The 57,671-nt window shown below is 60.3% G+C and carries 33 protein-coding genes (1 of these 33 cut by a window edge); 21 read left to right on the top strand and 12 right to left on the bottom strand.

Translation table 11 applies throughout. From position 1 onward, the window contains the following. Together J4E00_RS13910 and J4E00_RS13905 are read right to left on the bottom strand one after the other, a co-directional pair. Nucleotides 1-2,043 carry the 5' portion of a SusC/RagA family TonB-linked outer membrane protein gene (locus J4E00_RS13910; protein WP_208175776.1) on the bottom strand. Its footprint begins 951 nt before the window's first position, so the window shows 2,043 of its 2,994 coding nt (coding positions 1-2,043); it begins with the start codon at nt 2,041-2,043; its stop codon lies off the left edge, out of view. Nucleotides 2,044-2,084: 41 nt separating this feature from the next. Next, nucleotides 2,085-3,749, bottom strand: coding sequence for a fucose isomerase (locus J4E00_RS13905; protein ID WP_317196626.1), 1,665 nt, complete (start codon nt 3,747-3,749; stop codon nt 2,085-2,087). A 555-nt stretch (nt 3,750-4,304) separates the two neighbouring features. Here J4E00_RS13905 and J4E00_RS13900 point away from each other — a divergent pair. Further along, on the top strand, nt 4,305-5,201 hold the full coding sequence (locus tag J4E00_RS13900; RefSeq protein ID WP_208175775.1) for an AraC family transcriptional regulator: 897 nt from the start codon (nt 4,305-4,307) through the stop codon (nt 5,199-5,201). Nucleotides 5,202-5,380: 179 nt separating this feature from the next. Here the strand turns inward: J4E00_RS13900 and J4E00_RS13895 are convergent, their stop codons facing one another. The 7 genes from J4E00_RS13895 to J4E00_RS13865 all read right to left on the bottom strand — a co-directional run bounded on the left by J4E00_RS13895 (nt 5,381) and on the right by J4E00_RS13865 (nt 20,969). Beyond that, on the bottom strand, nt 5,381-6,307 hold the full coding sequence (locus J4E00_RS13895) for a dihydrodipicolinate synthase family protein (RefSeq protein ID WP_208175774.1): 927 nt from the start codon (nt 6,305-6,307) through the stop codon (nt 5,381-5,383). Between the two features lie 51 nt (nt 6,308-6,358). Next, the gene (locus tag J4E00_RS13890) at nt 6,359-7,957 is read right to left on the bottom strand and encodes a sodium:solute symporter (protein ID WP_208175773.1); all 1,599 of its coding nucleotides are present in this window, start codon (nt 7,955-7,957) and stop codon (nt 6,359-6,361) included. Nucleotides 7,958-8,197: 240 nt separating this feature from the next. Further along, complete coding sequence (locus tag J4E00_RS13885) at nt 8,198-11,707, bottom strand: malectin domain-containing carbohydrate-binding protein (RefSeq protein WP_208175772.1); 3,510 nt, start codon at nt 11,705-11,707, stop codon at nt 8,198-8,200. Between the two features lie 166 nt (nt 11,708-11,873). Continuing rightward, nucleotides 11,874-14,669, bottom strand: a complete 2,796-nt coding sequence (locus J4E00_RS13880; protein ID WP_208175771.1) for a glycosyl hydrolase family 95 catalytic domain-containing protein — start codon at nt 14,667-14,669, stop codon at nt 11,874-11,876. 142 nt (nt 14,670-14,811) lie between these two features. Next, nucleotides 14,812-16,365 carry a glycoside hydrolase family 28 protein gene (locus J4E00_RS13875; RefSeq protein WP_208175770.1) on the bottom strand — a complete coding sequence of 518 codons (1,554 nt, stop codon included), beginning with the start codon at nt 16,363-16,365 and terminating at the stop codon, nt 14,812-14,814. A 111-nt stretch (nt 16,366-16,476) separates the two neighbouring features. Beyond that, entirely contained in the window at nt 16,477-18,018 is a 1,542-nt protein-coding gene (locus J4E00_RS13870; protein WP_208175769.1) for an MGH1-like glycoside hydrolase domain-containing protein, read from the bottom strand. An 83-nt stretch (nt 18,019-18,101) separates the two neighbouring features. Beyond that, entirely contained in the window at nt 18,102-20,969 is a 2,868-nt protein-coding gene (locus tag J4E00_RS13865; protein WP_208175768.1) for a hypothetical protein, read from the bottom strand. Nucleotides 20,970-21,514: 545 nt separating this feature from the next. Here J4E00_RS13865 and J4E00_RS13860 point away from each other — a divergent pair. From J4E00_RS13860 to J4E00_RS13765, 20 genes are all read left to right on the top strand, one after another. Beyond that, nucleotides 21,515-23,185, top strand: coding sequence for a polysaccharide lyase family 1 protein (locus tag J4E00_RS13860; RefSeq protein ID WP_236049765.1), 1,671 nt, complete (start codon nt 21,515-21,517; stop codon nt 23,183-23,185). A gap of 49 nt (nt 23,186-23,234) precedes the next feature. Next, entirely contained in the window at nt 23,235-26,378 is a 3,144-nt protein-coding gene (locus tag J4E00_RS13855) for a DUF6298 domain-containing protein (RefSeq protein ID WP_317196625.1), read from the top strand. Nucleotides 26,379-26,539: 161 nt separating this feature from the next. Then, nucleotides 26,540-27,928, top strand: a complete 1,389-nt coding sequence (locus tag J4E00_RS13850) for a sialate O-acetylesterase (RefSeq protein ID WP_208175767.1) — start codon at nt 26,540-26,542, stop codon at nt 27,926-27,928. A gap of 12 nt (nt 27,929-27,940) precedes the next feature. Then, entirely contained in the window at nt 27,941-28,846 is a 906-nt protein-coding gene (locus J4E00_RS13845; RefSeq protein ID WP_208175766.1) for a sugar phosphate isomerase/epimerase family protein, read from the top strand. 137 nt (nt 28,847-28,983) lie between these two features. Beyond that, nucleotides 28,984-30,228 (top strand): ribulose-bisphosphate carboxylase large subunit family protein, encoded by a 1,245-nt coding sequence (locus tag J4E00_RS13840; RefSeq protein ID WP_208175765.1) that lies wholly within the window; start codon nt 28,984-28,986, stop codon nt 30,226-30,228. Next, nucleotides 30,225-31,562, top strand: a complete 1,338-nt coding sequence (locus J4E00_RS13835; protein WP_208175764.1) for a four-carbon acid sugar kinase family protein — start codon at nt 30,225-30,227, stop codon at nt 31,560-31,562. The genes J4E00_RS13840 and J4E00_RS13835 overlap by 4 nt, the downstream gene beginning before the upstream one ends. Before the next feature lie 57 nt (nt 31,563-31,619). Then, the gene (locus tag J4E00_RS13830) at nt 31,620-32,282 is read left to right on the top strand and encodes an aspartate/glutamate racemase family protein (RefSeq protein ID WP_208175763.1); all 663 of its coding nucleotides are present in this window, start codon (nt 31,620-31,622) and stop codon (nt 32,280-32,282) included. A gap of 89 nt (nt 32,283-32,371) precedes the next feature. After that, a complete protein-coding gene (locus J4E00_RS13825; protein ID WP_208175762.1) occupies nt 32,372-33,697 on the top strand; it encodes a bile acid:sodium symporter family protein in 1,326 nt (441 codons plus the stop codon). Between the two features lie 285 nt (nt 33,698-33,982). Beyond that, nucleotides 33,983-34,672 carry a DUF3826 domain-containing protein gene (locus J4E00_RS13820; protein ID WP_208175761.1) on the top strand — a complete coding sequence of 230 codons (690 nt, stop codon included), beginning with the start codon at nt 33,983-33,985 and terminating at the stop codon, nt 34,670-34,672. A 44-nt stretch (nt 34,673-34,716) separates the two neighbouring features. Then, complete coding sequence (locus J4E00_RS13815; protein WP_208175760.1) at nt 34,717-37,971, top strand: SusC/RagA family TonB-linked outer membrane protein; 3,255 nt, start codon at nt 34,717-34,719, stop codon at nt 37,969-37,971. A gap of 15 nt (nt 37,972-37,986) precedes the next feature. Further along, a complete protein-coding gene (locus J4E00_RS13810; protein ID WP_208175759.1) occupies nt 37,987-39,858 on the top strand; it encodes a RagB/SusD family nutrient uptake outer membrane protein in 1,872 nt (623 codons plus the stop codon). Nucleotides 39,859-39,998: 140 nt separating this feature from the next. Beyond that, nucleotides 39,999-40,763, top strand: a complete 765-nt coding sequence (locus tag J4E00_RS13805; protein WP_208175758.1) for an SDR family NAD(P)-dependent oxidoreductase — start codon at nt 39,999-40,001, stop codon at nt 40,761-40,763. Between the two features lie 168 nt (nt 40,764-40,931). Next, on the top strand, nt 40,932-41,789 hold the full coding sequence (locus tag J4E00_RS13800) for a fumarylacetoacetate hydrolase family protein (protein WP_208175757.1): 858 nt from the start codon (nt 40,932-40,934) through the stop codon (nt 41,787-41,789). Further along, complete coding sequence (locus J4E00_RS13795; RefSeq protein WP_208175756.1) at nt 41,776-42,612, top strand: amidohydrolase family protein; 837 nt, start codon at nt 41,776-41,778, stop codon at nt 42,610-42,612. The genes J4E00_RS13800 and J4E00_RS13795 overlap by 14 nt, the downstream gene beginning before the upstream one ends. A 5-nt stretch (nt 42,613-42,617) precedes the next feature. Beyond that, nucleotides 42,618-43,406 (top strand): SDR family oxidoreductase, encoded by a 789-nt coding sequence (locus J4E00_RS13790; protein ID WP_208175755.1) that lies wholly within the window; start codon nt 42,618-42,620, stop codon nt 43,404-43,406. 158 nt (nt 43,407-43,564) lie between these two features. Beyond that, nucleotides 43,565-44,581: a zinc-binding alcohol dehydrogenase family protein gene (locus J4E00_RS13785; protein WP_208175754.1), complete on the top strand. Its 1,017-nt coding sequence runs from the start codon at nt 43,565-43,567 to the stop codon at nt 44,579-44,581. A gap of 667 nt (nt 44,582-45,248) precedes the next feature. After that, nucleotides 45,249-48,794 (top strand): endo-1,4-beta-xylanase, encoded by a 3,546-nt coding sequence (locus tag J4E00_RS13780; protein WP_208175753.1) that lies wholly within the window; start codon nt 45,249-45,251, stop codon nt 48,792-48,794. A 91-nt stretch (nt 48,795-48,885) separates the two neighbouring features. Further along, nucleotides 48,886-49,116: a PID-CTERM protein-sorting domain-containing protein gene (locus tag J4E00_RS13775; RefSeq protein WP_236049764.1), complete on the top strand. Its 231-nt coding sequence runs from the start codon at nt 48,886-48,888 to the stop codon at nt 49,114-49,116. Nucleotides 49,117-49,731: 615 nt separating this feature from the next. Then, nucleotides 49,732-50,721, top strand: a complete 990-nt coding sequence (locus J4E00_RS13770; RefSeq protein WP_208175752.1) for a T9SS type A sorting domain-containing protein — start codon at nt 49,732-49,734, stop codon at nt 50,719-50,721. A 6-nt stretch (nt 50,722-50,727) separates the two neighbouring features. Next, nucleotides 50,728-52,275 carry an SUMF1/EgtB/PvdO family nonheme iron enzyme gene (locus J4E00_RS13765; protein ID WP_208175751.1) on the top strand — a complete coding sequence of 516 codons (1,548 nt, stop codon included), beginning with the start codon at nt 50,728-50,730 and terminating at the stop codon, nt 52,273-52,275. Between the two features lie 68 nt (nt 52,276-52,343). Here J4E00_RS13765 and J4E00_RS13760 read toward each other — a convergent pair whose 3' ends face one another. The 3 genes from J4E00_RS13760 to J4E00_RS13750 all read right to left on the bottom strand — a co-directional run bounded on the left by J4E00_RS13760 (nt 52,344) and on the right by J4E00_RS13750 (nt 57,631). Then, the gene (locus tag J4E00_RS13760) at nt 52,344-53,525 is read right to left on the bottom strand and encodes an alginate lyase family protein (protein WP_208175750.1); all 1,182 of its coding nucleotides are present in this window, start codon (nt 53,523-53,525) and stop codon (nt 52,344-52,346) included. A gap of 138 nt (nt 53,526-53,663) precedes the next feature. Beyond that, the gene (locus tag J4E00_RS13755; RefSeq protein WP_208175749.1) at nt 53,664-54,827 is read right to left on the bottom strand and encodes an alginate lyase family protein; all 1,164 of its coding nucleotides are present in this window, start codon (nt 54,825-54,827) and stop codon (nt 53,664-53,666) included. Between the two features lie 344 nt (nt 54,828-55,171). Further along, a complete protein-coding gene (locus J4E00_RS13750) occupies nt 55,172-57,631 on the bottom strand; it encodes a glycoside hydrolase family 2 protein (protein ID WP_208175748.1) in 2,460 nt (819 codons plus the stop codon). Nucleotides 57,632-57,671: the final 40 nt, after the last annotated feature.

The following is a 57,671-nucleotide window of genomic DNA, read 5'->3' as shown; positions in this document are numbered from 1 at the left end:
GAAGTCGGCGGTGGTGGTCAGCTCCCATTTCAGGCTCTGGTTGCCGATGGTGGGCGAAATGGTATAGGCCGGCGCGGCGGTGGTTTCGTTGTAGGAAATCTGGGCCAGCGTGAGCGAGTTCTGGGTGGCGTAGGCGTTGATGACGTCGTTGCCGGAGATGCCGTAGCTGCCGCGCAGCTTCAGCTCCGAAAACACCTTCTGGCCCTTCATGAAGTCCTCGTCAATCACGCGCCAGCCCAGACCGGCCGATGGGAAAAACGCCCATTTGTTGCCCGGCGCCAGCTTCGAGGAGCCATCGGAGCGGCCCGTCACGGTCAGCAGGTACTTGCCCTTGAAGCTGTAGTTGACGCGGCCAGTGAAGGAAATGAGCTTGTTCTGCACGAAGCCGCTGCCGAAAAATGGGTTCTGGTTGGCGCTGCCCAGGTTGTAAAACGACTGCGAGGGCAGCACCTGGTTGGCCCCACCCACAAAGCTGTTTGTGTTGGTAAACGTCAGAATACTGCCCACGCCCGTGGCCGTGATGGAATGGTCGCCGATGTCCTTGTGGTAGGTCAGCACATTTTCCCAGCTCAGGTTGCGGTTCTGGTTGTTGGTGATGGACGCCTGCGAGTTGGCCCCGCGCCCGTCGATGGTGTTGCGGGCATAGAAGCTGCCGGCCTCCGAGGTCGAAAAGTTGGCGCCGAAAGTGGAGCGGAAAGTTAGGCCATTGAAGGGGGCGATTTCGAGGTAGGCAGCGGCCGAAATGCGGTTGGTTTTGGTGTTGCGCTGGTAGGCGCCGGGCTGCTCGTCGGCCAGCGGGTTGATGAGCGTGCCACCTAGGGGGAAGATGTTTAGGTTGCCGTCGGCGTCGTAGGGCGTGCCCAGTGGCGCTACTTGCGAGGCCTGGTTCAGCGGGTCGCGGCGGATGTCGTTGTCGGTATACGAAAGCTGCGTTTGGGCTCCAGCTTTCAACCACTTATAGATGGTTTGGTCGATATTCAGGCGGCCGGTATAGCGCTTGTAGCGGTCCAGGTTCAGCAGGCCTTTTTCTTCGAAGTAGTTGCCCGAAAAGTAGATTTTGGTGTTGTCCGAACCGCCCGAAATGCCAATCTGGTAGTTCTGCTGCATCCCGTTATTCAGCAGCAAATCCGACCAGTTCACGTACTGCCCGTTGTTGATGGCGTCGAGCTGCGGCGCGGTAAATACCTTGCTGTCGTCAGCCGGGCTGTTCCAGGTGCCCACCGCCCGAAAGGCTTCGCGCCGGAACGCCACGTACTGCGGCCCGTCCATGAACTTGCCGTAGCCAGCTACCTTCGTGAGGCCGGTGTAGGCATTCAGCGATAACCGGGGCTTGCCGTTGGTGCCGCGCTTGGTGGTGATGATAATCACGCCGTTGGCCCCGCGCGACCCGTAGATGGACGTCGAGGAAGCGTCTTTCAGCACTTCAATGCTTTCCACGTCGTTCGGGTCAATCACCGAAGCATCCACGCCCTGCACGCCGTCCACGATGTAGAGCACGTTGTTGGAACTGCTGGGGTTGGCAATGGAGCGGTTGCCACGAATGCGGATGGACGCGCCCTGGCCCGCGTAGCCGTTGGCCCGCGAAATGTCGGCCCCCGGGATTTTGCCTTGCAAGGCTTCCACCACCGTCGTAGTGGGCAGCTTCGTGACCTCCTCCCCTTTCACCGACGTGACCGCGCCGGTCAAATCGCGCTTCCGCACCGTCCCGTAGCCGATTACCACCACGTCGTCGAGGGCGGCGGCTTCGGGGGCCAGCTTCACTTCGATGCGGGTTTGGTCGGGCTTCACCACCAGCTCCTGGGCCTTATAGCTCAGGTAGGAAATCACGAGCGTGATGTCCTGCTTATCGGGCACCTGCAGGGTAAAGCCACCATCCGGGTCGGTGGAAATACCGTTCGTGGTGCCTTTCACCACCACGGTCACACCGGGCAGCACCTCGGCTTTATCGGCGCTCACCACATTGCCAGTAATGGTTCGCGTTTGGGCCTGCGCGGCACTCACACAGAGCACAGTAGCCGCCAGTATGGGAAAGAGAGGTTTCATAGGGTGGGATTTAGAAAGTAGTTGGGAGGGGCTGGGTGAGGCTACGCTGGCTGCGCAACCTGCGCAGGCGCGACCTCCATAGCCTTGGTCACGCCTTGCACATCGCCGCAGAAATGCACCTCGATGCCCAATTCCGCCAGCGCGGCGGCTTTGATGCGGCAGAGCTGGTGGGCCTTGGCAGCATAGGGTGCGTACACCACCTGGATGTGGTTAGCCTTGTGACGAGCCATCATTTGGTCGCGGGTTACGCCGCACAATACTGCGTGCATGATGGGCCATTCAGGGGTGGTTTCCTGCCAGCGGCGCTGGGTTTCGGCGGCGGGCAGGGCCACCGATTCGCCCACCCCAAGGTCGCAGTGCAGCTTGCCATCCATCATGTACACGCGGCTCCAGACGATGGAGCCGGGGCGGCTCACCCCCTTCACGCTGCCCCCGCCGAGACGGAAATACATGGCGGGCTGCCGCTCGCTGCTGGTGCCCGCGTAGCCATCAATGAAGTGAGCCGGAGGCGCAGCGCCCGAAATCAAGAACACCCACACAAATTCTTCGCCGTCGCCGGTGTCGAAGCTTTGGCCCCAGCGCAGGTCGTGCAGTGTGGTTTCGCCGCTCAAGCCCAACTCGTTCCAGAGGCGGTAAGTGAGCAGCGCATCGAGGCCAGCGCACTCGTCCACTTCATTAAAGTGCGGCAGCGCCTGGCCGGCGTACAGCTCCTGGCCGGTGGTGGAGAACACCGGCGGACGGTCGGCGTTATTCAGGAGTCCTTCGGCCAGGTCGCTGGCCACGGTCAGGTCCTTGAGGCCCTGCTGGTACTGGATGCCGATGGTGTCGCAGCCGAACTCATCGGCGATGCGCACGGCGGCAATGTACATCTTGCATTGCTCCAGTGTCTGGTTTTTAGTGAGCTGGGTGGCCTCGTCGGTGCCCCAGTTGAATTTCATGCCGCGGGCCAGCAGCCAGTCAAGCACGGTCTGGGCCTCGGCCTCGGTCACGTTGCGCATGGCGGCGTAGAGGCTGGCCTGACTCAGGCGCTCCTTGAAGATGCCGGTAGCGTGAAGCAACTCGTCGGGCACAATGGCGTTGTACATGCCCATGCAGCCCTCGTCAAAGACGCCCATGATGGCCTTGTGCTGCTTAAACTTTCGGCCAAAGGTGCGGCCGGCGTGCTCCTCGGTGGCGGGCAGTGTGGTGGTGGCGAAGCTCTTGACGTGGCGCTCGTCTTGGGTAATATGGCCGTGCTTGAGCCACTGTTTCAGGCCATTTTCAAAGAAAGCATCCGTAAAATCCTCGCTCCAAAGCGTGCTGTAGTTCACGTCGGCTTTGGTGAGGCAGCCGTTCAGGTTGAGCATGCCCACCAGGCCGGGCCACTGCCCGCTCCAGTTGGCCACCGTGAGGATAGGCCCCTGGTGGGTGGTGAGGCCAGCCAGCACGTGGTGCGAATACTGCCACACGCTTTCGGCCACGATGAGCGGCTGCTGGGGGTGGATGTGGCGAAACACCTCCATGCCCATGCGCTGCGAGTCGAGGAAGCCGTGCTGCTTCTGAGGGTCGTAGGCATGGGCGCGCTTCACTTTCCAGCCCTGCTTTTCGAGCGCCGCGGTGAGTTGCGCTTCCATGGCTTCCTGGGCGGCCCAGCAATTTTGGTTGGCGGCCAGGCGCAAATCGCCGCTGGCGAGGAGGAGGACTTCGTTGGTAGGGAAAGAAACCACAGCTTGCTACGGGAAAAAGTGAGTGCGAAATCTGCCGCGGCCACGGTTAGATATCCTGGCCAACGCGCTGAATTCCGCAGAAAAAATTTGGATGACTGGCTAGACAAATTTGCTAGCATATTCCCCCCTAAGCCTCCGCTTTTTTGCCTACTTAGTGTAGGATGTTACCATGGGTCCGGAACCCATCGCGCACTGCCGTTTTCAGGCTCTGAAGCCAAAATCAGTACGTCGCACCAAACAAAAGCAGCCTATTATCACGCCATTTAGCCCGCCAGGAGACCTGAGCAGGCGAGTACAGGAGAGTTCGGTTTTTAGAGAGCTATAGCTTAGTGACTACTTACTGACTGATTTTATCCATTCTCGACCAGTTTTGAGCTTCTCAGAGCTCAGGATAATATCCTAGAGAAGCCTAAGCCAGAGGCCCTTTTTTAACGCTGAACTCATCTTTATCGATTTACCTTCTGCCTCTACCCCAAACGATTTCATGATTTTGTAGCGGCTCGGCCCACCCGAATTGCTGCACCTCCTCCAATTCCCACCAAACTCCCCCTTCTCATGAAAGCCCATTTCCACAAAGTCCCGGTTGCTCCTCAAAGCTCTTTCAGCGTGCGGCACGACCAAAAGCCAAACTTTGGCACCGTGTGGCATTACCACCCCGAATTGGAGCTGCACTACGTTATTAAGGGCGAGGGCGTGCGCCTGATGGGCGACAACATCAGCAATTTCTCGTCGGGCGAAATCGTGCTACTGGGCGCCAACCTGCCCCACACCTGGCGCTGCAACGAGGAGTACTTTCAGGGCAACCCGGAGAAGGAAGTGGAGGCGATTGTGATTCAGTTTTTGCCCGAATGCCTGGGCCGCTACCTTTTCGGCCTGCCCGAGGCCTACCTCATTCCTAAGCTATTCGAGAAGGCCAAAAGCGGCCTGCTCATTACCGGCAAGGCCAAGGCCAAGCTGGCGCCTCTCATGCGCCAAGCCGTGCACGCCACCGACCTAGACCGTATCATCATCTTCCTCTCCATCCTGAAAATCCTCTCCGAAACGGCAGAAACCAAAACCATCGCCTCGGAGCACCACGCCTTCAAGCAGAGCAACGAGTCGGATGTGCAGCGCATCAACAAGGTGTGCAACTACACGCTGTCGAACTACAAAAAGGAAATCACGCTGGACGAAATTGCTTCCATCAGCAACCTGAGCGTCACTTCCTTCTGCCGTTATTTTAAGCTGATTACGAAGAAGACATACTACGACTTCCTCATCGAAATTCGCATCAGCCAAGCCTGCCGTCAGCTCATTGAGGACAAGCTGCCCACGGAAGTTATCTGCTTCGAATGCGGCTTTAATAACGTATCGAATTTCTATCGTCACTTCAAGAAAATCACCAAGATGACGCCGCTGGAATACAAGAAGAAGTACCTGCACAGCCATAAGGAATTGGCGATGGCAGCGTAACCTCACCCCGGACGCCCTCTCCCAAAAAGAGGGGGGTACCGGTCTGGTCACAACGATTCTCCAGATATCAAAAGAGCCTTTTGCATCAGCAAAAGGCTCTTTTTGGTTTTTGACTGCTCAAAGCTGGTGCCCCTCTTTTTGGGAGAGGGCGTCCGGGGGTGAGGTGAACGTGGCGGGCGTTATGCCACCAGTTCCAAGCTGCGGCTCAAGGTGCTATAGTCGCCGTACAGTGCCTCAACTCCTGCGCGGACTTCACCCGAGAAGTTACCCACTTTGCGGCGCGTGAAGGTGGAAATATCCACGCCGCGCTGCTTGAGGGAGTACTTGGCCACGGTCGGGTACACATCGTGCATCACGCCCATGTTTTTGATGAAAAACTCCTGCACCTCTGCTACTTCGTGTTGCAGCGAGGCGTTGTCGTAGTTCTTGCAGAGCCACACGATAAGCTCGGGGAAGAAATTACCCTGGATGCAGGAGAGGCCTGCCGCACCGGCACGCAGCGACTCCACAGCGTGGCCCATGTAGGCATCGTAGAGGCCGAATTTGTGGCCTTCGGTGGCCGCCAGCTTGGCGCGAATCTGCTCAATATCGAGGCAGGTGTCTTTGTGGTAAGTAACGCGGCCGGTAGCCACGAACTGGCCCAGCTGTTCGGCCGTTAGCACGCGCTTGTAGGGCTCGGGGCACTCGTAGAAGCCCAGGGGCACGCCGCTGGTCCACTCCAAAAGGCGGTGGAAACGCTCGTTGAATACGGCGTCAGATTCCTCTTGCGCGGCCAGTAGGCCGGTGATGACGATGACAGCTTCGGTCCCAGCTTCGTAGACTTGCTTCACGAAATCGGCCTGCTCGTTGAGGGGGCCGGCGAAGGTGCCGGTGGCGACTACGGGCACCGCACCGCCCACCACATCTACAATGTGATGGATGCTTTGCAGGCGTTCTTCAGCGCTCAGTTCAAACATCTCACTGGAGAGGCAATTGGCGAATAGCCCAGCCGCTCCGGACTTTAAATACATCTCTGTCAGTCCAGTAAGTGCTGGATAATCGATTTGCCCGTCGTTTTGGAAGGGCATGAGCATAACGGGGATAAATCCCTTGGATGCGTTTTTCATAATGATAAGGGCTGTGGCGGGTGAGCCGCGGGGGTTGTAAAAGTGGGCCGGCTAGTGGACGGACTGAGTTAAAGTTTCTTCGGAGGCGACAGGCGTAGCGCGGCGTTGGCGGAGGCGCGTGAGCAACAGGCCCAGCAGGAAAATGGTGAGCGTGCCCACTACTATCACCATGCTCTGGTGCAAGGGGTTGCGCAGTCCGGCCAGGCCCTCGGGCAGCTTGGGCGAGAGCGTGAGCCAGATGATGACCAGCACGCCGATGATGGTGGCGGTGAGAGCCTCAGCATTGCGCGTCTGGCGGCTGATGATGCCGAGCAAGAACAGGCCCAGCATACCGGCGGCGAAAATCCCCGACAGCTGCCACCACACGTCGAGCACGCTTTTCACGCCAATCATGGCAATGCCCACGCCCATGCCCAGCAGGCCCACCACCACAGTGCCAGTGTGCAGCATCCGCATGGTTTGCTTCACCCCCAGATTGGGCCGAAAATACCGTTCGTAGATATCAACAGTGAAGACCGTAGCGGAGGCATTCATGCCCGAGCTGATGGTGCTCATGGCCGCTGACAGGATGGCCGAAACGATAAGGCCAACGAAGCCAGGCGGGATTTTGGTCACCATGAAGTGCGGCATCACCTTGTCGCCGTAGTCGGCGGGCTGCAGGGCGGCGGCGGCCTGCGCAATCTGGCTCGCAGTGGCGGTAAGGGGCAACTTTTCGGCGGCCACTTTCAGCTTCACGGCCTCAATCAGCTCGGGGTGGACCTGGTAGTAGGCAAACAGCGCCGAGCCTATGATGAAGAACAGCAGCGAAGCCGGCACGTAAATCAACACGCAGAGCCAGATGGACTTGGCGGCCTGCTTAGCCGAGGTAGCGGTGTGGTAGCGCTGCACGTAGTTCTGGTCGACCCCAAAGTTATTGAGGTTGATGAAGAAGCCGTAGAGCAGCACCACCCAGAAGGTGGACTGCGTGAAATCGGGTGAGAAACCGCCGAGGCTGAACTTGTGCTGATGCTCGCCGATGGCCACAATTTTGGAGAAGCCGCCCGGCATGTTGGTCACAATCAGGTACAGAATGAGCAGGGCGCCGAAGGTCTTCACCACGCCCTGCACCACCTCCGTCCAGATGACGGCCTCAATACCGCCCAGCACAGTGTACACGATGATGCAGCTACCGGTGACGAGCATAATCAGCTCCATCGAGAAGCCGGTGAGGGCCTGCAAGGTCAGGGCAATGCCGAAGAAGATGGACCCAATACGGGCCAGTTGGGTGAGCAGGAAGCAGGCTACCGCGTAAGTCCGAGCCCAGCTCCCAAAACGGTGCTCAAGGTGTGTATAGGCCGATATTTCGCCGGTGCTGCGGTAGAACGGCACAAAGTAGCGCGTAGCTACCCACGCCGCCAGCGGCATCGAAATACTGAAAACAAAGGCATTCCAGTTGGTGCCAAAGGCCTTGCCCGGCACGCCCAGAAAGGTGTTGCTACTCAGGAATGTAGCATAAATGGACATGCCGATGGCCCAGCCGGGAATCATTCCGGAGGCGCTGGAATACTGCTCAGCGCTGTCGTTTTTTCGGGCAAACCAGGCGCCCACGGCAATCATGGCGGCCAGATACAGCGCGATGATAACAAGGTCAAGAACTCGCAAATTGCTCATGAGGCCATATTACCAAATTGCCGCGACATTGAGCCAGAAATGGTGCTCGTGGTACTGATAGCAAATTTACCAGTAGCGCCAGCGGAGGCCGTGTAGCTTGTTAGCTTCCTATTGTAACATCTTAGCGCAGGACCTCACCCCCGGCCCCTCTCCCGCGGAGAGGGGAGCCACGGCGGTGCGACCGTCTGCAATCGTCAGGCTCCCCTCTCCGCGGGAAAGGGGCCGGGGGTGAGGTCTCGCCTACTGCACATCCAGCCCGGAAACGCTCAGCCCAGCGGCGGCTGTACCCGCGAGCTTGACGCGGTAGCTGCCCGCATTTATCATGCCGCCGGTGGAGGTGGTGAGGTAGTTCCACTTGCCGGGCTTGGAGGGCGCCAGTTCAACGGTTTCGGTTTTGAGGACGGTACCATCGGCCAGGGCCAGGGTGAACAGGGCGGTGAGCGGCTGGGTGCCTTGATTGGCGTACCGAAACGTGAGCGAATAGGTATCGGCCACGCCCGTCTGGATGGTCCACTCGATGGCGTTGCCGGTGGGCTCTTTGAAGGTGATACTTTCCTTGGTGTTGACGGGTTCCCTCACAAGGCCGGGACCGCTGAGGCGCGCAGTGGCGGGTTTGTAGCCGGTAGTGGGCTTGAGGTCGTAAGCCGGCTCGATGGTGCTGGCGCGGTTCACAGCCACGACGTAGGGGCTGCTGCTGGAGCCGAATGCAACGGAAGCATTGGCCGGGAAGCGCTTGCGATACAGGTGGAAAGTGCTGGTGGCTGGACCATTGGTTTCGAGGGTCGTTTTGGTATCCTCGTAATCCTTGAGCCAGGTTGGGCGAGTGGTCTGTTTGACATCAAGAGCAACGTACACATCGGCAGCGGTGCTAACGCTGAATGCGCCACCGGCAGCCCCAGGCTTGCTGGGTCCGCGCAGCCATTCGGCCCCGTAGAGGGCGGAAGGTAAGGCACTGAAAGTGGCCGGCGCGTCGCTGAAGCTCTGGCTACCCGTGTCGAGCCAGGTTTGGGCCGACCATTGCGCGGCCTGGGCCTGGTTGCTGATTTTCAGGTTGCCGATGACGGACTGCGGAGACGGGGCCGGCTGGGCGCTGGCATCGGCGGTGGCAATTGCAATGGCAGAAATCAGGGCTTGGCCGGAAGCGACGTGCGGGAAGGAGATAACGAGCTGGCCGTCGGTCACGCGGACTTTCACGGTCTTTTTCAGGGCTTGGTCGTGGCCGGCTTCCTTCCAGATGTCGAGGTTTTTCAGCACCGTTTCCTGGTTAACGGCCACGTCGAACAGGCGCCAGCCAGTGCAATCCAGCCCGCCGCCGGTGCCCAGCCAAGGCTCCGTGAAATACAGCTCCACCGAATACTCGCCATTGGGCACGGGGAAGGCGTAGCGCAGTTTCTCGCGGCCGTAGCGGAAGTTCTCGAACAACGGCCAGTCGCGGGTGCCGCGGATGGGGTCGTGGGTGCGGCGCTGGCTGGCGAAGAAGGGCGTGATGCCGGGGAAGTCCTGCGTCCAAGACTCCGAACCCCAGGTTTGGGGGCCGGTGCGGGGCTGGTCGGCCTGCCAGGTGCTGCCGTTTTGGTCCTGGTAGGCAGGGCCGCCGCAGTTCACGCGGTATAGGTAGTTCAGGCCCGGCTGCGGTTGGGTGAGGGGCTGAGCATCGGCAAGGAACTGGTCGAAATTCGGTGCTTTGGGCAGGTGGTGCAACACAATGTAATCCTTCGCCACGGCTTTGCCAGCCACATAGCCCACGGCATAGAGCACGTTGTATTTGATGTCGACGCCATCCCACTGGAAATGGGTGCCAATGCCCGCCGGGCGGGTTTTGCGGCCCAACGAGGCGGCATTTACGTCATTGAAAAGCTCCACTTCATCGCAGTTGGAATAAACCGTGATGCTGTCCTGACGGCCAAGCGTGCGCCAGCGGTCGGGCCAGGTGTGTGAGGCGAGGTACACCATCGGCTCCTTGTCTTTGGGCGCGTAGTTGGCCCGGAACATGTAGAAGGCATCCGTTGGCTCCTCCCAGGGCGTGAGCAAGCCCTTGTAGTTGACGGGGCCAATGCGGTCGAGTTCGCGCTGGCCTTCGCCGCCCTGCACCCGGCCGGGGTTGTCGTGTGAGGTCAGCAGCCAAAAGAAGTGGCCGGCGGTTTGGTCCTTGGCAGCTTCGGCGAGGCGCACTTTCAGCTCCATCAACTGGGCAAACCGGTCTTCGCTGAAAGGACCGTTGTTGAAGGCGGGCGGGCCGGACTGGTGCAAGTCGAGGGTGCGCCAGGCGCCGTATTCGCCGATGAGGACTTGACGGGCCACATCGGCGCCGTACTGGTTGGGGTCGCCGCCGTAGGTGCCGGTCCAGTTCTGGGGCACGTCCCAATCGGTGCCCTGGCCACCGTTACAGGTCGTAATTTTGCGTTCGCGGGAGGCCGTGGGGTCGAGCTGGCGGATGAGGGCGCTGCACTCGCGGGCGAAGTCGGCGGGCAGGGTGCTTTCGTTCTCAAGTCCCCAGAGTACTACCGAGGGGCTATTGCGGCGCTCCTTTACCCAGTCGGTGAGCAGGGTTTTGAAGTTCTGGCGGAACGTGGGCGTGTCGTACCACACGTGCGCGGCCAGTTGCGGCCACCACAATAGCCCCAGCGAATCCCAGTTGGCCTGGTAACGCAGGTTATGCGGCTGGTGGGCATCGCGGAAGGCGTTGAAACCGGTGGCTTTTATCATTTGCACGCGGGTGCGAATCTGCTCCGGCGTGAAGGCGTGGCTTTGGCCCAGCAAGTGCTCATATTCAGCAATGCCATTGATGAAAACCGGCTGCCCGTTCAGCAAAAACTGCTTCTGCCCGGCTGCGGCGGCACGCCCAATCGGCCAACTCACCCAGCGAATGCCGTAGGGTGTTTCTACCTCATCGAGCAGGTTGTTCTTGGCGCTGACTTTAGTAACCAGCCGATATAAATATGGGTCGGCCAACGACCATAGGTGCGGCTGCTTCAGCACCGGCAGTTGCTGGTGAAGCTGCGCGCTGGCCCCGGCCGCCAGCTTCTGCTTTGTGCTGATTTCGGCCACGCTCCTCCCCTGCCGGTCCAGCAGCCGACTGCTGACGGTGAGGGTTTGCGCCCTGGTCCCGTAGTTTTTTAGTTCAGTGTCAGCTCGTAACTGTGCCGCCTGGGCCGACACCGTAGAATCGGCCCAGACGTGGACGCCGAACGGCTCGACCCGCACCGGGCTGGTGACTACCAGCGACACCGGCCGGAAAATGCCCATCGGCTGCGAGCCCTCCGAGAAGCCGCGCTCTTCGGAGCAGCCGCCGCATACCCAGGGCAAATCCTGAATATTGGCGGGATGGTCGGCGCGCACGGCCAGCACGTTGGGCTGGCTGGCGGGGCGCAGGGTGGTGGTTACGTCTAGGGTGAAAGTAGTACGGCCACCGGCATGGTAGCCCACCTTTTGGCCGTTCAGCCACACCGTGGCGTAGGAGCCCACACCTTCAAAGAACAGGAAGCTGCGGGCGTCTTTCGCGGTGGCCGGCGACGGAAAGGTTTTGCGGTACCAGGCGTAGCCGTGGCGGTTGCCGTGACGCTGGCGGCGGTAGCCTTCGTAGGCGTCCCAGTTGTGGGGCACGGCCACGGTTTGCCAAGCCTGGTCGTTGAAATCGGGGCGCTCGAAGTTGGGGTGGGCCTGCTGGTTTTTATCGTCGGCAGCGGTGCGCCAGTTTTCCAGCAGGGGGATGGTGGTACGGGTTTGGGCGCGGGCGGTGAATGAGAGCAAGAACAGCAGGATTCTTACCGCCTGACGAGCAACCTCACCCCCTAGTCCCCTCTCCCGCGGAGAGGAGGAACCAGCTATATTTTTTAGTTTTTGAAACAGGAATTTGACACTCATTGTCACTGTATTTATTTCTAGAGCTAGTTCCCCCTCTCTGCGGGAGAGGGGGCTAGGGGGTGAGGTTGCCCGTCAGGCGGTAACTCTTCCCCGCTTTCGTCGCGAAGCGCACTTCTTTCCCGCCGTATTTCACCACGCATTTCTGCCCGGCTTCCGACTTAATATCAACGGCTTGCAGCTTGCCTCCGTCCCATTTCATATCCACCACGAAGCCGCCGCGGGCCCGCAGGCCACGCACGCTGCCTCTGGCCCAGGCCGTGGGCATTGCGGGCAGCAAATCGAGCGCGCCGGTCTGGCTTTGCAGGAGCATTTCGGCCATGCCGGCCGCGCCGCCGAAGTTGCCGTCAATCTGAAACGGCGGGTGAGCGTCGAAGAGGTTTTTATAGACGCCGCCTTGCTCGGAACCGGTGCCGTTTTCGGCGGGCGAAAGCAGGTTTTGCAGGATGCGCAGGGCGTGGTTGCCGTCGCGGAAACGGGCCCAGAGGTTCACCTTCCAGGCCAGGCTCCAGCCGGTGCCGCCGTCGCCGCGCTGCGTGAGGGAGGTGCGAGCGGCTTGCAGCAGCTTGGGCGCGGCGGGGCTGATTTCAGAGCCTGGGAATACGCCCCAGAGGTGCGACACGTGCCGGTGCGTGTCGGCAGGGTCGTCCTTGTCTTCGAGCCACTCCTGCAGTTGGCCGTGCTGGCCGATTTGGTTCGGGGCCAACTGGCCGGCTTTGGCGGTCAATTCCTGTTGCAAACTGGCATCCACGCCCAGCACTTTGGCGGCGGCGCTGGTGGTTTTGAACAGCTCCCGAATAATCTGGTGGTCCATCGTGGGCCCGGCCACCAAGCCGCCGTGCTCCGGCGAGTTCGACGGCGTGCTGATGAGCCAGCCGGTACGCGGGTCCTTCACCAGAAAGCTGGCGTAAAACCGAGCCGCTTCCTTTAGCACGGGGTATTGCTGGCGCAAAAACCCCCGGTCCTGCGTGAACTGGTAATGCTCCCAAATGGGCTGGCAGAGCCAAGCCGCGCCTGTTACCCAGATGCCGTGGTTGGCGGCGTTGATGGGCGCGGTGCCGGCCCAGATATCGGTGTTGTGGTGCAGCACCCAGCCCGGAGCATTGTAGTTGGTTTTGGCGGTGGCCTGGCCGGTGCGGGCCAGTTGGTCGATGAAGCTGAACAGCGGCGCGGTGCAGGCCGACAGGTTGAGCACTTCGGCCGGCCAGTAGTTCATCTGCAGGTTGATGTTGGTAGTGTATTTGCTGCCCCACGACGGCGTCAGCGACTCGTTCCACAGCCCTTGCAGATTGGCCGGCGGCCCACCCGCCCGAGAGGACGAAATCAGCAGGTAGCGCCCAAATTGCAGGTACAGTGCCAGCAGCGCCGGGTCGGCGGCAGGGGTAAATTTCAGAATGCGCGCATCCGTCGGCAGTTGCTCGCTGGCGGTGTGGCCGAGGTCGATGGCGAAGGGATTGAACAGCTGCTGGTAGTTGCGGACGTGGGCTGCTTTCAGGTCTTCGTGCAGGGGTTTGGCCAGCCGGTCTAGCGCCTGCTTGGCCAGCTGCTCGGGCTGGCCCGAAACGTCCTGGTAGCTTTTGAAGTTGGTGGCGGCCGTCAGGTAAAGCTTGGCGTCGCTGGCGTTCGTAATGCGAATCTGGTCATCGGTGACGTTGATGTTACCATCCGAGAAGATGCGCAGGTAGCTCACACCGCGCAGCACGCCGTCGCGTACCTGCACGGCCAGCGCCAGCGTGTGGTCGTCTACCCGATATGTTTTTCGTTTGTCGTGAAGGCTGGTTAGCCGGGCCGTGAATGTGAGCTTGCCCAGCTTGTCAGCCTTCAGATGCCCCATGATGGCCTGGCCGGGGGCACTGGCGAAGTATTCCCGCGTAAACTGCACGCCGTCTTGCGTGTAGCTGGTCTGCGCCACAGCTTGGCTGATATCCAGCTCGCGGCGGTACCCACTCACCGGGCCGTCGGGCGCGAAATCCAGCCACACATCCCCAAACGGCTGGTATGACGCTTGGTAGCTGGGGGCCAGCGGCGGGTTGGCATCCTGCACCCAATATTGCCAATCGGAACTCAATGCCACGCCGGTTTCGGGGGACGCATCTTCGGGGTAAGCCACGAAAACCGGTTGCTTTTCCTTCACCCCAATCAGCCCGCCCTTGTCGAAGTAGTTGATAACCTGTATCACCACTTCGTTTCGACCCGGCCGGAGCGCGGCGGCCGGAACCCGGTAGCGCCTCTTCTTGCTGATGCCCTCATCGGTGCCCACCTGCTGGCCGTTCACGTAGGTCACGTCCGCGTCGCGGATGCGGCCCAAGCTAAGCGTGAGGTCTTTGCCGGCCCAGGCAGCGGGCAGGTCAAAGGTGGTTTTGAACCAGACCGCGCCATCCAGACCTTCCAGGCCCGCACTTTCCCAGCCGTTGGGCGAGGGCACGGTCCAGGGTTTCCAGCCGGGCTTTGCCACGGCCTGCGCCACGCTCACGGCCCGGATTTTTTGCAGCCAAGTGGCTTTCTCGGCGTCGTAAGTTTCTTCGTGGTCTTTCAGACCCATGAAGTGCTGCTCGGCCAGCGCCTCAGCTTCGGCCTGCTTGCCCTCAGCCAGCAGCTGCCGGATTTGGGGCAGGTACTGCGCGGCGCCGGACCGGGCGTAGGCGCGCGGCCGGCCGGTCCAGAGCGTGGCTTCGTTGAACTGAATATGCTCCTGCTCCACCCTGCCGTACACGATGCCGCCCAGCCGGCCATTGCCGATGGGCAGCGCGTCGGTCCACTTCGCGGCCGGCTGGGCGTACCACAGCTTCAGCGGCTGCTGGGCGGCGGCCGAGAGGCAGGTGAGCAGGAGTAGAAGAAAGAGGCGCGGCATTATGGTAATTCGGCTTACAAATCAGGTTGTCATGCCGAGCACAGCCGAGGCATCTCGCTCGCATCATTGCTTACAATGAATTACTGCTGCACGCGAGATGCTTCGGCTGCGCTCAGCATGACGTTCTCTTTATATCTTCTGACTACGGCCCAACGACCCTCTCCTTGACGTCGGCGTCTTGGCTTACGGGGATTTTCACGTATTTCAAGTTATTGTTTTGCAGGCCGATGCTGCGCGTGCTGGCTCCTTTCAGTGTCAAGAAAGTCTCGGTGCCGGCAGCGGGAAAGCAGTTGTACACGAAGGCATCGACCGTGTTATTCAGCTCCAGAAGCGACGTGGCAGCCACCGGCTTGGCGCTGCGGATGCCGTCGAGCCAGATTTGCTGTACGTTTTCGGTACGCACAGCCGGGCCGGTAGCGGCGTTGATGAGCACGTTGTGGAAAGCAATATCGCGGGCCTCTTTCACGGTGAAGCCCGTCTTCGTATCGAAGTTGCAGTTGCTGAACGTGATATTTTCGATGGGCATTTCCGTCAGGCCGTTCAGAAAGCCGGCCTGCTTGCCCTCAGCAGTGATGTTGCTGAAATGGATGTTGCGGAAGCGTGGCGTGCGTTCCGAAACCGGCTCGGGCGTCGACTTGCTATACTGCATATCTAGCACAATCGCCTGCTCACGAATGTTCTTCATTACGATGTTATCCACCCGAATATCTTCCACCACCGCGCCCCGGCCCCGAGCGGTTTTGATGCGGATGCCCCGGTCGGTACCATCAAAAACGCAGTTGGAAATCGTGATTTTCTTCACCCCGCCCGACATCTCACTCCCAATCACCACGCCGCCGTGCCCGCTGAGCATGGTGCAGTTGGTGATGGTGTAGTTTTCGGCCGGCACGTTCATCTTGCGCCCCGCCTCGTCCTTACCCGATTTGATGGTGATGCAGTCATCGCCCACGCTGATGTGACAGTTCGAAATGTGCACGTAGCGGCACGATTCCGGGTTGATGCCGTCGGTATTCGGCGACTTCGGATTGTTGATGGTGACACCCGTTACGGTCACGTTCTCACAGAACTCGGGGTTCACCGTCCAGAAGGGCGAGTTGCGGATGGTGATGCCCTCAATCAGCACATTTTTGCAATACATGGGCTGGATGAACGGCGGACGCAGAAAGGCGCGGTCTAGCACGCCGCCCGGCTCGTTGGGACGGGTAATATTGGCGTTAAGCTTCCGGAACTCGACCTGCCACTTCGACTCATTGGCCACCCGCGACTTGCCTTCGGCGAAGTCCCACCACTTTTTGCCCTGCCCATCGATGATGCCCCGGCCCCGAATGGTGATATTTTCCGCTCTGTAAGCGTAAAACAGCGGCGAGAAGTTAGTGACATCCGTCCCCTCGTAGCGCGACGGCACCATGGGCAGGTAGTCGTCGAAATTGTTGCTGAAGTAAATGATGGCGCCCGCGCTTATCTCAATCGTGATGTTGCTTTTGAGGTGGATGGGCCCCGTTAGGTAGCGCCCCGCCGGAAAGTAAATGGTGCCGCCGCCCACCTTGCTGGCCGCATCAATTGCCTTGGCAATCCCGGCTGTGGACAGCTTCGTGCTGTCGTTTTTCGCGCCGTATTTCAAGACGTTGTAGTAGTCCTGGGCACGGGCCGCCGAGATGGTCAGGAGCAGGAGAAATGCGAGAAGGATTTGTTTCATAGGTAATTAATCATGTGTATTTAGCTGGTCGCCGTTCACCTCACCCCTGGCCCCTCTCCCGCGGAGAGGGGCCTGCCCCGAAGGGGTCACGTGAGGTTCCCCGCGTCAGGTTCAGCCGGGCAGTTTAGCTGTCACCCGTTTCAACTCCTTGGCACGGGCTATTTCCTTGCCGTCCGCAAAAATGCGCAGGCCCTGCCCTTTGCCGTACTTCTGGCCGGTTTTATCCCAGATAACCGAAATCGTTTTGCCGTGGTAGCGCACCTGGTCGAGCGCAAACCAGTCCCACTGGCCGGCGGGTACCAATGGGAAAACTTCCACCATGTTATCGGGCCGGGGCTTGAGACCAACGAGGCCCGTTATTACCAAATCGGCGAAGCCGGAGTGGTTATAGTAGCTGCTGCGTGGGTTGTCGCCTTTCAGCCATTCGCCGGTTTTTTCGTCCTGATATTCGCCGAGGTAGGGCACGCCGTTTTTCTGGTGCGAGAGAGCGTATTTACGCAGCTCGTCGTAGTAAATCTGGGCGCTCATGCCGTCGTGGTGCTTGTAGTCGGTGAGCAGGTTGGCGAGGCCCTTTAAGGTTTGAGTGGTGGCGTAGGGCCACACCGCGCCGTCCCATTCGCAACCGTGGCCCGAGCCGTGGGTGCGGAAACCGGGCGCGCGCCGCTCGGCCGTGGTGATGCCCCACGGTGCTTTGAAGCCACCTTCATCCGTCAGTTGCGCCCACTGTTTGGCGTACTGCGGCTTGTCGGTGGGCAAATTGAAATACCAGGGAATGTAGCCCAGTTCCTCCCGCGCTTCGCAAAGGCCACCCTTGGCGTATTGAACTTTAAAAAAGTCGGTTTTGGGGTCCCAGAGTGTGCGCTGAATATCAGTCCGCAGCTGGGCAGCTCTAGCGGCGTACTTGCGCGTCAGGGTGTCGTTTTTGGTAAGCTTGCCCATGGCGGCCAGGGCTTTGGCGTTGCCGTACATGTAGCTGTTGATGGTGGGCCGCACGTTTTGCTCCTTGCGCCCGCCGCTGATGGACTCCTCCATCGCATCCTTCACATCGTACTGCCAGAACATGCCACTGGGCAGCTTGCGCTCTGCCTCCCACTGCCGGTAGTCGGCTGTGAGCGCGGGCAGCACTTCCTGCACAAACGCCTGGTTCTTGTTCACCAGGTACATGCTGTACACGGCATCTTCCAGCCAACCGCTGAAGCCGTGCAGCTTCTTGGTTTTCTTGGAGTCCACATTCAGCCAAAACTTCGTGTACTGCTCCGTGTACTGCGGGTCGTGCAGCCAGCGGCCTTCGTTGAGGTGGTGGCCCAGCGCGCTGCTGATGGTGTTGTACATCCCGGCATGCTTCATCGGGGTGATGAACTCCGTGAAGACGTAGCCGTCGGGCGTCTGCTTGAGGTGCTTGCGAAACGTCCACCAGCGGTAGTAGTACGTCTCCTGAATGGCCGAGTCCGGGCACTCAAACAGCGGCACTTGCTGAGCCAGCCAGTCGGCCGCCTGGGCATTGGGCACGAGGTTGATGACGTCCTCCTTGTCCAGCGCATTAAACCGGGCCACGCTGGCGCGCAGGTGCTCGGCAGTGAGCACCGACTGCTGGGCGGCGGCCGGGGCGGTGCTTAAGAGGCTGAAAGCAAGAACTAAGTGGGTGGGTTTCATAGCAAGGAAAGTAGCGTGGACTCTGCAAGTCCGCGTTAATCAGCTTATTGGCAACGCAGACTCACAGAGTCCACGCTACAGGTCTACTCGAACAACCAATCAATTTCGCGGCCCGGCGCCACTGCGCTGCCCAGTCCAGCATTGTAAACCGGTAGCGGCTGGCTTGCATCAACAAACCCCAGAATCAAGCAAGCGCCACGGGCCAAGTTCAGGGTGTGGGTGCCGGCCTTGAAGGAGTAAGCATGCACGTTCACGGGCGGCATTCCGGGAATGGTCAGCGCGTTGGAAATCTTGCTGTCGGCCTGGCCGTAGTCGTTGGCGCTGGCGTCAATTTCCAGGGTGGGCACGGGCAGATAACGCGGGCTTTTCTGGTTGAAGAAGCCGACCAGCACCTGCACCGGCTTTTTGGTAGAAAACCGGATTTCCGTGCCCTGCGCCACCTGCTGCGCCTTGCTGAACAGCACGCCTTTTAATCCGGCCAGTTCCGGCGCCAGGGCCGAAAGCTGCGCCGTGGTATCGGCAAAAACGGACTGGCCGGCAGCAATGGTATAGGTGCTAGCTTTGGTGAGCAGCGTGACCGGCGCGTTGCGCAATAGCACCAGTTGCTTGGTAGCCGGGGTGGCTTTGGCCGTCTTTAATGAGTCGATGTTGTGCTGAAAATCGGCCAGTTCCTTCCTGTACACTGGCAGCATTTCTGCCCAGGTTTTGTAGGTGCCGTCCACGCCGCGCATCGGGATTTTGCGCTGGGCGGTTTGCATGCTGTTGGCGTAGAGGTAGGTGTCTTTGGTGAGGTCCACCAGCTTTTGCCAGTGCGCTACGCTGCTTTGTAGCAGCGGTACGGCGGCGGCCAAGTCCTGCACGTTGTGCGAGTACTTATAGCGCAGCACCTGCAGGGCGGACCGGGCCTTTTCGGCATAGAAATTTGCCAGCGCTTCCTGGCAGTACATATCGTTTTTGATGCGGGCAAATTCGGCTTGATTTTGTTTGATGGCCGGCGCTGCGCGCTCAATAGCCGCCACTGCCTTTTTCCCGTGTTCCACTACCTCACTGGCTATCTGCGGCGGGGTTTCGCCGATGTGCTTCTCCCCTTTCGCTTCCTTCTCGGCGTACTCGATAATCATCTCACCCTCGGGTGATTCTGATTCATACAACAGCGTAAACAAGCCGTAGCGCTTGGGGTCGATGAGTTGGTTCATCAGCATACCCAAGGTCAGCGTTTGGCGGTTGCCGTCGGTGATGCCGTAGCGGCGCAGCAGCTTGGGCTCGATTTCGCCGGCTTCCTCGTAGGCCGTCAGAATCTGCTGGCCGGCCTGCTCGTCGCAGCCAAATTGTGCCGCCAATTTCTGGCTCCAATGAGTGACTTCGGCCGGGCGGGACCGGTTGGCGCGCCAGGCGTAGCGGGCCCACTCGGCGTACCAGAGCCAGTCGCGGTCCACTTGCAGCTGGCGGCCGGCCACGTTGTCAGCGGTGTAGGGCCAGTCCCAGTACGACGACTCCGGGTAGAGGTGCAAGCCATTAGCCCCGTAAGTATTGTGCATGGCCTGCACCGATTTCTGAATAAAATCGGCCGAGCCGTAACGGAACGGCTCCAGGTTGGCGAGGATGTGCACGTTCTCTATGTGCACCGAATTCATGCCGCTAAGCTTGCGGTGCAGCTCGGCCCAGGAGCCGCGCGGCGTGTACGTGGTGAGGGCTTCGCCGTTGAATTTGGCTTCGGTGTAGAGGTTTTTGTAGAGCGGCAGCGCGGCGGTTATTACGCGGGGCGCATCGGTGTCGTGGGCGCGCAGCACGATGGGCGGCAGCTCGGTGGTGCCGGAGGCCTTTAGGCCGTCGAGCACGCCGGGAATGATAGTTTTCGTGAACCAGTCCACGTCGTCCTGACCGGCACCTTCCATGGCTTCGCCCAAAGCCACCATCAGGCCCACGTTGGGGTATTTCTGCACGAAAGCGGCAATGGATTTGCGCGTATAGTCGGCAATAAGGGGCACGATGGGCCGGGCGCGGTCCTGGGTTTTGATGTTATAATGCTCAGCAAATGGCTTGGACACGATGATGTTGTAGAACATCTGAATCACCCAGATGCCACGCTTATCGGCTTCCTTGGTCAGGAAGCGGTACATCTCCTCGTTTTTCTTAAATGTGGCATCGTCTACCTCCACCGCAAACGGGTATTCCTTCAGCCGCACCAGCGAGGCGAAGGGGTGGCCGTTCCAGAGGTAGAGCGAGTTGTACCGGTTATCAACCATCATGTCGAGGTATTTCACCCAGAGCGCCTTATCGTAAAACCAGGGAAACGTCTCGGGTGTGTAGGGGTACTCGTACACGTTGCGGCCGGGCAGGTAGGTGGGCTTTTGCACGCCAATGCAGGTACCGCGCAACACCATTTCGGGCTGGTCGGTGAGGTGCAGGTTGTCGCTGAGTTTGCCTTGGGTTTTGACCTGTTCGGCCAGTTCCAGGCAGCCGTAGAGGGCACCGGAATTGTCGGTTCCGCTGATGAGCAAGGCATCGTCATTGGCCGAAGTCACGGCAAAGCCCTCTTTACCAGGCGCTTTCTCGGACGCGGCGTGAAAGGCGGCAGTGGCTTGCTTTATCAACGGGTCCGTGGCCTGGCCAATTATAATCAGGCCTTTGGCTTTGGGCAGCTTATCCGCCTGCTGAATCTGCACCTGGTAGCCAGCTGTACGGAGCGCACTGGCTAGCCGGCCGGCCCCGTATTGCAGCCGGGAATGAGCGTTTTTGGGCAGCAGGATGGTGCGGGTTTGCGCGACTGGAACACGCCGCGAGAATTTAGAGACGTGATTGTTCGCGTCTCGGCGTTTGGCCGACGTTGTCAGAATAGCATCGTTCAACGAGGAGACACGCAATGTGGCGCTTCTACACGGTTTCGACGACTCTCGCGTAGTGGCTGTGGCCGAAGTGGCCTGAACCACGCCCAATAACAGACCAGCCACTAAGCAAGCGCGGCAAAGGAGCTGGTTCCAGCGGTTCCGATGCGCTGGTGATTCGCGGAAAGAAGAAGCAAAATTGACAAATGGCATCAGGTCAAAATTATTGACCTGATGTGCCGATTCTGTATACCATCTTCTCTGCGTGTTGTAGCATGTTGCCATAGCAAAATTCGCTTTTTCACAATCGATAAAGTGGCCGTTTCGGTCTATTCTAAAAGAAGTAGTGCTTTGGCTGGTGAGGCTTTACCAACCGCAAACAGCACTGTTGCACCCGTCTTGCTACACACCATCGCAAGCAGCAATATCTGCTACCTGAAGCTGCTTTTTTCTCTATCTATCAATAGTTACCCGCGCGGCAACATCACTGCCAGTTGTTTGAAACAAGGCCTATGAATACCAGCGTGGTGAGCTTTTACTCAGGTGAACCGGCTAGGTAAGAATACGCCTTGCAGGGAATGATAACATCCTACATAGGGTCGAGAAAATGGTATAGGTGGCCCGGGTTTTTGTCCTGTTATTTCGCTTCATCCAAATTCCCTCCCCCGCCCATGAACAAACCGCTTGCTTTCCTCTGCGCCTTAGGCCTCATCTTTTCTGCGCAGTACGCGGCGCATGCCCAGTACCCCTCCATCCCGCCGGATGTGCAGAAGGCCAGCGACGAGCTGATGGCCAACGAGCGGCGGCAGTCGGACATTGCTTGGAACAAGGCCTATCCCATTATTAAAAAGGAGGCACAGCAGGGCAAACCCTACATTCCGTGGGCCGCCCGACCGATTGACTTGCCGCAGTCGCCGCTATTGGCATTTCCGGGGGCTGAGGGGGGCGGTGCGCACACGTTTGGCGGGCGCGGCGGCAAGGTTATCGTAGTCACGAGTCTGGAAGACCGAGGCCCAGGCACCCTGCGCGAGGCCTGCGAGCAGGGCGGGGCGCGCATCGTGGTGTTCAATGTGGCCGGCATCATCCGTATCAAAAGCCCGCTCATCATCCGGGCACCTTACATCACCATCGAGGGCCAGAGCGCGCCCGGCGACGGCGTGTGCGTGGCGGGCGAGTCGGTGTGGCTGAACACGCACGACGTGCTGATTCGCTTCATGCGCTTCCGCCGGGGCGAAACCAACGTGGGCCGACGCGACGATGCCATCGGCGGCAACCCCGTGGGCAACATCATGATTGACCACGTGTCGGCGTCATGGGGCTTGGACGAGAACATGTCGATGTATCGCCACATGTACAACGACAGCACCGGCATTGCCGAGCAGAAGCTGGGCACGGTGAACATCACCATTCAGAACTCCATTTTCTCGGAGGCGCTCGACACTTGGAACCACGCGTTTGGTAGCACGCTGGGCGGCGAGAACTGCTCGTTTATGCGCAACCTGTGGGCCGACAACGCGGGCCGTAACCCCTCCATCGGCTGGAACGGGGTGTTCAACTTCGTGAACAACGTGATGTTTAACTGGGTACACCGCTCCACCGACGGCGGCGACTACCGCGCCCTCTACAACATCGTCAACAACTACTACAAGCCCGGCCCCTCCACGCCGAAGGACACCCCCATCGGCCACCGCATTCTGAAACCCGAATCGGGCCGCAGCAAGTTGAAATACCAGGTGTACGGCCGCGCCTACGTGGCCGGCAACATCGTGGAAGGCTTCCCCAACGTGACCAAGGACAACTGGGACGGCGGCGTGCAAGTGGAAGAGTTGCCCAACGCCGGCCCCTACACGGCCGACATGAAGGTAACTTCGCCCTTGCCCATGCCCGCGCTCACCATGCTACCGGCCGACAAAGCCTACACCTATGTGCTCGACCACGTAGGAGCCACCCTACCCAAGCGCGACCCGGTGGACGTGCGCGTAACTACCCAGGTACGCACCGGCAAAATCGACTACAAGGAGGGCGTGAAACTACCGGAAACGCAGTTTAAGCACCGCCGCCTGCCCATCGACTCCTACAAGCAAGGCATCATCACCGACCCATCGCAAGTAGGCGGCTACCCCACCTATGCCGGCAAGCCCTACACCGATACTGATAAGGACGGTATGCCCGACGACTACGAAAAGAAGAACGGCCTCGACCCCAAAAGTGCTGCTGATGGCGGCGCCATTGCCAAAAACGGCTACGCCAACATCGAGAACTACCTCAACAGCCTGGTGGACGTGAAGGACGTGAAGCCAACCGGCGGGGTAGCAATGGGCACTGCGCTGTCGGGTATGTAATCAGCAGATGCCTCACGCCTAGCCCCTGCTCGAAACCAACTTCCCTGCCGTGCCCCAGCCCACCCGCACTTTTTACTTCCTGCTGCTTTCCGGCCTGCTCGCGGCGGTACCCGCAGCTGCGCAGAAACCGGCCAAGCTAGTTCCACCGCCCGGTCCCATCAAGTTCAAGGATGGCAAGCTGAGCTACGCGCCGGACTCGCTGGGCAATCGGGTGCCTGATTTCTCGTACGCTGGCTATCGGGCGGGTGAAGCGGCTATTCCCACGGCCACTATCAAAGTAGTGGTACCCGCGAAAGCCGGCGATGCCACAGCGCGCATTCAGTCGGCGCTGGATTACATGGCGGGATTGCCCGTGGGAAAGGATGGGTTACGCGGTGCGGTGCTGTTGGAAAAAGGCACATATGAGGTGGCTGGGCGGCTATTCATTCGCGCCTCGGGCGTGGTGCTGCGGGGCAGCGGCATAGGCGAAGGCGGCACCATCGTCATCGGCAGCGGCGTGAGCCGCGACCACCTGCTAACCGTGGGTGGACGCAACGACCGCAAGTTTGAAACGGCCGGGGCCGTGACGGATAAGTACGTGCCGGTGAACGCCCGCACGATAAAAGTAGCCAACGCCACCAGCTTCAAAGTGGGCGACCGGGTGCAGGTGCGGCGGCCCAGCACGGCCGCCTGGGTGCACAAGCTGGGCATGGAAACCTTCGGCGGCGGCCTCTCCTTGCTGGGCTGGAAACCCGGCCAACGCGACCTCGCCTGGGACCGCCAAGTAGTGGCCGTTGATGTCAACGGCATCACTTTGGATGCGCCTATTACTACTGCATTAGACCAAGCTTATGGCGGCGGCACTGTGGCCCGCTACACCTGGCCGGGTCTGGTTTCGCAGGTCGGCGTGGAGAACATGCGGCTGGAATCCACCTTCGACGCCGCCAATCCGAAAGACGAAAACCACCGTTGGGTGGCTATTAACATTGAAAACGCCCAGGATGCGTGGGTGCGGCAAGTAGCCTTCCGGCACTTCGCCGGCTCGGCGGTGCTGGCGCAGGCTACGGCCCGTCGTCTAACGGTGGAAGACTGCATTTCGACTGAGCCGGTGTCCGAAATCGGTAATGAGCGGCGCAATACCTTCTACACCCTCGGTTCGCAAACGCTGTTTCAGCGGCTGTACGCGGAGAATGGCTACCACGATTTCGCCCTGGGATTCTGTGCGTCCGGTCCCAATGCCTTCGTGCAGTGCGACGCCGAGCAGGCCCTAAGCTTCAGCGGTGGCGTGGATAGCTGGGCTTCGGGTGTGCTGTTCGACATCATCAAGGAATACGGCCAGGCCCTGCGCTTTGGCAACCGCGAGCAGGACGGCCAGGGAGCCGGCTGGGCCGTGGCCAATAGCGTGTTCTGGCAATGCACCGCCGCCCGCGTGGACTGCTACCAGCCGCCCACCGCCCAGAACTGGGCTTATGGTACCTGGGCGCAGTTCGCCGGCAACGGCTACTGGGACCAATCGAACGAAAACATCAACCCGCGCAGCCTTTACTACGCACAGCTACAAGAGCGGCTGGGCGACGCAGTGAAAGCTCGTGCCATTATACTGCCGGTGCCCACTGAGGCATCGAGCAGCCCCAAAGTAGCCGTAGCCCAGGAGCTGACACGGCTCTCCGTAAACCCCGCTCCTACCGTGCTGGAGCTGGTGAAAGCCGCGCCCACGCGCCAGCCCATTGCCATCCAGAATTCGGCCCCCAGCATCGACAAGCTGAAGGTGAAAACGGCCCTGGCGCCCACCTACGCGGCCCCGTTGCGGGTGGCGCACGGCATGGTGGTGCGCGGCAACGTCATGGTGCTGGGCCGCCGCCAGGAGGTGCCGTGGTGGAACGGCAGCGCCCGTCCCTACGGCCTGCTCAATCCCAAGCCACACATCACGCGCTTCGTGCCGGGTCAGATTGGCCGGGGGCTGACCGATGATTTGCAGGAAATGACCGACTCGATGCGGGCCCAGAACGTGGTGGCCCTGCACCACAACTACGGCCTATGGTACGAGCGCCGGCGCGACGACCACGAGCGCATCCGCCGGATGGATGGCGAGGTGTGGGCGCCATTCTATGAGTTGCCCTTCGCCCGCAGCGGTACCGGCCAGGCCTGGGATGGCCTCAGCCGCTACGACCTCACCAAGTACAATGCCTGGTACTGGAGCCGCCTGAATCAGTTCGCGGACCTTGCCGACCAAAAAGGCCTCGTGTTGCTCAATCAACACTATTTCCAGCACAACATCATCGAAGCCGGCGCCCACTATGCCGACTTCCCCTGGCGCCCGGTGAATAACGTGAACAACACGGGCTTCCCAGAGCCTGCGCCCTACGCCGGCGACAAGCGCATCTTTATGGCCGAGCAGTTTTACGACGTCACCGATGCGGTGCGCCGGCCGTTGCATCGCGCCTACATCCGCCAGTGTCTCGACAATTTCAAGGGCCAGACCAGCGTCATTCACCTCATCGGGGCCGAATTCACCGGGCCGCTGGCCTTTGTGCAGTTCTGGCTCGATACCATCAAGGAGTGGGAAGCTGAAACCGGCCAGCACCCCACCATCGCCCTGAGCACCACTAAGGACGTGCAGGACGCCATTCTGGCCGACCCAGCCCGAGCCGGCGTGGTCGATGTCATCGACATCAACTACTGGCACTACCAGTTCAACGGCCAAGCCTACGCCCCGGCCGGCGGCCAGAACCTGGCCCCGCGCCAGCACGCCCGCCTCACCCCGCCAAAGCGCAGCTCCTTCGAGCAGGTGTACCGGGCCGTGCGCGAGTACCGCCAGCAATTCCCCAACAAAGCCGTGCTCTACTCGGCCGATGGCTACGACGCCTTCGGGTGGGCGGTGCTGCTAGCGGGCGGCTCCATGGCCAGCCTGCCCCGCGTGGCCGATGCTCGGTTTGCCTCGGCTATTTCGGAGATGAAGCCCGTGGAATTGCCCGGCAAGCCCGCCGACCAGTGGGCCCTGAGTGACGGCAAAACTGGCCTGCTGCTGTATCGGGAGGGCCAGTCGCCGGTGCAGGTTGATTTATCGGGGATGAATGGCACGTTCGCCGTGCGCCGCATCAACCCCAAAACGGGCGCGCTAACCGACACAAAGGAGACGGTGAAAGGTGGAAAATCCATCACGCTGAACAGCGCGGCGACGGGCACGGAAGTCATTTGGCTAGCGAAGAAATGAGCACAACCTGCCCCATGCGGCTCACCTCACCCCCCGGCCCCCTCTCCCGCGGAGAGGGGGGGACAGAAGCAAGAATTGTTGAACACACCCCCTCTCCGCGGGAGAGGGGGCCGGGGGGTGAGGTGAGCCGCATGGCCTGGTTGGGTTGGTTGTTCTTTTTAGTGTTCTGCACAACCAACTCAGCCCACGCCACCATCACCCTGCCCCGTATTCTCGGGCACGACATGGTGCTGCAGCGCGAGAAGCCCGTGCCCATCTGGGGAACGGCCGCTCCGGGCGAGACCGTGGGGGTGCAGTTTGCCAGCCAGCGTCTCAGCACCAAGGCCGATGCGGCGGGCAAATGGCAGGTGACGTTGAAGCCACTAAAGGCATCGGCCACGCCGGCTGAACTGGTTATCAGTGGCAGCAACACCATCCGGCTGCGCAATGTGTTGGTGGGCGAAGTCTGGGTATGCTCGGGGCAGTCAAACATGGAATACACCATGCGCAAAAACAGCAAGGTGACGCGGCCCGATATGCCCGGGCCCAACCCGGTGGATGAGCTGAACGTGGCCCATAACCCCGCCATCCGCATTTTCCTGGTCAACCGCAAAACGCTGCCCAAGCCCGACACCCTACACCGCGACTGGGCCGTGGCCCAGGATTCGGCCCTGCGCTCGTTTTCAGCAGCGGCTTATTTCTTTGCGAAAGAGCTCAACAAGCGCCTAAACGTGCCGGTGGGCATGGTCGCTACTTCAGTGCCCGGCAGCCGTATTGAGCCTTGGATTTCGGAAGAGGCTTTTGCGAAAGACCCAGCTTTTGCAGGGAAAAAAGTAGACGGCGAGCCCGGCAAGTTCTGGGAGCCGATGGTGAAGCCACTGGTGCCGCTGGCGGTGCGCGGCTTTCTCTGGTACCAGGGCGAAAGCAACTGCTTTTTGGCCGAAACCACGACGTACACGCAGAAAATGCGCACGCTCATCAGCAGCTGGCGCGCGACCTGGGGCGATGCCAATTTGCCGTTCTATTACGTGTCGCTGGCCCCGTTCAAGTATTCTGACACCCACGACAAAGTGGTGCTGACGCGGGAAACGCTACCGCTGTTCCGCGAGGCGCAGGCGGCGGTGCTGCAAGTGCCACACACGGCCATGATTGAAACCACCGACTTGGCCACTGCCGAGGGCGGCATTCACCCCGGTTTCAAGTGGGAAATCGGGCGGCGGCTGGCGTTGTTGGCGCTAGCCAACACCTATAAAATGCCCAGTGTAGTGGCCGAGGGCCCGGTTTTCCGCAGCCTGAAAGTAAAGCGTGGCGTAGCAACGGTGTCATTTGCCTCGGCGGCGACTTTGATAAGCAAGGACGGTAAGCCGCTGACGGATTTCACCATCGCCGGGCCCGATGGCGTGTTCGTGCCGGCACAGGCCCGCATTCAGGGCGCGCAGGTGCTGGTATCGGCGCCACAAGTGAAGCAGCCCACGGCCGTGCGCTTCGGCTGGGACGAAGTGGCGCAGCCCAACCTGTTTTCGGAAGCGGGGCTGCCCGCCCGGCCTTTCCGGACCGATAAGCCGCAATAAATCAGCTTTTTGATGAAAAACGAGACTTTTTCCCGCCGCGATTTCATATCCGCCAGCGCGCTGCTGACTGTTGGCCTGCTGCTGCCTAATTGGGCCAGCGCCCTCGCGCCTGCCAAAAAGAAGCTGACCTACAAAGTCGCCGTGGTGGACCTCATGATTCTGAAGCGGCAGAAACTGGGGGCCTTACAGCTCACCAAAGACATTGGGGCCGACGGCGTGGAGGTAGACATGGGCGGCCTGGGCCAGCGCGAAACCTTCGACAACCAGTTGGCCAACCCCGAAATCCGCCAGCAATTCATCGACAAGGCCAAGGAGCTTAACCTAGAAATCTGCTCACTGGCCATGACCGGCTTCTACGCCCAGTCTTTCGCTACCCGCCCCACCTACCAGCGCATGATTCAGGACTGCCTCGACACCATGAAGGCGCTGAATGTGAAGGTGGCTTTCCTGCCCCTCGGCACGCAGGGCGACTTGCGCAAGAACCCCGAACTGCGCCCTGCCATCGTGGAACGGTTGAAGGTGGTGGGCGAAATGGCCAAGAAAGCGGGCGTCATCGTCGGCATCGAAACTGCACTGGATGCCACCAGCGAAGTCGCGCTGCTAAATGAAATCGGCTCGAAAAACGTCCAGATTTACTTCAACTTCTCGAACCCGCTCAAGGAAGGCCGCGACCTGCATCAGGAATTGAAGATTCTGGGCGGCAAGCGCATTTGTCAAATCCATGCCACGGACGAGGATGGCGTGTGGCTGCAAAACAACACGCGCCTGGATATGAACAAGGTGAAGCAAACGCTGTCCGACATCAACTGGCAAGGCTGGCTGGTGATTGAACGCTCGCGCGACGCCAACGACGCCCGCAACGTGAAGAAGAATTTCGGAGCAAATGCGGCCTATTTGAAGTCAATTTTTCAGGGGTAACCATTCCGCCCAAAACCTCACCCCCGGCCCCTCTCTCGCGGAGCGGGGAGCCTGACGAATTAGATAGCCGCGCCGCCATGGCTCCCCGCTCCGCGAGAGAGGGGCCGGGGGTGAGGTTTCGCCGCCAGAATATCATTATGGAACGCATCACCGCCGCCTACTACATCGAAACCCCTTTCCGTCCTGAAGACGCGGCGGCCGTGCTGGCAGGCGAGCAGTCCTCCGGCACCTTCGTCGCCGTGCCGGGCGAAACCGCCGAGCTCAAGCAGCGCTTCGCCGCCCGCGTGGAGTCGGTGGAAGAGTTGGAAACGGTGCGCGAGCCGGCCATTCCGGGTGCAACGAGTAGCAGCGGGCTGTATCATCGGGCGCGGGTGCGGGTGTCGTGGTCGGTAGAAAATTTCGGGTACAACCTCCCGCTGCTGGTGTCCACGCTGCAAGGGAACCTGTATGAAATCCGACAGTTCACGGGGCTGAAGCTGATGGATATTGACGTGCCGGCTTCGTACGCGGCGCATTTTACCGGGCCGGCGTTCGGCGTGGACGGTTGCCGCGAACTGACTGGCGTGCAGGGCCGGCCGCTCATTGGCACCATCATCAAGCCCAGCATCGGCCTCACGCCGGAGCAAACCGCCGGCCTGGTGCAGACGCTGGCCGAGGCAGGCATCGACTTCGTAAAGGATGATGAGCTGCAAATGGCTGCCGCCAATTCGCCCTTCGAGGCCCGCGTCGATACCGTGATGGCCGTAATTAACCGTCATGCCGACCGCACCGGCAAGAAGGTAATGTACGCCTTCAACATCAGCGGGGAAATCGACGACATGCTGCGCCGCTACGAGTACGTGGTGCGCGCCGGCGGCACCTGCGCCATGGTCAGCATCAACAGCGTGGGGCTGGCCGGCACCCGCAAAATCTGTGACCAACGGGCACTGGCCATTCACGGGCACCGCAACGGCTGGGGCATGCTCACGCGCCACCCGTTGCTGGGCATCGACTTCCGCGCCTACCAGAAGCTGTGGCGGCTGGCGGGCGTCGACCAGCTGCACGTCAACGGCATTCAGAACAAGTTCTGGGAATCGGACGACAGCGTAGTAGCTTCCATCGAAGCCTGCCAGACGCCGCTGCTAGGTGGCTATTCGGTGCTGCCGGTGGTGTCGTCGGGCCAGTGGGGTGGGCAGGCGTTTGAAACTTACCGTCGCACCCGCACCACCGACTTGCTCTATATGGCCGGTGGCGGCATCCTGGCTCATCCCATGGGCCCGGCGGCTGGCGTGCAAGCCCTGCAGCAAGCCTGGCAGGGGGCTGTCGATGGCCTTAGTCTGACTGAAACGGCCGCGCAACACCCGGAATTCGCGGCGGCCGTGCAAAAATTCGGTGGCAAATGAGCAAGCAGCTTCTCCTCGCCTACTACGGCGATGACTTCACCGGCAGCACCGACGCGCTCGAATTCCTGAGCCGCGCCGGGGCCCGTACCGCCTTATTCATTGCGCCGCCCACGCCCGCCCAGCTCGCCGCCTACCCTGGTCTGGATGCCATTGGCGTAGCCGGCCTCACCCGCGCCATGCTGCCGGATGCCATGCAGGCCGCACTGGAGCCGGCCTTCGCGCAGCTTCGAGCCCTGGGCCCGCGCCACGTACATTATAAGGTATGCTCGACGTTCGATTCTTCACCGACGGTCGGCAGCATCGGCCGGGCCATTGAGGTGGGAAGCCGGGTATTCGCTGGGGCTTTTGTGCCGCTGCTGGTGGCGGCCCCGCCGCTGGGCCGCTACTGCGTATTTGGCAATTTGTTTGCGCGACTGGGCATCGGCAGCGGTGGTGGCATCTTCCGACTCGACCGCCACCCCTCGATGAGCCGGCACCCCGTTACGCCCGCCGACGAGAGCGACCTGCGCCTGCATCTGGCCCGCCAAACCAACAAGCCAATTGGCCTGCTCGACATCCTGCAAATCACCCGGCCGCTGGCCGAGGTGCAGGCCGCTCTCGCGGCGCAGGTACGCGCAGGGGCCGAAGTGATTTTATTCGATGCCCTTTATGATGAGCAATTGCTCGGCATCGGCGCGGCGCTGGATGGCTGCGCCACGGAGAAGGAGCCGCTTTTTTCAGTAGGCTCATCCGGGGTTGAAATGGCGCTGGGGCAGCTGTGGGCGCAATTCGGCACGTTGACGCCGGTGGTCGAGTGGCCAAGCCCAGGCCGCGCCGCACCGCTGCTAGTAGTGTCGGGCAGCTGCTCACCAGTCACGGCCGGACAAATCGAATGGGCCAAAGCCAATGGCTTTGCCGAAGTAGTTCTCGATGCCGAAACGCTGGCTGCGGGCATTAACACCCCAGCTGCCGTGGCTCCCTATCAGCAGCAAGCCGTTAATTTATTGACTGGCCATCGCAGCGTAATCGTCCATACCAACGGCGGCGTAAAAACTACCTCCACCAACCTGCCCGCCGAAATCTTGGGCACTGCCCTGGGCCTCATCGCCCGCGAGGCAGTGCAGCAAACGGGCGTGCGACGCGTGGTAGTGGCCGGTGGCGACACCTCCAGCTACGCCGCCCGCGCCATGGGCATCGAAGCCGTGGAGATGGTTGCGCCGCTTTATCCCGGTGCGCCGCTGTGCCGCGCCTCCGCACCGGACTCGCCCCTGCATGGCCTTGAAGTCAATTTCAAAGGTGGCCAAGTGGGCGCTCCAGAGTATTTCGGCGTGCTGCTGGAAGGTCGCATGCCGTAGCACTCCGCGCCCGACGAAACCTCCCAACCGCGCCTCTCACGTTAAAATCACCTAGTCATGTCCACCAAAACCCTCGCCCTTATCCACACTTCCGCCACGCTGGTGCCCGTGTTCCAGCAGCTTTGCGCCGAGCATTTACCGGGCGTACAGGTTTTCAATATCGTCGACGACAGCCTGGTGCGCACCATAAACCGCGAGGGCTCCCTGACGCCCGCCGTGGCCCGGCGCGTGGTGGGCTACGTGAACTCGGCCGAAGAAGGCGGGGCCGACTACGTGCTGGTGACCTGCTCGTCCATCGGTGCGGCGGTGGAGCAGGCCGCTGGCCTCTCCGGCGTGCCCGTGCTGCGCGTCGACCAGCCCATGGCCGACCAGGCTGTGCAAACCGGCCGGCGCATCGGCGTCATCGCCACGCTGCCCACCACCCTCGGCCCCACCGCCGACCTCGTGCAGCGCCGTGCCGCCCGCGCCGGCCAGGAAATCGAGTTGACTTCGGTGCTCTGCGAAGGCGCTTTCGAGGCCCTGATAAGCGGCAATGGCGTCCAGCACGATGCCATCGTATCGGCAGCCCTCAAGGAATTAGTGACCAAAGTCGACGTCATCGTACTGGCCCAGGCCAGCATGGGTCGGGTGGTCGATGCTCTGGACGCGGCCGACCGGGTGGTGCCCATCCTGGCCAGCCCCGGCATTGCCATCCAGCACCTGGCTTCGCAACTGGTGTAGGGGCTGGCCCCACCCGAATCGTTGCCCACTACGCAGTCCATGCCGGGCGGAGGCAAGCCCCGCCCCCACCCTCTTTATTGCCCCAGTTCATGAATCGACTTTTTCAGCTTTGTCTGGTTGTGGCTGGCCTCGCGGGCGTGGCCTTGGTGGTGGGCGTCAGTCAGGACAATGCCGCGCTTTGGCAGCCGGCCGCGGTGCTGGCGGCAGTAGGCCTGGCCCTGGGTTTCAAAGCGGTGCCGCTACTGCGCAGCTACCAATACACCGCTTGGATTATCGTGGCCGTGGTGGCGGGCATGGTGTACCCCGACGCATTCAAGCAATGGGGTGGCGTGGACTTGCGCAACAAATGGCTGATTCTGGTGGTGGTGCAACTGGTGATGTTTGGCATGGGTATTCAGATGAGCATCCGGGACTTTTCCGGACTCGGTAGCACGGGCAAAGGTGTGCTCATTGGGCTACTGTGCCACTTTTCGGTAATGCCGCTCATGGGCCTGCTGCTCACCAAAGTGTTTCACTTCGAGCCGGAAATTGCGGCTGGCATCATCCTTATTGGCTCTTGTTCCAGTGGGTTGGCGTCGAATGTGATGGTGTACCTGGCGCGGGCCAACATGGTGCTTTCCGTTGTCATCACGGCTATGGCCACGCTGGCGGCCCCTTTCCTCACTCCTTTATTATTGAAGCTGCTGGCAGGCACACTCATTGAAGTGAAGTTTGTGAACATGATGATGGAAATCATCAAAATCGTGCTCGTGCCCATCATGGCCGCTTTGTTGCACGACTACCTGAAAACGGCCGCGCCGCAGGGCCGGCGCACCGTGGGCCTGCTGGCCGGATTGGGCGTGCTGTGGCTGGCCGCGCTGCCACTGGGCTTGGGGGCTGCGCTGGAGCGCAGCTTTACTACTCCCGAACTGCTCCAAGCAATCGAGATTTTCAGCTTCCTTGTGGCGGCGCTGGTGGTGGGTGTACTCTATCATCAATTGGCGAATAAATTGCCTAAAATCGATGAAGTGATGCCTTACTTATCTATGTTCGGCATCATCTATTTCACGGCCGTGACTACGGCGGCTGGGCACGACAACTTGCTGCGGGTGGGCTTCCTGTTGTTCCTGGCTTCGGTGCTGCACAATGCGGCGGGCTATTTCTTCGGCTACTGGCTCAGCCGGCTGTTTGGGCTTGATGTGAATTCGGCCCGCACGGTGGCCTTTGAGGTTGGGCTGCAGAACGGCGGCATGGCCTCGGGCCTGGCGGGCAGCATGGGCAAGCTGGGTACGGTGGGTTTGCCAGCCGCCGTGTTCAGCCCCTGGATGAATATTTCGGGTTCTATTCTGGCCAATTACTGGCGCAAGCGGCCGGCGCCGACGGCGGCCGACGCCCCCCCAAATCTATACAGCGTTGCGGCGCTATCGGATAGATAATTCCGGATGATACCTTCTTGCCGCTCAGCAAGCCCAAAGCGCCGGGAACGATTGCGTGACGTTTTTCAGCTCTTTTGGCCCGTTTTATCGCCTGATTTGGCAGCTCAGCTAAGCATCTAAAACAGCCTCAATGGTATCCTTAGGCCACTTTTAGCTATGATTGGCGGCATTGTTAATGAGAACTTCATACTCATGATAACATCCTACAATAAGTTAGTTAAAACTGACACATTGCCCTTCTACAACGTGGATAACTTGCTGCTCTTCTGAAGCTATCCGCAAATCATGAATCACATAGTGCGAAGCCTGTTTCTAACAGGTTTTCTTTCGGCAGTTTTCGTTCTTCCGGCCTCGGCGCAGGCACCCGCACCCACCGAAACCAAGGAGGCGGCTTATACCCGCACCATCACGGAGCGAGCCGCCAAAATCGTGGGTAAGATTGATGGGCTGAAGGCGAAGGACTCGGTGCAGGTGCGTGACCTTATTGCCGACCAGTACCGCGCCCTCAACGACATCTACGAGCAGCAGAAAACCCGCAAGGCCGCCCTCAAAGCCCAGCCCGCCACCGATGCCACCAAAGCCGAGCTGGCCAGGGTAGAAACCGAAACCACCGCCGCCCTCGACAAGCTGCACCCCCAGTTTCTCAAAAAGCTCAGCCGTCGCCTCACCCCGGCGCAGGTCGACCAAGTGAAGGATGGCATGACCTACGGCGTGCTGCCCGTTACGATGACGGCCTACAATGACATGCTGCCCAACCTCACGGCCGAGCAGCGCGCCCAGATGCTGGCCTGGCTCACCGAAGCCCGCGAGCACGCCATGGACGGCGGCACCTCGGAGCAAAAGCACGCCTGGTTCGGCAAATACAAGGGCCGCATCAACAACTACCTCTCCGCCGCCGGCATCGACATGAACCAGGCCGGCAAAGACTGGCAGGCGCGCATCGCGGCCCGCAAAGCCGCCGAGGCCTCCCACTGATTTCACTCTTCACCCTTTTTCTCAGTTTAACCCACCAAACTGTTATGGCCCACTCCTTACCCAAATCATTGCCGCTTTCGGCCGTGCTCCCCAAGCGGTTCGCCTGCGCGCTGCTTGTGGGCGGCACCCTGCTAGGTGCGGCCCAGGCACACGCTGCCGCTACGTCCCCACCTGTTCGCACCTCGCCCAAGAGCGTGAAAGTCGGCTTTACGGGCTTGGTAAAAGACGCCAAGGGCAACGCGCTGCCCGGTGTGACGGTGCTCATCAAAGGCACCAAAACCGGCACCAGCTCGGGTGCCGACGGCACTTTCCATTTCAACCTGCCCACGGGCAACGAAATTCTGATTTTCAGCTTTATCGGCTTTAAAACCCAGGAAGTGGCCGTAAACGGCCGCACTACCCTCGAAATCAAGCTGGAAGACGACAACGCCGCGCTGGAAGAAGTAGTGGTGGTGGGCTACGGCACGCAGACACGGGCGAGCCTGACCGGAGCCGTGGCCACCGTGGACATGAAGGCCATCGAGGAGCTGCCGGTGGGCAGCCTTTCCACGGCCATTGCCGGGCAGTTGCCGGGCGTGGGCGTGAGCGGCGGCTCGGGCCGCCCCGGCGAAAAAGGCCAGATTACGGTTCGTAACCCCGTGACGCTGGCCAAGGACGGCAGCGCCACGCTGCGCCCGCTCTATGTGATTGACAACGTAGTGCGCTCGGAAGAAGACTTCAACCTGCTCGACCAGTCGGAGGTAGAGGCCATTTCGGTGCTCAAGGACGCGGCGGCGGCCATCTACGGCGCCCGCTCGAACCAGGGCGTGGTGGTGGTGCTCACCAAGCGGGGCAAGGCCGGCCCGGCCCGCTTTACCTACAGTGGCTCGGCCGGTGTGTCGGACGCAGTGCGCCTGCCCACAATGATGAACGGTGTGGAGCAGGCCAACTTCATCAACGACTACAACATTTACCGCGGCACGGCGGCCACTACCCCCGCCGTCCTCTACGCGCCGGACGAACTGGCCTACTTTGCCAATAACAGCACCGACTGGCTGCGTCAAGCCTGGAAGCCCTCCCTGGTAACGCGCAACGCCCTGAACGTGAGCGGCGGCGGCGAGCGGGCCACGTATTTCGCCAGCGTGACGTACAACCGCCAGGACGGCAACTTTGACAAAATCCTCTCCGACAAGTGGACGTTCCGGGCCAGCACCGATGTGAACGTGGCCAAAGGCCTACGAGCAGGTCTTTCGTTGAGCGGCGACATCTTCAAGCGGAGCACCTACTACTTCAAGCAGGGCCAGGAAAGCGTGGAAAACGACATGCGGTCGCTGATGTTGACGCCGCAGTTCGTGCCCTTCTACATCAACGGCGTGCCCAACTATACCGCGCTGAACAACACCACGAACTCAATCGACGCCACCAACTTCTTCGAGGTGCAGAAGTCGAATAACTACACCTCGCAGAACAACACCGGCCTGAACCTGACGGCCAACGTGGAGTACGACATTCCGTTTTTGAAAGGCCTGAAGGCGCGGGTGCTCTACGCCCGCACCCTCGACAACACGAACGGCAAGCAGTTTGGCACCAGCTACCAAGTGACGGAATTTAAGGGCCTGGGCACCAACAAGCACATTCCAGGCGGCGAGGTGCTGCAGCAGCGCACCCTCAAAAACGGCGACATCGTGCGCTTGACGCCAGGCTATACGGACTCGTACCAGTTCAACGGCTACCTGAACTACGAGCAGCAGTTTGGCAAGCACTACGTTTCGGCCCTGGCGTTCTTCGAGCAGTCCGAAACCTCCGCCGACGCATCCGAAGCCTATCGCACGGGCGTGGTGCCGGGTGGTCTCGACAACATCCGCTTTGCCACGGGCGACTACTTCAACAACGAAACGGCCTCTGAAACCGGCATTCTCTCCTACGCCGGCCGCCTCAACTACAACTACGCTAACAAGTATTTCGCCGAGCTATCTGTGCGCTACGACGGCTCCACGGCCTTTGCGCCGGAGTATCGCTGGGGTTTGTTCCCGTCGCTGTCGGCGGGCTGGGTGATTTCGGAAGAAAACTTCTTCCCCAAAACCCCGGCCGTGACCTTCCTGAAGCTGCGCGGCTCGTTTGGCCTGCTGGGCGGCGACGGCACCAAGCCCTACACCTGGCTGGAAAGCTACCAGTTCCAGGCGGGCAAAGGCGCGGTGTTCGGCGGCGACAGCAACCCCCGCACGCTCGTCATCACGCCCAACAACGCGATGGCCAACCGGCGTGTACGATGGGACAACAACGAGAAGTATAACGTGGGCATTGACGCGCGCTTCCTGAACGACCGGCTGTCGTTCACGGCTGATGGTTTCTACGACCACCGCTACAACCTGCTCACCAACATTTCGTCGTCGGTGCCGCTGCTGGTGGGGGCCACGCTGCCGTCGGAAAACTTTGCCACCGTGGACGCCTTCGGCTATGAGCTGTCGCTGGGCTACGGCGACAAAATCAACAACGACCTGACGTACCGGGTGAACTCCTTCTTCACTTGGAGCGACAACAAGCAGGTTAAAGTGGATGTGGACCCGGGCAAGATTGGACAGTACGACGACCCCACCGGCCGCTCGAGCGACCAGGGCGTGCTGGGCTACAAGTACCTGGGCATGTTCCGCACGCAGGCCGACGTGGACAAGTTCTTCAGCGACAATCCCAACCTGGACAAGAAAACGTACTCATTCGGCGAAGAGGCGAAACCCGGCATGCTGTACTATCAGGACATCCGCGGCCCCAAAGATGCCAACGGCAACTACACCGCGCCCGACGGCAAGGTGACGGACGTGGACGTGATGTACCTGACCCCGAAGGCCAGCAACCACTACAGCATTGGGCTGAACCCGAGCATCAGCTACAAGGGCCTGACGCTGCAGGTAACCATGGGCATGTCGTGGGGCGGCCAGGATTTAGTGGAAGGCTCGGCCCGCAACAGCGTTAGCTCTAGCTTACCAATCACCCAAAACAGGCCGGCGTTCTGGGCCGACCACTGGACTCCGGAAAACACCAACGCTGCGTTCCCGGCCCCCTCTACGTTCAACAGCTACAACCGAAACTCGGAGTTCTGGTTCCGCAGCTCCACCTCGGCCAGTATGCGCAACGCCACCGTTTCCTACAGCCTGCCCACCGCCCTCGTGAGCCGCATCAGCCTCAGCAGCGTGAGGGTGTTCTTCGTAGCCGTCAACCCCATCAACTTCTACAATCCCTACAGCTACAAAGTGTACGGGGGGGCGTACGACTCGTACCCCACGCTCCGCTCGCTGTCGCTGGGTCTGAATGTTGGCTTTTAAATTCCCACTGAACTCATGAAAATTACCCGCATTGCTACGCTGCTCGCGCTTTCGGCTTCGGTGCTGACCGTGGCGGGCTGCAAAGACGTCCTCGACAAGACCGACCTGTCGGCCGCCAGCGAAGAGTTGGCTTACCAAAACGAGCAGGTGGCCTTTCTCAACCTGAGCTACATCTACGACCAGAACCTGCCCGGCTGGTTCGGCCAGAGTGGCACCGGCATTGGAGCCACCAACCCCAGCATTCTGTCCGAAGAAGCCGCCGGCGACAGCCCCTACCTGCAGGGCACGGTGCAGCAGAACACCGTGACGGACTTTGGCACCGGCCTCGCCGCCGCCTCCAACGCCAACTACACGAAAATCCGGACCATCAACATGTTCATCCGGTCCATTAGTAAGTCGCCCATTCCGGCGCAGCCCCGCAACGCGCTCAAGGGCGAGGCGCTGTTCTTCCGGGCCTGGCGCTACTTCGACCTGGTGCGCGTGTACGGCGGGGTACCGCTGGTGCTCACGCCGCAGGATGCCGTAGGCGAGGATGCCCGCGCCGCCGCTTACCTGCCCCGCAACACCACCACCGAGTGCTTCAACCAGATTACCGCCGACCTCGACTCGGCCATTGCTTACTTACCAGGCAAGTATTCGGGCAACGGCACCTGGGGCCGCATCACCAGCGGCGCGGCCGCAGCCTTCAAGGCCCGGGCCTTGCTTACCGCCGCTAGCCCGCAGTTCAACCCCAGCGATGATGCTACAAAATGGCAGAAGGCCTTTGCGGCCAGCCAGCAGGCTAAAGCCATACTGAGCGCCAACGGCTTCGGCCTCTTTACCTCGGCTGGTGCCAATTCCTACTCCCAGTTGTGGTTTCAGGAAGTCAACAACCCGGAGGCCGTGATGGTAACGGGCTTCAACACCGTGGCTAACGGCACCCAGCCTGCCAAAAACAACCAGTACGATAACAGCACCCGGCCTTCCTACACCGGCACTGGCGGGGGTTCCAACCGTCCCACCTGGGACCTGGTGCAGGCCTTCCCGATGCTCGACGGCAAAAAGCCGGGCGAATCGACCCGCTATCCCTACACGGTGCAGCAATTCTACAAAAACCGGGACCCCCGGTTTAGCCAGACCATTGCCTTTAACGGGGCCACCTGGCCGCTAAATGGCAACAACAACTACAAAATCTGGACCTACCTGCGACTTAGTGGAACCACCGCGACCAGCGTGGAACCCGTGCCTGCCAGCGCCACACCCACCAGCTTCTACCTGCGCAAAGCCATCAGCCCCACGGCCCCGGCCAATGCGGTGAACATCGTGGGCACCGACTGGATTGAGATTCGCTACGCTGAGGTGCTGCTGAACCTGGCCGAGGCCGCCTGCGGAGTGGGCAACCTCACCGAGGCGTACACCCAGCTCCGGGCCATTCGGGCACGGGCCGGCATTGAGTCGGGCGGCGGTGAATACGGCCTGCAACCCGGCATGAGCCGGGCGCAGATGTTCGACGCCATCCTGTACGAGCGGCAGATTGAGCTGGCTTTCGAAGGCAAGCGCTTCTGGGACTTGCGGCGCTGGAAGAAGATGGAAACCCTCAACGGCAAGCGTCGCGAAGGCCTCATCATTACGCTGAAAACAACCGGCGTACCCGCTGACTTCGCCACTAACCGCGACAACCTCGACCTCGATTTCGTGTACACCAACTATTTCACGCTCACCACCACGCCTACCTCTAACGTGCCATTAGTGAGAGTACTGGACACGCCTGCGAACTTCACCAATGGCGGCATTCTCTGGCGGCCGGAATACTACTTCTTCGCGCTGCCGCAGCAAGCCATCGACAACAACCCCAAGCTGGCCCAAACCAACGGCTGGCCTGGCGGGTCTTTCGACCCACAGCTGTAAGCATAACGAGTTGAATACCTAGCTTTACCCGCTCCCCAATTCGCCGCCGTTCAAGCTGAACGGCGGCGAATTGTTATGTAGAGGCCTCGGCATACGTGCCGGGTCCTACTTCTTTTCTGTACTTCGCTTCTTTCACTTCTATGTTTAGTTTAACCGGAAAAACGGCCGTCATCACCGGTGGCGGCAGCGGCATTGGCCGGGCCATTGCGCTGCTATTTGCCAAGCAGGGTGCCACCGTGCACATCATCGAATTGAGCGCTGAAGCCGGCCAGCAAACGGCCGCCGATATTCACGCCGCTGGGGGGCAGGCGCAGGTGCACGCCGCCGATGTAAGCCAGCAGGCAGCCGTGGTGGCCGTATTCCAGGCCATTGGCCGGGTCGATGTGCTGGTGAATAACGCGGGCATTGCGCACGTCGGCAATGTGGAAACGACCTCGGAGGCTGACTTCGAGCGCGTGTACCAGGTGAACGTGAAGGGCGCTTACAACTGCCTGTTTGCCGCCGTGCCGCTGATGAAAGCGCAGGGCGGCGGCGCCATCGTGAACATGGCCTCCATCGCGGCGCACGTGGGCCTCACCGACCGCCTGGCCTACTCCATGAGCAAGGGCGCGGTGTACGCCATGACGCTCTCGGTGGCCCGCGACTACCTCAGCGCCAATATCCGCTGCAACAGCATCTCGCCGGCCCGCGTGCACACGCCTTTCGTCGACGGCTTCATCGCCAAAAACTACGCCGGCCGCGAGGACGAAATCTTTGAGAAGCTCTCCCAGAGCCAGCCCATCGGCCGCATGGGCCAGCCCGACGAGGTGGCCGCCCTGGCCCTCTACCTGGCCTCGGACGAAGCCGGCTTCGTAACCGGCTGCGACTACCCGCTGGACGGTGGGTTCATTAAGCTAAACACTTAAAAAAGGCGCGGGCAAATTCCTTACAGGACACTCCATAACAGTGATGCACCGCGCGGCAAAGCATCTTTACCCTGAAGCATATCAACTGCGACAACAAAGCGGTGACGATGCTTTGCTACGCGCTGCATGACGACCTAACCAAGGCGCTTAAACCTATTCCGTTCATCTATGAAACTCATTCGCTACGGCCAGCCCGGCCAGGAAAAGCCCGGCGTCATCATCAACGACCAGAACTACGACGTCTCGGCTTTTGGCGAGGACTACAACGAAGCGTTTTTTGCCACCGACGGCATCCAGCGCCTGGCTGACTTTCTGCAGGCTGACGACAATGGCCTCACCCTTATCGCCGATGGCGAGCGGCTGGGCCCGCCGGTAGCCCGGCCCTCCAAAATCCTGTGCATTGGCCTGAACTATGCCGACCACGCCCGCGAAACCGGGGCCACGCCCCCACCCGAGCCGGTGCTGTTTATGAAATCGACCACCGCCTACGTGGGACCTTTCGATGATTTGGTGATTCCTAAAAACTCGGTGAAAACCGACTGGGAAGTAGAGTTGGCCGTCGTTATCGGCAAGAAAGCCTCCTATGTGGAAGAGGCCGATGCGCACGAGTACATTGCGGGCTACGCGCTGCACAACGACGTATCGGAGCGCGAATTTCAGCTGGAGCGCAGCGGCACCTGGGACAAGGGCAAGGGCTGCGACACCTTCGCGCCGGTAGGCCCGTTTATGGCCACGCCCGATGAAATCGGCGACGTGGACAACCTGCGCCTCTGGCTGAGCGTGAACGGCCAGATGATGCAGGACGGCACCACGGCCAACCTGATTTTCAAGATTCCCTTCCTCATCTCCTACCTCAGCCAGTTCATGACGCTGCTGCCCGGCGACATCATCTCGACGGGCACGCCCGCCGGCGTGGGCCTGGGCATGAAGCCACCCGTGTACCTGCAGCCCGGCGACGTGGTGGAACTGGGCATCGATGGCCTCGGCACCTCGCGCCAAACCGTGAAAGCGTATGGCCAGAATTGACGCACACCAGCATTTCTGGCAGTTCGACCCGGTACGCGACGCCTGGATTGGAACCGACATGGCAGCAATTCAGCGCGACTTTCTGCCCACTGACTTAGCGCCCATCCTGCAGAAGCACGGCCTGGATGGCTGCGTGGCGGTGCAGGCCAGCCAAAGCGAAGCCGAAACCGACTGGCTGCTTCAGCTGGCCGGGGAGCACGACTTCATCAGGGGCGTGGTGGGCTGGGTCGATTTGCAGGCGGAGAACATTCACGAGCGCCTAGCCCATTACAGCCGCTTCGACAAGCTGAAAGGCTTCCGGCACGTGCTGCAGGGCGAAGCGGACCGCGCGCTGATGCTGCGAAACGAGTTCCGGCGCGGCGTAGCGGCGCTCTACCAGCACGGCTTCGCCTACGACCTGTTGGTGCTGCCCGACCAGCTGAGCTACGCGGCCGAACTAGCCGCGGCGTTTCCAGCCCAGCCGTTCGTGCTCGACCATTTGGCCAAGCCGCTCATCAAAGCGGGCGAAATAGAACCGTGGCGGCGCGACCTTCAGGCATTGGCCGCGCACGAAAATGTGCTGTGCAAAATATCGGGCATGGTGACGGAAGCCGACTGGCAGCACTGGCAACCGGCCGATTTCCGACCCTACCTCGACGTTGTGTTTGAAGCCTTCGGGGCCAACCGCGTCCTGTTTGGCTCCGACTGGCCGGTGTGCAACGTGGCCGGTGGCTACGGCCGCACGCACGCCTTGGTGGCCGACTACGTCGCGCGGCTTTCGACCGGCGAACAAGCCCGCTTTTGGGGCGGTAACGCAGTGCGCTTCTACAACCTTGCTAACTGAATAAAATGGATTTACAGCTTCAGGATAAAGTCATTATTGTTACCGGCGGGGCCAAGGGCATCGGCGAAGGCATCGCGCAGGTGCTGGCAAAGGAAGGAGCTATTCCGGTCATTATTGGCCGTAATGCCGCCGATAACCAGCAGGCTGTGGCCGCCATCGAGGCCGCCGGCGGGCAAGCCTGGCAAGTAGCTGCAGAGCTGGCCGAACCTGACGCCTGCGCCGCCGCTGTGCAGGCCGTGGTGGCACAGTTTGGCCGCATCGACGGCTTGGTGAATAACGCTGGCGTGAACGACGGCGTGGGCCTGGAAAACGGCGACTACGCCGGCTTCATGGCCAGCCTGCACCGCAACGTGGTGCACTACTACCTCATGGCCCACCACGCCCTGCCCGAGCTAAAGAAAGCGAAAGGCGCCATCGTCAACATCACCTCCAAAACCGCCGAAACCGGCCAGGGCAACACCTCCGCCTACGCCGCCGCCAACGGAGGCCGCAACGCGCTCACCCGCGAGTGGGCCGTCGAATTGCTCAAATACGGCATCCGGGTGAATGCCGTGATGGTGGCCGAATGCTGGACGCCCGCCTACGAAACCTGGATTAAAACCCTGCCCAACCCCGAGGAAAAGCTGCGCGAAATCACCAGCAAAATCCCCCTCGAAAACCGCATGACGACCGCCGAGGAAATTGCCAACACCACGGCCTTCCTCCTCTCCAGCCGCAGCAGCCACACCACCGGCCAAATCCTGCACATCGACGGCGGCTACGTCCACCTCGACCGCGCTTTGGCAAACGCTTAAGCAATGAGGCCCAGCTGTCGTTCTGAGCAGCGCAAAAGCCCTCACCACATTTGAACCAGCTGCATTACCGCCAGTCGTTCACCGGTGCTAAGGTCGTTCGCGCTGCTCAGGATTACAGATAGGCCCAATCACTACCTCATCACCTTGCCATTTCATCAGTGAATACCCTAGTCTGCACCGAACCCGGTCATTTCAGCTACGAAACGCGCCCGGCACCCACCCCCGCGCCGGGCCATGCCTTGTTGCGCATCCGGCGCATTGGCATCTGCGGCACCGATTTGCATGCGTTTCAGGGCACCCAGCCGTTTTTCAACTACCCGCGCGTGCTGGGGCACGAGTTGGCTGCAGAGCTGGTAGATGCCGGCGGTGCCGCTGGCTTTGACCCGGGCGAGGCCGTCACGTTCATCCCGTATTTCAACTGCGGGCACTGCGTGGCTTGCCGCGCCGGCAAGCCCAACTGCTGCACCCACATGCAGGTGTGCGGCGTGCACGTAGACGGCGGCATGGCCGAATACCTGACCGTGCGAACCGACCTCCTGCTGCACGGCGAAGGCCTCAGCTACGACGAGTTGGCGCTGGTGGAACCGCTGGCCATTGGGGCGCACGGCGTGCGACGCGCCGCCGTGCAGCCGGGCGAGTTTGTGCTGGTAATCGGGGCCGGGCCCATTGGGCTGGGCATTATGGAGTTTGCGCGCATCGCCGGCGGCCACGTCATTGCCCTCGACATCAACGAGCAGCGCTTGGCGTTCTGCCAGGAAAAGCTGGGCGTGACGCACACCATCAATGCGCTGGCACCGGATGTGCTGGAGCAGCTGGCAGCCATCACCCAAGGCGACATGCCGACGGTGGTGATTGACGCGACAGGCAGCCAGAAGGCTATTCTGGGCGCTTTTCAGTACCTGGCACACGGGGGCCGGTTTGTACTGGTGGGCCTGCAAAAGGGCGAAATCAGTTTTTCGCACCCTGAGTTTCACAAGCGCGAAGCCACGCTGATGAGCAGCCGCAACGCCACCCGCCAGGACTTCGAGCACGTCATCCATTCCATGAAGCAGGGCTTCGTGAAGCCGACTACTTACATCACGCACCGCGTACGCTTCGACGCAGTAAAAACTGAGTTTGAGCAGTGGCTGGACCCGACCAACGGCGTCATCAAAGCCATAGTGGAGCTGGACTAATTAGTAGTTCATCTTCCTTACCCTAAGCTCTGTAGCGGTTTCGGCATCACTGGCAAGTAACGCGAACTTTCAGTCCGTGTCCCCGCGCCGCTTGGTAGTCGTTCCAAGATGCGAAGGGAAAGTTCGCGCTACGGCCCGGCCGGCACATGAATGCCGGAACGGCTCTAAGCCCGTCACGCCTCGGCATGACGGGCTTTTGCTTACTATCAACTGCACAACCCGGGAGATGCACTATTAGTCCGTTGTTATCGCACAACGGCAGTTTGCACCAGCGGCCAGTTCCGCAGGGCAACGCTTTTTACCACGGTCCGTCCAATCGCTCCACAGGAAAGGTCGACTAATAATGGTCATCAAACGGCTTGGGGGTGGGGGCCCATCCCTCCGCAGGCAGAACTGGCGCAAACGTGGCTGATGGCTGGATGCCTGGAGCGCTGCACCGAGGGGCTGAGCAGCTCAATTGTTCTATACCAACAAAATTTTGGCATTGTGCCTATCGGAATCGTTGCCGTCAACTATCGAAACCGATTGCACTGAATTTTAGTCTTTTAAGAAGATATTTTAGGCAATAACGTCTTAAGTGAGTACTTACTTTTAATGGCTGATGAGTTGGATTAAATCCTGCTTCATCAGCCATTTACTTTTTTATCCCACCCAAAAAGTCTTCGCTATGAAGGAATTTCAACGCGCTTTTTTTACGCTCATCGCTGCATTTGGCAGTCAGTTTATTGCGGCGGCGCAAAACGCGCCAGTACCTATTGAGGCCGAATCCGGCATATCGGCCGGGGTGCTGGCGGCAGGCGCTACCACCGGCGACTGGGCCACGCGCAACGCCAGCGGCGTAACGTACACCACCAGCCTGAGCGACGTATCGACCTATGCTGGTGTGGGCGGCGGCACCTTCCCGGCTACCGATGCGCGGGTGCTGAGCTACACCGTCACGTTTCCCGGGCCCGGGACTTACGACCTCTACGCCCGCATACGCATCGGAGCCAATGGCGCCAACGACGACAGCTTTTTTGAGCCCACCAGCCTCGGTGCCAAAAGCCCGACCACAGCCAGCGACTGGACGAGCAGCAACAACATCTACAACATCGGCTACACCGGTGCCACGCAGGTAGTGGACGGTGGCGGCGGTTCAGGCACGGGCGTTTGGAAGTGGATTAATTTCTCGAAATACAGCTTCGGCGGTGCGGCTTTGGTCACCTATACCGTCACAGCCGGCAACCTTACCCAGACGTTTCAGATTGGGGCGCGGGAAGACGGTATGGACTTCGATAAGTTCGTTTTTGGCCAATCGGGCCTGTATTTCACGGTGGCTAACCTCGATGCCGGGCAGCAGGGCTCGGTGACGCCGCCGGTCACGTTCATTCCCACCGGCACGCCCATTGCTACCGGGAAGCCCAAGTACCTGGGCAGCGCCCATAGCGCGCAGCAGGCCCCCTATTTCGGGGTGTACTGGAACGCCGTAACGGCCGAAAACGGCGGCAAATGGGGCAGCGCCGAACCCACTCGCGGCACCTTCAACTGGACCGATTTGGACGCGGCCTACGCCATGGCACAAACAACCGGCGGCCCTTTCCGCATGCACACCCTCGTCTGGGGGACGCAACAGCCCTCCTGGATGGTTGGCCTGTCGCCGGCCGACCAGCTGATAGAAATAAACAACTGGTTTGCGGCTGTGGCGGCCCGCTACCCTAAAATCGATTTCGTTGATGTGGTGAACGAGCCCACGCACCAGCCCCCGGTAGTGCGGGCGGGCGTTGCCGACTGCGGCGGCTACATTGGGGCCTTGGGCGGCAGTGGCGCCACCGGCTGGGATTGGGTCATTACCTCCTTCCAACTGGCCCGCCAGTACTTCCCCCGCGCCAAGCTCATGCTGAACGAGTACAGTGTGGAGAACGAGCCTGCGCGTGCGGCTACCTACGTTACCATTGCCAATCTGCTGAAGGCCCGCGGCCTTATTGATGGCATAGGCATTCAGGGCCACTCCTTCTCCCTGCTGCCTACCTCCACGGCTTCTATACAGAGCAATATGGCCACGCTGGCGGCTACCAACCTGCCCCTCTACATCACCGAGTTTGACTTGGATGGGTTGAATGACGCGACGCAGCTAGCTGACTATCAGCGTATTTTTCCCTTGTTCTGGGAAAACCCGGCTGTACGCGGTATCACGCTATGGGGCTACCGCGTGGGCCATTGGCGCACGGCGCAAGGAGCCAACATCGCTAATGCCGACAACACCGAGCGCCCGGCCCTGACCTGGCTGCGCAGCTACGTGGCCAGCACCTACACCGGCCCCATGTGGACCGGCACCAGCAGCGCCGCTTGGAACACCGGCAGCAACTGGATATCGGGCTCGAACACGCCCGACAACTCGGCGGTATCGTCGGCCACCACCAATACGGTACCAGCTGCTACGGATGACGTTTTCTTCCCTAGCTACGCGGCCAATCAGCCCTCGGTAAGCGGCACCCAGGCTATCCGGAACGTGACACTAGGCACCGCCTCTTCGCTGACCACCACGGCCGGCAGCACGCTGGCGATGACCGGCAACCTGACCAACAACGGCGGCACGCTGCCCGGCACCGGCAATGTGCTGCTGGCCGGCACCGGCTCCCAGACCATCGGCGGTTCGGCGACGTCCACCTTCCCCAGCCTGACGGTGGGCGCCACCGCCACGGCCAGCCTGAGTGCGCCCGCCCAGGTGCGCCAAGTGCTCACCCTCAACAGCAACCTGACCACCAACGGCCAGCCGTTCACGCTGCTTTCCGATGCGACGGGCACGGCCATGGTGGTGAACAGTAGCGGGAGCGTGGTAGGCAATGCCACCGTGCAGCGCTACATCGACCCTTCGGCCAATGCTGGCCTGGGCTACCGCCACTACAGCTCGCCAGTGGCCAGCACCACCGTGGCCGACCTGGCTACCAGTATTTTCACGCCGGTGGTGAACCCGGCTTACAACACCGTGGGCAATACTGTGACGCCTTTCCCAACGGTATTCAGCTACAACCCAACGCGTCTCACGGCCTCGGCTTCGGCCGCGACCAGCGCGTTTGACTACGGTTGGGAGTCGCCCTCGTCGCTCGGCGATGTGCTAAGGCCTGGCCAGGGCTACACCGTGAACCTGAGCGGCTCGCAACTGGTCGATTTTGTGGGGTCGCTGAACAACGGCAGCCTCAGCCGCGGCGGCCTCACGCGCAACGGGCTGCCTGATGGCGGCTGGCAGCTGCTGGGTAACCCCTACCCTGCCCCACTCAACTGGGACCTAGTGAACACTAGCGGACTCGATGCGGCCGTGTACGTATTCCGCTCCAGCGGGCCCTACGCGGGCACATATGCCAGCTACGTACCCGGTGGTGCCAGCACCAACGGCGGCACCAATCTGCTGGCCAGCATGCAGGGCTTCTTCGTGCGGACCTCCTCGGCGGCAACGCCTGGCGCTATCAATTTCACCAACGCGGCCCGGGCTACCCCTTACGCCAGCCCGGTTTTCCAGCGCAGCACCACCTACCCGCTGGTGCGCCTTGATCTGCGCGGCACCTCCGGCGCGGCCGATGAGGCAGTGGTTTATTTCAGCAGCAACGCCACCAACAACTTCGATGCTACCGCCGATGCCTACAAGCTAACGGTTGGCAATGTGCCCGTACTGGCCACTGAGCTGAGTGCCACGGACCTCTTGTCCATCAACGGCCTGCCCAACCTGACCGCGGCCGATGTAACCGTGCCGCTCCGCGTGAGTGCCCCGCAGGCTGGCCGCTACACCCTGCGCGCCACCGAACTGCTGAACCTGCCCGCCGGCCGCTACGCCTACCTGCGCGATGCCCAGGCGGGCACGATGTTCGACCTGAGCCAGCCCACCGGCTACACTGTGAACCTGGCGGCCGGCAACGCTGCTTCCGGCCGGTTTAGCCTGGTAATTACGGCCAACCGGGTGCTGGCCACGGCGCCGGCTTCCATCAGCCAGCAAGTGGCGGTGTACCCCAATCCCGCGCACGGCGGCAGCATCTCGCTCAGCTTGCCAGCCACCCTGGGCGGGCATGTTTTGGAAGTGTCGCTGCTGAATGCACTGGGCCAAACCGTGCTGCATCAAACCCTGGCCGCCAGCGCCGACCTCGTGCGTCCGCTCACGTTGCCCAGCTTGGCCCAGGGCATCTACACGGTGCAGCTCCAAACGGCTGCCGGCACCATTAGCAAGCGCCTGACCATCAACTAGCCACTTTTCCGCTCGTTCTGTGCCCCGGCCGCTACATGGGTTGGGGCACTTACGCCGGACTTCTCATCATCCATTCCTCCCACCCATTCCGATGAAAAAATCTACTTTTCAGCGCTTGACTCTGGTTACCGCCGGGCTCTGGCTGACTTCGGCCGCGTTCACGGCAGCGGTGGCCCAGCCGGGCAGTGGCGGGCCCGGCCCAGGTACCCCCACCGTCGACCCCACGGCTGTCCCAATCGACGGCGGTGCTTCGCTGTTGCTGGCCGCTGGCGTGGGCCTGGGCATCAAGCGGCTACGTGAGCGCCGACGGGTACACCGATAACTGGCTATTTCTATCCCCTTTCAAGCGACGCCCTCTATTTCGAGGGCGTCGCTTTTATTATTAGAGCTGTTTGAATTAGCGGAGCGAATACCCCGAAGCGGTGCCTCGACTGAACGGTACCCGGAAAACAGCCTCCAACAAGGTCCTAACGCGAGCCGAAGCACCGTTTCAGAGTATTCGTTTGGCCGCTGCTTGGCTAATGCAATATTTTTTAAGGGAATGCAGCAAAAATAAATTGCTATAGCCTCCCTTGATGCAAAGCGCTGCACTCACTCAGCAAAGCCGGCTGATGATAAGCAGCCTATGACAGGTGGCCAATACTACTTATAAGGGCTTACGAATGGCACCCATGAGCAGTTAGTAGGCTATGAATAACATGGTTAGCCGCATGTTTATATTTTATTAATATATTTGTTTTTATAAATATAAACACTGTGACTTTTCACGGAAAAGGCAAAGCCACGCAGCCCTTGAGCACAACTTGTTGAAATTTAAGCATTAACCCTTATTGCAACCCCTATCAATCAGCTTCCGAACTATAAGCCACTGAGAACGATGAACCCTCTTGACATTCTTAGGAAAACGTTGGCGGGATGTCTGTTACTAAGCACCGCTTTGGCTGCCAATGCCCAGTTCAGAGGCGGTGTCGACGATGGAACGCATTTTAGCCAAACCAGCAACCAGTTACTGGGCCGCAACATCTTTCTGGGCGGTATCGACGATGGCACCAGCTTCGGCCTAGCTGCTAGTCAGCCGTTCGGCCGCAACATCTTCCTAGGCGGCATCGACGACGGCACTAGCTTCGGCCTGGCTGCGAACCAGCCATTCGGCCGCAATATCTTCCTAGGCGGGATTGACGACGGCGCTGCCCTGAGCCTGACTACTGGTCAGCCATTCGGCCGCAACATTTTCCTGGGCGGTATCGACGATGGCAGTAACAGCAGTCAAGTCCCTGCACAACCTCTTGGCCGCAATATTTTCCCGGGTGGGGGTAACGATGGTTGGGCAATTGCTTTTAAGTCGAAAGATGACACGCCGCTGCCCGTTACGCTTACCGATTTTAGCGGCCACTGGCAGCAGAACGATGCCCTGCTTCTCTGGCAAACAGCCACCGAAGTGAATACGTCGCATTTTGAGCTTGAACGCAGCTTTGATGGCAACACCTTCGCACCCATCCAGCGCATCGCAGCTGCCGGCCAAAGCACCAGCCCTAAAAACTATCAGTACACGGATGTAGCCGTTAATACACTGCTGCCAGCTGGGGCTGCTTATGCCTACTACCGGCTGCGCTCGGTGGATATAAACGGCGCGGCCACCTATTCCGGCGTGGTAGTGCTGCAGGCAACCCGCAGCAGCAAAATTGAATACGCTGTTTTCCCCAATCCAGCCCAGGATGTGGTGACGATTACAGCCACAGCATTACCTGCCACTGGCGGGGCTTATATCCGCTTGGTCGATGTGACCGGCAAAGTGCTGCTGCTACAAAAAATGACCTCGGACCGCCAGCAGATTTCGGTGTCGGCTTTTGTCGATGGGCTTTATTTCCTGCAGCTTATGGCTGCTGATAAAGTTGTCTACACTCAACGAATCATCATCAGTAAATAATTGAAAATGAAAAGGTTTTTCTCCTTACTGGCCTTGCTGTGTACTGCGCTCATTGGCCGGGCCAATAACGTGCAGATTACCGGGGTAACGACGACCGTTGCCGGCAGCACAACAACCGTGAACCTCAACATCAGCTGGGAAAATAGCTGGCGCGGCGGCCCGGCCAACAACTACGATGCCGTGTGGGTATTCATAAAATATTACGACGACAACAACATCTGGCAGCCGCTGAAAATGACGGGAAACAACGTCACGGCTCCCAGCGGCCTGACCGTTGATATTGCCTCCGATAAAGCCGGCGCGTTTGTTTACCGCAGTACCGATGGTTCCGGTAGCATCGCCAGCTCATCCATAAGCATCGGGGTAGAGCAAAAGGCGGGCTCCTTTGATGTCAAAGCGTTTGCGCTGGAAATGGTCTATATTCCGCAAGGGCCTTTTTGGGCAGGCTATAATAACAGCATCGGGGCCTACAACTACGGCGATGGCAGCAGCCTTGCACCCTTGCTAATCAATAGTGCCTTTCCTCCCGCAATGGGCAATGCTCCCGGCCAGCTGTGGGACCCGCGGGGCACCGGCACTTTAAACTCCAGCTTTCCTACCGGCTACAATGCGTATTACATCATGAAGTACGAACTGTCGCAGGCAGGCTATCGAGATTTTTTGAATTCCATTAGCTACAACAATTCCGACTTCCTGAAAGAGCGTTCGGACCTGACCGGCACAAACTACCTGACCATCGGTACCAAGCTCTTTCCGACAGGCGTAAGAAACAACCTGAAAGTAAGAAGCAGTAGCATCAACGTCGGATACGTGGGGGCTGACGCGAACAACAATGCGAACACAAGTGCAGCCAACTGGAATGAAGCAAACGATGGCGAGTGGACGGCCTGCGGTTCCTTGTACTGGAGCGATGCGGCCGCTTTTCTGGACTGGGCCTGCCTGCGGCCCCTGACCGAGCTGGAGTATGAAAAAGCTGCCAACGGCCCTGACGTCCAGGTGTACCCCCGCTTTGCTACCGGCACCTACATTATTCCGCCCACTGGCGCAATAGCCAGCGCCTACACCAGTGCGGAAAGCCAAGTACGGACGTCAACTACCAACTACATTAACACCTCCGATGGGACCATTCTGGCACCGCTGCGCAGTGGCTATGCCGCCGATGCCACCTCCGACAGGAAACGCTCCGGCGGCAGCTACTACGGCGTAATGGACCTGAGCGGCAACCTGTGGGAGTATTGTGTAACAACCAGCAATGCAGCCGGCAGAAGCTTTAGAGGCAATGTCGGCGATGGCATCTTATCGATAACCGAAGGCCGGGCTAACCAGAACAGCTGGCCGGGGGTGAAAAACACCGTAACCAGTGCCAACACCACGGGGGAAGTTCTCAAAGAATACGTAGCAGGCATTGGTATGAAGGGCGGCAGCTTTGTCGACAGCTACCAAGCTGCGGTTACTTCCATCTTACAAGACCCTATTGCTCCCGGTTCTCCCTCTGGGCCTCCAAACCGTTTTGCGTACCGAGGCTATGGGTGCAGAGGTGTGCGCCAGCCATAGAGCCCCTGCGTCTCTTTTCTTAACCAAATGCGAAACGGTTCTGGCATTATCTAAAAAGACATATTCCCTCAATCCAGCCAGATGAGCGGATTGCGCACCGGCAGGTTGCGCACCACTTCGGGCACCTCGGGCGCGTGGTCCAGCTTTTGCCAGGTGCTAAGCCAGGCTTGGTTGCCAAACTGCACCGCGCCGAACACCAGGAAGGGCTGCGCCACGGGCCAGTTTTCCCAGTGCATCACATCTTTGGGGAAGGGCCAGGCATTTTTATGTTGCACAAAGGGGTATAGGAATTCGATGCCTTTCCGGATGCTGCGGCCGTCGGTGGTTTGGTAGGCCCACAGGTTGTCGGTGGGTGTGCTCAGGACCTGGCAGAGCGTGGTCATGGCATCGAGGTTGAACAAGGAATAGCCGTAGGGTTTGGTGCGCTTGGTTTCGAGGGGAAAGCTGCCGTCGGGGGCCATTTGGGTGGGCAGATGCACGGTTTTGTAACGGGTGCGGCACAGAGCCAGCAGTTCCTCGTTGGCGGTGAGGCGGGCGAAGGCGGCCACCTGCATGGTCCAGCAGGTGCCGTGGTTGTTAGCCGCATTCATCTCCTCCTTGGCATTGGGGTGCGTGGTGAGCCAGGTCAGGTACTCGCTAAACCAGCTTTTGATACCCGCCAAATCGTCCTTGCTGAAGCTTTTGGCCGCCTGCATCGCCAGCACCCCTTGAGCCACTTCCATCAGCTGAATGGTATCGATGATGCCAATGCCGCGCCCGGTGAACTTACCCGAAATGGCCTGCGCATAGAGCAGCGAAGGATTCATCAGCGTTTGCGGGTCCGTGAACCAGGCCCGCAAATGCACCAGCGCATGGCGCACGTACTTCTCATCCTTCGTTAGCTTATAGGCCGAAGCCAGCGCGCCCACAATGCGGCTGAAGCGAATCATGGCCAGGCGGTGAGCCGTGAAGTTATCGGGGTTGGTGAGGCCATCTTTCTGGATGTAGGGGCCGCTCGGGTTCTGCGGGTCGGGCCACCAGTAGTCGCCTTCGGAGAAGAAATCGTGCGGGCCACCCGCGCTGCGCGCCGAGGTACTGGCCGTAACCGTTACGGGCGCCTGCTGCAAGGCCCAGGCGGCTTCCTTCAGCACGTAGGGCCGCAAGGTGCGCATGGCTTCCTGCCGGAGTTTGTCGGCGGGCGGCGGAGCGGTGGGGCGGGCGGGGGCAGTTACGAGCAGGACCAGGAGTAGCGTGAGAATCTGATATATCATGGCATTGAAAGCGAGCTAAAACGCCGAAACACGCCCTGCGGCTTCACCGCCGCAGGGCGTGCTGTAGCGCGGACTTTGCGAGTCCGTGCGTTGGCGGGGTTGTTCGTTTGGGCGCGGACTCGCAGAGTCCGCGCTACGCTAGCGCACGGTGCCGATGCTGCGGTGCGTGAAGGAAGTGAAGCCCAGGAAGGTCTTGTCGCCTGACACGCCGTAGGGGTCCTGGCGGTCGCGCAGGGAGGCTAGCTTGCTGGTGCCGTAGTAGTTGTAGGCCGTTTCGATGCCAGGAAAAATCTGGCTGCCGCTGCAGTTGCGGGAATAGCTTCCGGCTTCGGCGTCTTCGAACTTGTTCCAGCCGTTCTTGATGAGCTGGCCGTTGGCTTCGTAGAGGGCATTGTTGCCCTGGATGCGAGCGGTTTCGGCGGCGTAGGTCATGGCCGTGAGGGTGTATTGCGGGTGAACGCAGTCGCGGTCGCGCAGTTCCTTAATGGCCCCGTCGGAATACACCAGCTGGGGCATAATTTGCAGCAGGTAGTCGTAACCCGAGTCGTACACCGCCGTGCTGTTGAACCACACGCCCAGCGCCATTTTGGCGTAGCAGTACGAGGCCTGCCAGTTGTTGGTGTCGTTGATGGCTCCGGGCACGTTGTTGACGTAGTTGTTTTTCAGGTTGTTGAGGAAGTCCGAGAACTTGGCCACGTCGGTGGACGACCAGCCCGCGCCAGTACCATTCACCTGATAGTAGCGGATGATTTCGCCGGCCGCCACGAAGGTGGGCGCCACCCAGGCGGCTTCTAAGTAGGTTTGACGGAACTCGGTGGGGCTGCCGTCGGGCTTAGGCGAGGTGGAATAGCGCTGGAAGTTGTAGGAGTAGCCGTTCAGAATCTGCTTGGCCTGGTTGGCGTAGGTGCTGCTGCCGGTTTTCACCCAACGCAGGGCGCAGGCGTAGGCCAGAATGCAGTCGCGCCGAATCTGGTCTTCGGTGGGACTGCCGCCGCTGCCCACCACGTATACCACTGAGGGGAAACTGGTTGGCACCGAGTACTGGTTCATATAATCGGTGACCTTATTGTAGCCAGCCGTGCGGGTAGCATCGCCGGAGTTGGCTTGGCTGGCCACCAGGTTCAGGCTGGCGGCGCTTACCACCACGCCGGGGTGGCGGAAGGTGGTAATGGTAGAATCGGCGGTGTTGGTAGTAGCCGTGTCGGGCGTGGCAGCCTGTTCTTTTTGGCAGCCGCTGAGGAGGGCGATGGCAGTTGCCAAACCCAAGCGGGCAAGGCGCGGCAGAGCGATAAAATGCGTCATGGCTTTTTGTGGGAATTGAAGGATGGAAATGATGATTGTCAGGCAGCTCCGGGAGTTAGGCCATCGTCGGGGAGCAGCATAAAAGTAGAGTCATCGAGGTCCGATAAGTACCCACTCACCCGTGTTTATTTACGGAACCGTTTGCGGAAAATATGAGCTTTTACAAGCTCTTATTCAGTGATTTATATACGATTTTAACATAAAAAACCTCACCCCCAGCCCCTCTCCAAAAGAGAGGTGAGCCTGACAGTTCTGGCAGGCGCAGACTCGCAGAGTCCACGCTACAAGTCACAGGCGCCGCCGTGGCCCTTCTGTCTACAGGACCGGGGGTGACGCTTTGCGTCTTATAAACTCAAAAACACCGTTTCCATCCCCTCCGAGGCGACGCTGGCGACGCTGTGCAGCTTGTTGGTGAGCACCCGGATGATAGCGCGGCCGTTGTAGGCCTGCACCTTGCGCGAGCCGCTGCTGGTGCCCAAGTCATCGAGCAGCACGCCGTCGCCGACGAGGCCGAAACGCACCCAGTTGACCGCATCCAAGCACGGCACGCCTTGGGCGTCGAGCAGCTTCACTTCGATGGTAGCGAGTCCGTTGGCTTCGCCGGTTTTGGTGAGGATTAGCTTGGCGGGCTTGCCCCATTGGGCAGTTTGGTAGCGCTGGGTTATCTGGTCCTGCACGGTGGTTTTGCCCTGGCGGGCTACAGCGAGGAAGGTATTTTCGCCTTCGTTCAACTGTACCAGCCAGCGCAGGCCGGCGGCGGGAAAGTCCTGGCTGTCGCGCTTTTTCACGCCCTGGCTTTTGCCGTTCACAAACAGCTCGACCTCAGCCGCATTTGAGTACACTTTCACCATCTTTTGCTCGCCGGCTGCGCCCCAGCGCACGGGCCAGGAGTGACCGTAGATATGCACCATCGGCGCGGTGGTCCAGTAGGATTGAAAGACGTAGAAGGCCTCTTTGGGTGTGAAATCGCGCTCTACCACGCCCTTTTGGTTCATGTAGGGAATGGGGTTGTCGGGGCGTACGGGCGTGCTAAAATCTTTGAAGGGCCAGTAGGCGGTGCCGCTCAGCCAGGGCATGGTTTCCTGCTCTTTCAGGTGCCAGTCGACGAGGTTACAGAGGTAGCTTTCGCTCCAGTCGCCATCCTTCGACACGCGGGCGCTGCCCCCGAACAAGCTGGCGTCGCCGGCTCGCTCGTCGGCACCCTGGCCGTGGGTTATTTTGGCGAGGGCGTTGTCAGGGTTTTCGGAGTGGCGGCCGGCGTGGCTGTCGCCGCCCCATTCCACGTGCAGGAAGCGCTTCACGGATTTAAATTCCTGCTCCGTTACCTGCTTATAATCGGTGTAGATGCCCCGGTACCAGCCGGCCCAGATGGATGGCGAGTACACATCGGGAATGTCTTTGCAGAAGTCGCAGCGCCGGATGGCGGTATAACGGGCGGGGTCGAGTTGGTGCGCCAGGTCGTTGAGCGACTTCATGTAGGTTCGAATTTTCTCCTTGTCGAACTCCGGGAAGTCGCCGGGCCAGTCGTTCTCATTGCCCAGACCCCAGATGATGACGGCGGGATGGTTGTAATGCTGCTGCACCATGTTGGTGAGCATACGGCGTCCCTGCGCCTGGTACACCTCACCGCCCAGCCCGCCCCGGCACCAGGGAATTTCCTCCCACACCACAATGCCCAGCGAATCGCAGAGGTTCAGCACGATGCGCGACTGCTGGTAGTGGCCCAGGCGGATGAAGTTGACGCCCATGCTCTTCATCAGCCGCATTTCCTGCCGAATCTGGGGCTCGGTCATGGCGGCGGCCACGCCGGCGTGGTCCTCGTGGCGGTGGGTTCCGCGCAGCAGCAGGCGCTGCCCATTCAGCAGAAACGGGCCATGCTCCACAAACTCAATGTTGCGGAAGCCGACTTTTTCGGTTTGCTCGAACCGCTGGTCAGCAGCCGTCACGACCACCTCCACCGTGTATAAGTCCGGGTGCTCCGGCGACCAACGGCGCGGCGTCTTCACTTTGAAACTGCCCAGGTCCAGCTCACCGGATTTGATGGTGATGGAAGCCTGAGACTTGGCCACCAGCTGGCCCCGCGAATCAAGCAGCCGCACGCTCACCTGAGCACTGCCAGCAGGCAGCGGTTCGCGGAAAACACCTTTCAGCGTCAGCAGGCCCAGCTTGCCGGCTGGGTCTACTTCAGCTTTCGCGGCCAGGCGCTCCAGGGACACAGCCGGCTCGTAGCGCAGATTGAGGTAGCGGTAGAGGCCGCCGTAGACGTTGAAATCCGACAAATCGGAGGGCATCATCTCCAAATCCCGCGAGTTATCGCAACGAATAGACAACGGGACTTTGCCTTTGAACTGGGTTTTGAACGCGTCAGTTTTCTGGAAGTCGGCCACGGCCTGAGTAATGTCCACGGTCCATTCGTCGTAGCCCCCGACGTGGCTACCCACTTCGGTGGTGTATATGAAAACGCGGGTTTTCTGGCCGGCCCCCTCGAAGTGCAGCAACGTGCGGCCGTTGGCGTAAGGGTTTGTGATGCTGAGTTGGGTGCGGTACCAACCGGGACCCTGGTAGTAATTCACATCGGGGTCTGCGGCATCGCGGGCGTTGAAGCAGTGCGGCAAGCTCACGGGCTCCCAGAGTGGCACACTTTCGGGGTTGCCTGCCGTCACCGGGCGCACGGCTTCCCACACCCCGCCCAGGTCCTGGCGCACGAACTCCCAGCCGGTATTCAGGCGGGTTTGCTGCTGCGCGACAGCAGGCCGAGTGAGCGCTAAAAGCAGTATTACGAAGAAGTAAGCGGGTTTTATCATGGTTGGTTGCGGATTTATCGGGCAGCGCGAACGGCGGGAC

The organism is Hymenobacter negativus, assembly GCF_017571495.1.
GTDB lineage: Bacteria > Bacteroidota > Bacteroidia > Cytophagales > Hymenobacteraceae > Hymenobacter > Hymenobacter negativus.
This window is presented reverse-complemented; position numbering and strand designations above follow the sequence as displayed.

Coding starts and splice junctions, on each gene's coding strand:
- J4E00_RS13900 (WP_208175775.1), top strand. CDS start 4,305: ATGAAAGCCCATTTCCACAAAGTCCCGGTTGCTCCTCAAAGCTCTTTC.
- J4E00_RS13895 (WP_208175774.1), bottom strand. CDS start 6,307: ATGAAAAACGCATCCAAGGGATTTATCCCCGTTATGCTCATGCCCTTC.
- J4E00_RS13890 (WP_208175773.1), bottom strand. CDS start 7,957: ATGAGCAATTTGCGAGTTCTTGACCTTGTTATCATCGCGCTGTATCTG.
- J4E00_RS13880 (WP_208175771.1), bottom strand. CDS start 14,669: ATGCCGCGCCTCTTTCTTCTACTCCTGCTCACCTGCCTCTCGGCCGCC.
- J4E00_RS13875 (WP_208175770.1), bottom strand. CDS start 16,365: ATGAAACAAATCCTTCTCGCATTTCTCCTGCTCCTGACCATCTCGGCG.
- J4E00_RS13870 (WP_208175769.1), bottom strand. CDS start 18,018: ATGAAACCCACCCACTTAGTTCTTGCTTTCAGCCTCTTAAGCACCGCC.
- J4E00_RS13860 (WP_236049765.1), top strand. CDS start 21,515: ATGAACAAACCGCTTGCTTTCCTCTGCGCCTTAGGCCTCATCTTTTCT.
- J4E00_RS13845 (WP_208175766.1), top strand. CDS start 27,941: ATGAAAAACGAGACTTTTTCCCGCCGCGATTTCATATCCGCCAGCGCG.
- J4E00_RS13840 (WP_208175765.1), top strand. CDS start 28,984: ATGGAACGCATCACCGCCGCCTACTACATCGAAACCCCTTTCCGTCCT.
- J4E00_RS13835 (WP_208175764.1), top strand. CDS start 30,225: ATGAGCAAGCAGCTTCTCCTCGCCTACTACGGCGATGACTTCACCGGC.
- J4E00_RS13830 (WP_208175763.1), top strand. CDS start 31,620: ATGTCCACCAAAACCCTCGCCCTTATCCACACTTCCGCCACGCTGGTG.
- J4E00_RS13825 (WP_208175762.1), top strand. CDS start 32,372: ATGAATCGACTTTTTCAGCTTTGTCTGGTTGTGGCTGGCCTCGCGGGC.
- J4E00_RS13820 (WP_208175761.1), top strand. CDS start 33,983: ATGAATCACATAGTGCGAAGCCTGTTTCTAACAGGTTTTCTTTCGGCA.
- J4E00_RS13815 (WP_208175760.1), top strand. CDS start 34,717: ATGGCCCACTCCTTACCCAAATCATTGCCGCTTTCGGCCGTGCTCCCC.
- J4E00_RS13810 (WP_208175759.1), top strand. CDS start 37,987: ATGAAAATTACCCGCATTGCTACGCTGCTCGCGCTTTCGGCTTCGGTG.
- J4E00_RS13805 (WP_208175758.1), top strand. CDS start 39,999: ATGTTTAGTTTAACCGGAAAAACGGCCGTCATCACCGGTGGCGGCAGC.
- J4E00_RS13800 (WP_208175757.1), top strand. CDS start 40,932: ATGAAACTCATTCGCTACGGCCAGCCCGGCCAGGAAAAGCCCGGCGTC.
- J4E00_RS13795 (WP_208175756.1), top strand. CDS start 41,776: ATGGCCAGAATTGACGCACACCAGCATTTCTGGCAGTTCGACCCGGTA.
- J4E00_RS13790 (WP_208175755.1), top strand. CDS start 42,618: ATGGATTTACAGCTTCAGGATAAAGTCATTATTGTTACCGGCGGGGCC.
- J4E00_RS13780 (WP_208175753.1), top strand. CDS start 45,249: ATGAAGGAATTTCAACGCGCTTTTTTTACGCTCATCGCTGCATTTGGC.
- J4E00_RS13775 (WP_236049764.1), top strand. CDS start 48,886: ATGAAAAAATCTACTTTTCAGCGCTTGACTCTGGTTACCGCCGGGCTC.
- J4E00_RS13765 (WP_208175751.1), top strand. CDS start 50,728: ATGAAAAGGTTTTTCTCCTTACTGGCCTTGCTGTGTACTGCGCTCATT.
- J4E00_RS13760 (WP_208175750.1), bottom strand. CDS start 53,525: ATGATATATCAGATTCTCACGCTACTCCTGGTCCTGCTCGTAACTGCC.
- J4E00_RS13755 (WP_208175749.1), bottom strand. CDS start 54,827: ATGACGCATTTTATCGCTCTGCCGCGCCTTGCCCGCTTGGGTTTGGCA.
- J4E00_RS13750 (WP_208175748.1), bottom strand. CDS start 57,631: ATGATAAAACCCGCTTACTTCTTCGTAATACTGCTTTTAGCGCTCACT.